General features: G+C 59.8%; 50 protein-coding genes and 1 pseudogene. 17 read left to right on the forward strand and 34 right to left on the reverse strand.

The genetic code is table 11. The features are described from left to right. Positions 1-1826, forward strand: a 1826-nt coding sequence (locus E5J99_RS16405) for a M1 family aminopeptidase (RefSeq protein WP_135498902.1), incomplete at its 5' end; no start/stop codon positions are given. A gap of 416 nt (positions 1827-2242) precedes the next feature. Here the strand turns inward: E5J99_RS16405 and E5J99_RS16410 are convergent. Continuing rightward, on the reverse strand, positions 2243-2767 hold the full coding sequence (locus tag E5J99_RS16410; RefSeq protein WP_135498903.1) for a GreA/GreB family elongation factor: 525 nt from the start codon (positions 2765-2767) through the stop codon (positions 2243-2245). Between the two features lie 56 nt (positions 2768-2823). After that, positions 2824-5823 (reverse strand): glycosyltransferase family 117 protein, encoded by a 3000-nt coding sequence (locus E5J99_RS16415; RefSeq protein WP_135498904.1) that lies wholly within the window; start codon positions 5821-5823, stop codon positions 2824-2826. Positions 5824-5975: 152 nt separating this feature from the next. Here E5J99_RS16415 and E5J99_RS16420 point away from each other — a divergent pair, with 152 nt between their 5' ends. Next, complete coding sequence (locus E5J99_RS16420) at positions 5976-7193, forward strand: MFS transporter (protein WP_135498905.1); 1218 nt, start codon at positions 5976-5978, stop codon at positions 7191-7193. Here the strand turns inward: E5J99_RS16420 and E5J99_RS16425 are convergent. The 5 genes from E5J99_RS16425 to E5J99_RS16445 all read right to left on the reverse strand — a co-directional run bounded on the left by E5J99_RS16425 (position 7190) and on the right by E5J99_RS16445 (position 10848). After that, positions 7190-8110 carry a TIGR03915 family putative DNA repair protein gene (locus E5J99_RS16425; RefSeq protein WP_135498906.1) on the reverse strand — a complete coding sequence of 307 codons (921 nt, stop codon included), beginning with the start codon at positions 8108-8110 and terminating at the stop codon, positions 7190-7192. The genes E5J99_RS16420 and E5J99_RS16425 overlap by 4 nt on opposite strands. 30 nt (positions 8111-8140) lie before the next feature. Beyond that, positions 8141-9022, reverse strand: a complete 882-nt coding sequence (locus tag E5J99_RS16430) for an alpha/beta fold hydrolase (RefSeq protein ID WP_135498907.1) — start codon at positions 9020-9022, stop codon at positions 8141-8143. A 22-nt stretch (positions 9023-9044) separates the two neighbouring features. Further along, entirely contained in the window at positions 9045-9227 is a 183-nt protein-coding gene (locus tag E5J99_RS16435; protein ID WP_135498908.1) for a hypothetical protein, read from the reverse strand. Between the two features lie 116 nt (positions 9228-9343). Beyond that, on the reverse strand, positions 9344-10609 hold the full coding sequence (locus E5J99_RS16440; RefSeq protein ID WP_135498909.1) for a putative DNA modification/repair radical SAM protein: 1266 nt from the start codon (positions 10607-10609) through the stop codon (positions 9344-9346). A gap of 56 nt (positions 10610-10665) precedes the next feature. Continuing rightward, positions 10666-10848: a hypothetical protein gene (locus tag E5J99_RS16445; RefSeq protein WP_135498910.1), complete on the reverse strand. Its 183-nt coding sequence runs from the start codon at positions 10846-10848 to the stop codon at positions 10666-10668. Positions 10849-10894: 46 nt separating this feature from the next. Between E5J99_RS16445 and E5J99_RS16450 the strand changes: the two genes are divergently transcribed. From E5J99_RS16450 to E5J99_RS16465, 4 genes are all read left to right on the forward strand, one after another. Beyond that, positions 10895-12805, forward strand: a complete 1911-nt coding sequence (locus E5J99_RS16450; RefSeq protein ID WP_135498911.1) for a BamA/TamA family outer membrane protein — start codon at positions 10895-10897, stop codon at positions 12803-12805. Between the two features lie 178 nt (positions 12806-12983). Next, positions 12984-13820, forward strand: a complete 837-nt coding sequence (locus E5J99_RS16455) for a CvfB family protein (RefSeq protein WP_135498912.1) — start codon at positions 12984-12986, stop codon at positions 13818-13820. Between the two features lie 115 nt (positions 13821-13935). Continuing rightward, positions 13936-14610 (forward strand): NAD-dependent epimerase/dehydratase family protein, encoded by a 675-nt coding sequence (locus E5J99_RS16460; protein ID WP_135498913.1) that lies wholly within the window; start codon positions 13936-13938, stop codon positions 14608-14610. A 61-nt stretch (positions 14611-14671) separates the two neighbouring features. Then, the gene (locus E5J99_RS16465; RefSeq protein ID WP_135498914.1) at positions 14672-15256 is read left to right on the forward strand and encodes a hypothetical protein; all 585 of its coding nucleotides are present in this window, start codon (positions 14672-14674) and stop codon (positions 15254-15256) included. Between the two features lie 345 nt (positions 15257-15601). On the opposite strand, the gene E5J99_RS16470 is transcribed toward E5J99_RS16465, so the two are convergent. The 9 genes from E5J99_RS16470 to E5J99_RS16510 form a co-directional block, all read right to left on the reverse strand. Beyond that, the gene (locus E5J99_RS16470) at positions 15602-15829 is read right to left on the reverse strand and encodes a hypothetical protein (RefSeq protein ID WP_135498915.1); all 228 of its coding nucleotides are present in this window, start codon (positions 15827-15829) and stop codon (positions 15602-15604) included. A gap of 140 nt (positions 15830-15969) precedes the next feature. Next, on the reverse strand, positions 15970-16986 hold the full coding sequence (locus tag E5J99_RS16475; RefSeq protein WP_135498916.1) for a DUF4249 family protein: 1017 nt from the start codon (positions 16984-16986) through the stop codon (positions 15970-15972). A gap of 11 nt (positions 16987-16997) precedes the next feature. Further along, complete coding sequence (locus tag E5J99_RS16480) at positions 16998-19382, reverse strand: TonB-dependent receptor (protein ID WP_135498917.1); 2385 nt, start codon at positions 19380-19382, stop codon at positions 16998-17000. A gap of 186 nt (positions 19383-19568) precedes the next feature. Next, the gene (locus E5J99_RS16485) at positions 19569-20225 is read right to left on the reverse strand and encodes an OmpH family outer membrane protein (RefSeq protein ID WP_135498918.1); all 657 of its coding nucleotides are present in this window, start codon (positions 20223-20225) and stop codon (positions 19569-19571) included. Positions 20226-20295: 70 nt separating this feature from the next. Next, the gene (locus E5J99_RS16490) at positions 20296-20502 is read right to left on the reverse strand and encodes a GNAT family N-acetyltransferase (RefSeq protein WP_135498919.1); all 207 of its coding nucleotides are present in this window, start codon (positions 20500-20502) and stop codon (positions 20296-20298) included. Between the two features lie 50 nt (positions 20503-20552). Beyond that, entirely contained in the window at positions 20553-21602 is a 1050-nt protein-coding gene (locus E5J99_RS16495) for a succinylglutamate desuccinylase/aspartoacylase family protein (protein WP_317128836.1), read from the reverse strand. A gap of 185 nt (positions 21603-21787) precedes the next feature. Beyond that, the gene (gene rimK, locus E5J99_RS16500; protein ID WP_135498920.1) at positions 21788-22747 is read right to left on the reverse strand and encodes a 30S ribosomal protein S6--L-glutamate ligase; all 960 of its coding nucleotides are present in this window, start codon (positions 22745-22747) and stop codon (positions 21788-21790) included. Between the two features lie 90 nt (positions 22748-22837). After that, on the reverse strand, positions 22838-23302 hold the full coding sequence (locus tag E5J99_RS16505) for an ATP-dependent zinc protease family protein (RefSeq protein ID WP_135498921.1): 465 nt from the start codon (positions 23300-23302) through the stop codon (positions 22838-22840). A 290-nt stretch (positions 23303-23592) separates the two neighbouring features. Then, positions 23593-24717, reverse strand: a complete 1125-nt coding sequence (locus tag E5J99_RS16510) for a PQQ-dependent sugar dehydrogenase (RefSeq protein ID WP_135498922.1) — start codon at positions 24715-24717, stop codon at positions 23593-23595. A gap of 281 nt (positions 24718-24998) precedes the next feature. On the opposite strand from E5J99_RS16510, the gene E5J99_RS16515 reads away from it, so the two are divergent. After that, the gene (locus tag E5J99_RS16515; RefSeq protein ID WP_210114466.1) at positions 24999-26126 is read left to right on the forward strand and encodes an MBL fold metallo-hydrolase; all 1128 of its coding nucleotides are present in this window, start codon (positions 24999-25001) and stop codon (positions 26124-26126) included. 222 nt (positions 26127-26348) lie between these two features. On the opposite strand, the gene E5J99_RS16520 is transcribed toward E5J99_RS16515, so the two are convergent. From E5J99_RS16520 to E5J99_RS16550, 7 genes are all read right to left on the reverse strand, one after another. Continuing rightward, on the reverse strand, positions 26349-26630 hold the full coding sequence (locus E5J99_RS16520) for a 2TM domain-containing protein (RefSeq protein ID WP_135498923.1): 282 nt from the start codon (positions 26628-26630) through the stop codon (positions 26349-26351). A 205-nt stretch (positions 26631-26835) separates the two neighbouring features. Next, on the reverse strand, positions 26836-27630 hold the full coding sequence (locus E5J99_RS16525) for an alpha/beta fold hydrolase (protein ID WP_135498924.1): 795 nt from the start codon (positions 27628-27630) through the stop codon (positions 26836-26838). Between the two features lie 30 nt (positions 27631-27660). Beyond that, positions 27661-28218, reverse strand: coding sequence for a DUF502 domain-containing protein (locus E5J99_RS16530; RefSeq protein WP_135498925.1), 558 nt, complete (start codon positions 28216-28218; stop codon positions 27661-27663). A 96-nt stretch (positions 28219-28314) separates the two neighbouring features. Continuing rightward, a complete protein-coding gene (locus tag E5J99_RS16535) occupies positions 28315-29202 on the reverse strand; it encodes a 4-hydroxy-3-methylbut-2-enyl diphosphate reductase (RefSeq protein WP_135498926.1) in 888 nt (295 codons plus the stop codon). Positions 29203-29268: 66 nt separating this feature from the next. Continuing rightward, positions 29269-30006, reverse strand: a complete 738-nt coding sequence (gene cmk, locus E5J99_RS16540) for a (d)CMP kinase (protein ID WP_135498927.1) — start codon at positions 30004-30006, stop codon at positions 29269-29271. Positions 30007-30041: 35 nt separating this feature from the next. Further along, positions 30042-30431: a hypothetical protein gene (locus tag E5J99_RS16545; RefSeq protein WP_135498928.1), complete on the reverse strand. Its 390-nt coding sequence runs from the start codon at positions 30429-30431 to the stop codon at positions 30042-30044. 10 nt (positions 30432-30441) lie between these two features. Then, entirely contained in the window at positions 30442-31113 is a 672-nt protein-coding gene (locus E5J99_RS16550) for a hypothetical protein (protein WP_135498929.1), read from the reverse strand. Between the two features lie 300 nt (positions 31114-31413). Here E5J99_RS16550 and ade point away from each other — a divergent pair, with 300 nt between their 5' ends. Beyond that, on the forward strand, positions 31414-33066 hold the full coding sequence (ade, locus tag E5J99_RS16555; RefSeq protein WP_135498930.1) for an adenine deaminase: 1653 nt from the start codon (positions 31414-31416) through the stop codon (positions 33064-33066). A gap of 120 nt (positions 33067-33186) precedes the next feature. On the opposite strand, the gene E5J99_RS16560 is transcribed toward ade, so the two are convergent. Next, complete coding sequence (locus E5J99_RS16560) at positions 33187-33612, reverse strand: response regulator (protein ID WP_135498931.1); 426 nt, start codon at positions 33610-33612, stop codon at positions 33187-33189. A gap of 57 nt (positions 33613-33669) precedes the next feature. After that, positions 33670-34644: pseudogene (locus E5J99_RS16565) on the reverse strand (PLP-dependent cysteine synthase family protein); the annotation flags it as partial. A gap of 381 nt (positions 34645-35025) precedes the next feature. On the opposite strand from E5J99_RS16565, the gene sucD reads away from it, so the two are divergent. Together sucD and E5J99_RS16575 are read left to right on the forward strand one after the other, a co-directional pair. After that, positions 35026-35907 carry a succinate--CoA ligase subunit alpha gene (gene sucD / locus E5J99_RS16570; protein WP_135498933.1) on the forward strand — a complete coding sequence of 294 codons (882 nt, stop codon included), beginning with the start codon at positions 35026-35028 and terminating at the stop codon, positions 35905-35907. Between the two features lie 205 nt (positions 35908-36112). Then, on the forward strand, positions 36113-37786 hold the full coding sequence (locus E5J99_RS16575; protein ID WP_135498934.1) for a T9SS type A sorting domain-containing protein: 1674 nt from the start codon (positions 36113-36115) through the stop codon (positions 37784-37786). Positions 37787-37873: 87 nt separating this feature from the next. On the opposite strand, the gene E5J99_RS16580 is transcribed toward E5J99_RS16575, so the two are convergent. Beyond that, complete coding sequence (locus tag E5J99_RS16580) at positions 37874-38635, reverse strand: hypothetical protein (RefSeq protein ID WP_135498935.1); 762 nt, start codon at positions 38633-38635, stop codon at positions 37874-37876. A gap of 154 nt (positions 38636-38789) precedes the next feature. On the opposite strand from E5J99_RS16580, the gene E5J99_RS16585 reads away from it, so the two are divergent. Together E5J99_RS16585 and E5J99_RS16590 are read left to right on the forward strand one after the other, a co-directional pair. Then, positions 38790-40190 (forward strand): mercuric reductase, encoded by a 1401-nt coding sequence (locus tag E5J99_RS16585; RefSeq protein ID WP_135498936.1) that lies wholly within the window; start codon positions 38790-38792, stop codon positions 40188-40190. Positions 40191-40553: 363 nt separating this feature from the next. Beyond that, on the forward strand, positions 40554-42098 hold the full coding sequence (locus tag E5J99_RS16590; RefSeq protein WP_210114467.1) for an eCIS core domain-containing protein: 1545 nt from the start codon (positions 40554-40556) through the stop codon (positions 42096-42098). 554 nt (positions 42099-42652) lie between these two features. Here the strand turns inward: E5J99_RS16590 and rny are convergent. The 6 genes from rny to radC all read right to left on the reverse strand — a co-directional run bounded on the left by rny (position 42653) and on the right by radC (position 49423). Further along, positions 42653-44350 (reverse strand): ribonuclease Y, encoded by a 1698-nt coding sequence (gene rny, locus E5J99_RS16595; RefSeq protein WP_135498937.1) that lies wholly within the window; start codon positions 44348-44350, stop codon positions 42653-42655. Between the two features lie 123 nt (positions 44351-44473). Beyond that, positions 44474-44764: a cell division protein ZapA gene (locus tag E5J99_RS16600; RefSeq protein ID WP_135498938.1), complete on the reverse strand. Its 291-nt coding sequence runs from the start codon at positions 44762-44764 to the stop codon at positions 44474-44476. Between the two features lie 31 nt (positions 44765-44795). Beyond that, complete coding sequence (locus tag E5J99_RS16605; RefSeq protein ID WP_073109464.1) at positions 44796-45092, reverse strand: hypothetical protein; 297 nt, start codon at positions 45090-45092, stop codon at positions 44796-44798. Positions 45093-45411: 319 nt separating this feature from the next. After that, the gene (gene pheT / locus E5J99_RS16610; protein ID WP_135498939.1) at positions 45412-47847 is read right to left on the reverse strand and encodes a phenylalanine--tRNA ligase subunit beta; all 2436 of its coding nucleotides are present in this window, start codon (positions 47845-47847) and stop codon (positions 45412-45414) included. A gap of 85 nt (positions 47848-47932) precedes the next feature. Continuing rightward, the gene (locus E5J99_RS16615; protein ID WP_135498940.1) at positions 47933-48580 is read right to left on the reverse strand and encodes a DUF1684 domain-containing protein; all 648 of its coding nucleotides are present in this window, start codon (positions 48578-48580) and stop codon (positions 47933-47935) included. Between the two features lie 99 nt (positions 48581-48679). Then, entirely contained in the window at positions 48680-49423 is a 744-nt protein-coding gene (gene radC, locus E5J99_RS16620; RefSeq protein ID WP_135498941.1) for a RadC family protein, read from the reverse strand. 115 nt (positions 49424-49538) lie between these two features. On the opposite strand from radC, the gene E5J99_RS16625 reads away from it, so the two are divergent. From E5J99_RS16625 to E5J99_RS16645, 5 genes are all read left to right on the forward strand, one after another. Further along, positions 49539-50798 (forward strand): metallophosphoesterase, encoded by a 1260-nt coding sequence (locus E5J99_RS16625; RefSeq protein ID WP_135498942.1) that lies wholly within the window; start codon positions 49539-49541, stop codon positions 50796-50798. Positions 50799-50951: 153 nt separating this feature from the next. After that, positions 50952-51611 (forward strand): hypothetical protein, encoded by a 660-nt coding sequence (locus E5J99_RS16630; protein ID WP_135498943.1) that lies wholly within the window; start codon positions 50952-50954, stop codon positions 51609-51611. Between the two features lie 426 nt (positions 51612-52037). Next, complete coding sequence (locus tag E5J99_RS16635) at positions 52038-52706, forward strand: carboxypeptidase-like regulatory domain-containing protein (RefSeq protein ID WP_167852186.1); 669 nt, start codon at positions 52038-52040, stop codon at positions 52704-52706. Between the two features lie 158 nt (positions 52707-52864). Beyond that, entirely contained in the window at positions 52865-53779 is a 915-nt protein-coding gene (gene uvsE, locus E5J99_RS16640) for a UV DNA damage repair endonuclease UvsE (protein ID WP_135498945.1), read from the forward strand. Positions 53780-53904: 125 nt separating this feature from the next. Continuing rightward, positions 53905-54162: a hypothetical protein gene (locus tag E5J99_RS16645; protein WP_135498946.1), complete on the forward strand. Its 258-nt coding sequence runs from the start codon at positions 53905-53907 to the stop codon at positions 54160-54162. Positions 54163-54583: 421 nt separating this feature from the next. On the opposite strand, the gene E5J99_RS16650 is transcribed toward E5J99_RS16645, so the two are convergent. Together E5J99_RS16650 and E5J99_RS16655 are read right to left on the reverse strand one after the other, a co-directional pair. After that, complete coding sequence (locus tag E5J99_RS16650; protein WP_135498947.1) at positions 54584-55087, reverse strand: hypothetical protein; 504 nt, start codon at positions 55085-55087, stop codon at positions 54584-54586. Positions 55088-56134: 1047 nt separating this feature from the next. Continuing rightward, positions 56135-56322, reverse strand: a 188-nt coding sequence (locus tag E5J99_RS16655) for an integrase core domain-containing protein (RefSeq protein ID WP_135498948.1), incomplete at its 5' end; no start/stop codon positions are given.

The following is a 56322-nucleotide window of genomic DNA, read 5'->3' on the forward strand; positions in this document are numbered from 1 at the left end:
TGCGCACCGACACCTGGAAGATGGAGCTGCCCCACGCGCCCTACCTGTTCATGCTGGCCGTCGGCGACTTCAAAGTCTACAAAGACACCTGGCGGGGCAAGGAAGTGAGCTATTACCTGGAGCCCAAATACGCGCCTTTCGCCAAGCAGATTTTCGGCGATACGCCCGAGATGCTGGAGTTTTTCTCCCAGCGCCTGGGCGTCGAGTATCCCTGGAATAAATACGCCCAGATTGTGACCCGTGACTACGTGAGCGGAGCCATGGAAAACACCACGGCTACTTTGCACGGCGAGTTCCTGCAGATGAACCCCCGCGAGCTGCTCGACCGGGAATACGGTAACAATCAGTCGGTTATTGCCCACGAGCTGTTTCACCAGTGGTTTGGCGACTACGTGACGGCCGAGAGCTGGAGCAACCTGACGGTGAACGAGTCGATGGCCGACTTCTCGGAGGCTTTGTGGGCCGAGCATAAGTACGGGGCCGATGCCGCCGACGCCCACCGCGCCCAATACCTGCGCAACTACCTCAACAACCCCGGCAACTACGCCAAGGATCTGGTGCGCTTCCACTACACAGATAAAGAGGAGATGTTTGATGGCGTGACCTACCAGAAGGGCGGCGCTATTCAGGACATGCTGCGCAACTACCTCGGCGACGATGTGTATTTCGCCGGCCTGACGCAATATCTCAAGCAGAATGCCCTCGGCAACGGCGAAGCCCACCAGTTACGGCTGGCGATGGAAGCCGCCTCGGGCCGCGACCTGAACTGGTTTTACAACCAGTGGTACTACAACGCCGGCCACCCGGTCGTCAGCATCGACTATGGCTGGGACGCGGCCAAAAAACAGCAGAGCGTGACGCTTAAGCAAACCCAGCCGGGCGTGGTATTTCAGCTGCCGCTGGCCGTGGATGTGTACGTAAACGGCAAAGCCGAACGCCACCTGGTAACGATGCGTCAGGCCACCGAAACCTTCTTTTTCCCAGCAGCCAGCAAGCCCGACCTGGTGAACGTAGACGCGACCAAGCTCACGGTGTGGCAGAAAACCGATAATAAGCCGCTGACGGAATTTGCCTACCAGTATGGCCACGCCCCGCTGTTTGTGGACCGGTACGAGGCCATTCTGGCCGCCCGGGGAAAGCAGGATGAGGCCGCTGCCCGTACGCTGCTGGTCGCCGCCCTCTCCGACAAATTCTACGCCCTGCGAGCCACGGCTGTTGAAGCGCTGAATCTGGAAAAAACCGCAGTAGCGAAGGCTGCCGCGCCCATGCTCCGCAAGCTGGCCACCACCGACCCGCAGAATTCCGTTCGGGCGGAAGCGCTGCTGGCGTTGGCAAAACTCAAAGAGAAGCGCGACGAAAAGCTCTTTACCCAGCAGCTCAAAAACGAGTCGTACCGGGTGAGCGGAGCGGCACTGCGCGGGTTGGGGGCCGTAGCACCGTCCAAAGCGCTGGCCCAGGCCAAGGCCCTGGAGGCAAGCGAGAATCAGAGTATGATCGGGGCCGTTATTGAGGTGTATGCCGCGCAGGGCGGCGATGCGCAGTGGAGCTTTGTGCGCGACAAGTTTGACGCGGTGCCCATTCAGGCCCGCTTCGACCTGCTGGAAGGCCTGGCGACCATGCTCCTACGCCTCAACGATGCGACCTCCTTCGGGCAGGGCGTCGACCGCATCAAGGCGCTGGCCATTCAATATAAGCCCCAGGGAGCGGCCGAGCCGCTGATTGGGCTGCTGCAGAGCGTGAAGGAACGCAAAACCAGCGGCCCCATCGTGCAGCCGGCCCAACAGATGATTGACAAAGCAGTGCAGGAAATTCAGGAGGCCAAATAAGCTGCTGTTTTCTACGCAAAAAGGCCCGCTACACCATGTAGCGGGCCTTTTTGCGTAGAAATAGATTAATCCACCTTTTGCAATTTTAGTATAGTGTCCTGCCTGCTCTGGCGGTCGTTTGCCGAGGTATGGCTACTCCATCTGTCATCCTGAGCTTGCAAAGGACCTTCCTCTGATACATGACAAGCGCTGTTCAACGCCCAAAGCCCTTTGCTACCTGCGCGGTAAAGGGCTTTGTCACATTGTTAAGAGGGGTGGTGGGATAGGTGAGGAAGGTCCTTCGCAGGCTCAGGATGACAGATGACAGACGACGGATGACAGACGACGGATGACAGACGAAGCGGGAGACGCTTTGGCTGGGCGCACGCCAGATCAGGCGAGATAGAAACCAGGTTTTATCAACTCTCAAACACACGCTAAACGCCCTCGTAGGAAATAGCGACCACCTCCACCACTTCCTCGTTCGGCCCCAGGCGCAGCGTAGCCGTCTTACCGAGCTTCACCCCTATAACGGCCCGGGCAATAGGAGCCACGAAAGCCACCTGACCCGCCGCCACGGAAGCTTCATCGACGCCGACGATGGTAAATTTCCGCTCAAAACCGGTCTTGCCGCCACTCACCGTGCGCAGCGTGATGGTAGCGCCGAAGCGCACTTCTTTGGGTGGCTGGGTGCGCGGGTCCACCACTTTGGCGCTGGCAATGCGGCTGCTCAGGTCGCTGATGCGGCCGTTATAGAGCGAGAGGTGGCGGGTGCGGTCGGCCTCATTGTCCCGGTTGGCTTCCGCCTGCGCCCGCTCGGCTTCGAGGGTGAGCAGCTCGGCGCGCAGCAATTCCAGCCCGTGGGGTGTGACGTAGTTGGGCGTGCCGGCGGGCAAGGCGGCCCGGGGCGGAATGATGGTGGGCGACTGAACGTCGTCCTCTTTGGTGAAAGCGCGGCTCATGCCAGTTCTTAACGCAGTCGTCAAAAACGAGTTCCGGCCGAGCCTTACCGTGCTGGTTATGAGCGAGGATAATACTGCTCAAACAGCCCTGCAATGCGGGCGGCGCGCACTTGGTCGTTGGTATCGGCAGCGGCTTGGTAGAGGTGTTGGAGGGTGAGGATGTTCACCCCGATTTCGCGCTCAAACAGCCCCGGATGGTGCGTGCTGTAGTAGGCCAACGACTGCTCGGCCCGGTTGGTAAGCAGGTCGTGCAGCTGGTGAGCGCGCCGGGTTTCGCCCAGCTGCACGAGTTGGGCCACAAAGTCGGCGCTATTGTAATCATAGGCCACCGAGTTGTCGGGCAGCACCCGGAAGCAGTGGTTGATGACTTCGCGGGCTTTGGCCGTTTCGCCATCGTTCAGATACGCTTGGGAGAGCCGCACAAACTGCTCCCGGTACAACCCCAGCGTGCGCCGGATTGGCTCGTCGTAGTACACGCCGGGCTGGTCGAGGTTGCGGTAGGAAAAGCGGCGCATCAGCGAGTCGTGCAGCATATCCTTGGCTACCACGCCCACTTCCCGGGGCTGCGGGTTGGGATTTTGGGCCGGTAAGATGCGGTACGAAAGCCCTTCCAGCTGCATGTAGTTCTCCAGGCCCGCGTAGTCCTGCTGCGGAATGCTGGTCGACATGTATAAGGGGCGCTGCCAGTTATTAGAAGCCAGCAAATCGAGGATGACCAGCGTGTTTTTCTCCAGCGCTTCTTTATTGGCCTGCCAGCGCATGCGGGCCACCAGTTGCTTGCGCCGCGCCCGCGGAATAATGCCCATTCGCCGTACGGCCGCCGTATCTACATCCAGATAAAACTGGGTGGTGGGGTACGACAGTAGCGGCTTGCCCGACTGCGTCTGGACCTGTAGCAAGGGACTGTTCTGGCGCACCAGACCCAGAAATTCCTTTACGTTCAACGCCGTTACGGCCGGGTTGGCCACGTAGGGCAGATAGTCGTTGGTGCCCTGGGTGTAGTGCTTGTGCTCCAGCGACAACGGCAACGGCGGCGAAGCGTTGATCTTCTGCTTCATCTGATCCACGTACCAATCGGTGTTCAGGTAGGACAGCACCGCCACGCGCACGTCGGGCCGCACGTTTTCCACATTCTGGGCATACCACAGCGGAAACGTATCATTGTCGGCGTAGGTAATCAGAATGGCATTGGGCGCGAGGCCGGTGAGCATATTCCGGGCCCAATCGAGGGCCACGTAGCGGTCCGAACGGTTGTGGTCGTCCCAGCCCTGCGTGGCCATAAGGCCCGGTACCACCAGGGCCAGCAGCAGCACGGCCGCCACCCGCAGCCGCTCCTGCCGCAGCAGCGTACGCAGCAGTTCGTGCAGCCCCAGCACGCCCAGCCCAATCCAGATGGCAAAGGCGTAGAACGAGCCCGCGAAGGTGTAGTCCCGCTCGCGCGGCTCGGTGGGCGGCTGGTTCAGATAGAGCACAATGGCTAGGCCCGTGAGCAGAAACAAAAGCCCCACCACCAGCGCCGAGCGCCCGTCGCGCTTGAGCTGGAAAGACAGACCTAACAAGCCCAGCAGCAGCGGCAACGCATAAAAGTTATTCCGGGCCTTGTTGGTCGCCAGGTCCTGGGGCAAGCCGTTGGTGCTGGCCGTGGGCCAGAGCACGCCCGCCTGCTGAATGTCGCTTTGGCGGCCCACGAAGTTCCAGAGGAAATAGCGCCAGTACATGTGGCCCATCTGGTAGGTGAGCAGAAACGTCAGGTTTTGCGCCATTGTCGGCTTCTGCTCGGGCTGCGTGCCCACCCAGCTGCTGTAGGCCCGCACGTGCTCGGGGCGCGCACTGTAGAGGCGCGGCAGCAGCGTGTTGTCCTCGTCGCGGTAGGTGGTTTCCAGGCGGCGCTCGGCCACGATGTAGCGGTCGTGGCCGCTGGCGTCGGGGTGGCGCTCGTAGCGGGGCGCGCCTTCTTTCTGGTCGGTGGGCTGGGCAGTGAACTGCGGGCCGTAGAGCAGCGGGCGCTGCCCGTACTGCTCGCGCTTGAGGTAGCTCACGAAGGAAAGCACCTCGTCGGGGTTGTTCTCATCCAGGGCCGGGTTGAAGCTGGAGCGAATCGGCACAATCAGGTAGGACGAGTAGCCAATGAGAATAAAAACCAGGCTTAGCAGGGCCATGTGCAGCACCTGGCGCCGGGTGCGCACCGCGTAGCGGAAGCCGGCCCCAATAACGGCGACGACCACCAATAGGAAAATCACTACGCCACTGTTGAACGGCAGGCCCGCCGAATTCACAAAAAACACCTCGAAATCTCCGGCCAGGGACGGCAAGCCCGGAATGATGCCCACCAGAATAGTCAGTACCAAAACCGCGCTTATGCCCAATGTCAGCAGGCCGCCACGGGCAGTGGGCTGGGCGGTTTTGCGGAAATAGTACAGCAGGCCCAGGGCCGGCAGCGCCAACAGGTTCAGCAGATGCACCCCAATGCTGAGGCCGATGATGTAGGCAATCAGAATCAGCCACTTGTCGGAATCGACCTCGTCGGCGCGGGTTTCCCACTTCAGCATTAGCCACACTACCACAGCCGTACCCAGCGATGACAGCGCGTACACCTCCGCTTCCACGGCATTGAACCAGAAAGAGTCGGAGAAGGTGAAAGCCAACGCCCCGACGAGTCCCGCACCCAGAATCAATAGTATTTGGCTCGAACTCGGCTCCAGGTTCCGGGCGTCGGGCTTTTCGGAGGTGCGCAGTACCAGCTTTCTAGCCAGCATCGTAATCGTCCAGAACAGAAACAGCACCGTGAAGGCGCTGCTCAGCGCCGAGACGCCGTTCATCAGCACAGCAGCTCGGGCACCGTTGCCGAAGGCCAGCATCGACGCCAGCCGGCCCAGCAGCAGGAACATGGGCGCGCCGGGCGGATGCGGCACGAGCAGCTTGTTGGCGCTGGCCATAAACTCGCCGCAGTCCCAGAAGCTGACCGTGGGCTCCAGCGTGAGCAAATAGACCGTGAGAGCCATCCCAAAAACCAGCGCTCCGGCGCCATTATTGGCTTTCTCGTAACTCTTAAACATACCAGTAGGTTAAGGGTAGCAATGCCGCCGCACGCGCCGCAACCGCCGGAGCGCGCCTGATAGATGCCCCGGCCCGGCCAGCCGTTGCCCGAAGCCCCATTTTTTCAGGCAGCCCGGGCGCTGGCCGGCTATCCGGCAGTTCCCCCTCCGCTATGCTTTCCACATCACCCGACACGCCTACTATTTCCACTCCGCCGCATTCTACAGCTCCGCTCACGCCCGCGCTGGTGTGGCTCATGGCCGTTGCCTGCGGCCTGGTGGTAGCCAATATTTACTACAACCAACCGCTGCTGGCCGACATCGGCCGCGAGTTTGGGCTCTCCGACAGCCGCGCCAGCCTGGTGGCTACGCTCACGCAGGTAGGCTACACGCTGGGGTTATTCTTCGTGGTGCCGCTCGGCGACAAGCTCGAGCGCAAGCGCCTGATTCTGCTGTTGCTGGTGTGCGCGGCGGCAGCCATGGCAGGCGCGGCGCTGGCTCCCACGTTTGCGCTGCTCATCGGGACCAGCCTGCTGCTGGGTATTTTCTCGGCCGTACCGCAGCTGCTAGTGCCCATGGCCGCCCACCTGGCCGCCGATGCCGACCGGGGCCGCGTGGTAGGCAAAATCATGAGCGGACTGCTCATCGGCATTCTACTTTCGCGCACCCTGAGCGGCTACATCGGGGCCCACGGCGGCTGGCGGCTGGTGTTCGGGATGGGCAGCGGCGCCATGCTGCTGCTGGCGCTGGTGCTGGCCCTGAAGCTGCCCCGGGACCAGCCGCAGTTCAGCGGCTCTTACGGCAGCCTGATGAAGTCGCTGGCCACGCTGACTCGCACGCTACCGGCGCTGCGCAAGTCGGCACTGACGGGCGGCTTGCTGTTCGCCTCGTTCAGCGTATTCTGGACGACCCTGGTGTTTTTTCTGGAAGGCAGCCCCTATTTCTACAAGAGCGACGTGGCCGGTTTCTTCGGCCTGATCGGCGCGCTGGGGGCGCTGGCGGCTCCGCTGGCCGGCAAGTCGGCCGATACGCGGGGGCCGGCTTACGCCATTTCCATTGGCCTGCTGCTGTCGTTGGCGGCGTACCTCGTGCTGGCGTTTGGTGGCTATTATCTGGTCGGGTTGGTGGTGGGTGTTGTTGTGCTCGATATTGGCGTGCAGGTAACGCACATTTCGAACCAGTCGCGCATTTTCTCGCTGGTACCCGAGGCCCGCAGCCGCCTCAATACCATCTACATGACTACTTATTTTATCGGGGGCTCCCTGGGCTCGTTGGTGGGCGGCACGGCCTGGGCCCGCTACCAGTGGCCGGGCGTGTGTGCCGTGGGATTGTCGTTCGTAACGGCTGCTTACCTGGTGAACCGCTTCTACGGCAACGCCCCGCGGGCCTAGCTCCTGAGCTGGTCGCCGCGCTTGTTGCGAATGGGCTCAAACCGCGTTTCGCGGGGCTGTTTTTCGCTCAGATACTTCCAGTAGCGCAACGGAATATGGCGGCGGTGCAGCTTCATGTTCTTGCGCTCCGGAATATTGACGTGGTCGAAATATGTTTGCCACAGCACCTTAAACAACGGCTCCCGCTCGTCGAGCACCGTGGCCGACACACCCGAGCGGCGCGGCGCGGCAGTACCGGCCTCAAACTGCACGATGTCGGTGCGGTGCAGATCATAGTAGAGCCCATAGTGGCGGCGCTGGTCAAAAATCAGCCAGCGCTGGTCGGCGTAGCGCTTGGTGAAGTGGGGCGCAATGAGCGGTAGCACATCGAAATCGGGCTCGATGGTGGCGTGAAACAGCTCGTCCGAGGTTTTCTCGAAACGCACGAAGGCTTCCATACGGTGCTTTTCGCGGCCCATCTGCTGGGCCAGGTGTGCCACGCGCCGCACGTTGTCGTCGGCGAAGTTATCGGCAATGTCCCGGGCCGAACGCATGGCAAGGTCGGCGTAGCGAAAAATGAGCAGCTCCCGGTCGGACTGCTCACTCAGAAACGCGTGAAACAGCTTGGTGCGGGCCTCCGGCGTCATGTGCTTCAGCAGCCCTTCCCACACCCGCCCCGCCGTCGCCTCGTGGGTTTCGACCAGCAGCGGCTGGGTAAAAAGCCCGCCCTGCACCGCGCCCAATGGCTGAATGCTGTTGGGCGCCGCCTTGCGGTCATAGATAGTGAATAGCACCGTCAGCAGTCCCTCAAACGAACCGTCATAGGCGTAATCGAGCGGCGGCCCGGTCAGGGCGGGTGCCAGTGGCCGCGCCGCTGGGGTTCCGGCCGGCGTCACGGCCGCATCCGGACGATTGAGGGGAGTCAGGGAACGGCTCATAGCAGCTACTTCAGAAAATGATTTACGTTTTCAGACCTCGAAAAATCGCAGCAGCAGGGTATTTACTGCCTCAGCCTCTTCGTGCTGCACCCAGTGGCTGGCTGGCAGATACGTAAGCTGAGCCTGGTCGCACAGCAAAAAGCTGTGCTCAGCCATTTCGCGCTTCAAAAACGCATCCTTCACCCCCCAGATAATGTGCACCGGCACCGTTACCCGGGCGGTGCCTGCTGGCTGGTGCGGGGTCCGCAGCGCCGCCCGATACCAGTTGATCATGCTGTGCATGGCGCGGGGCTGCTGCCAGGCCACCACGTATTCGGCCAGATCGGCGGTGCTGAACGTGCCCCGGCGACTAGTGCGCAGCAGCGCCTGCCGGCCGTACCACCAGCTGCGCCGCCGCACCAGCCATTCCGGCAGCCAGGGCAGCTGAAAGAAGAGGATGTACCAGCTTTTTCGCAGCTGCTCGGCACTCCGGCGCAGGGTTCGGAACAGCACGCTCGGATGCGGCACATTGAGCACCGCCACCTTCCGCACCCGCTCCGGATAATGCGTAGCCAAGTGCCAGGCCACGGCCGCGCCCCAGTCGTGGCCCACGATAAACGCCTGGCGCTGCCCGGCTGCATCGAGCAACCCCAGGATGTCGCGGGCCAGCGTGTCGATGCGGTAGTCGGCTACGCGCTGGGGTTTGTCGCTCAGGTTGTAGCCACGCTGGTCGGGAGCCCACACGCGGTAGCCGGCGGCCGCCAGCGGGTGCAGCTGCTGGTGCCAGGCGTACCAGAACTCCGGAAAACCATGCAGCAGCACTACCAGCGGGCCGTCTTCGGGACCGCACTGCACCACGTGCAGCCGGATGCCGTTGGTCGCGACGTAATGATATTCGAGCTCGTAGTGCACCCTACGCTTTACCGCCAACATCCGGGAGAGGTTACGAGCGAGCCTATGCTGCGGCCGGGCGCTCGGCGGCCGGTCCCGCTTGGGCGCGGGTTTTTTCGTGTAGCTGCCGCACAATAGGCAGCAGGTCGCTGAGCTTGCAGCAGCACGCCAGGCGGGCTACTTTTTCGGGTTTCGATTCCTGGAGGACGGCCGGCGCGTCGGCGGCGCGGTGGGTAATAGTCATCATCGTAGTCGGTTAGGCAGAGGATGCGAATAAAAAAAAAGAGTTGGATTGGTTGTTACTGCTTGTCGTGTGATGCGCTGCTTCCCTCCTCTTCTTCCCTCGGCATCCTGATATTTTCCTCAACTGGCCTGGGCAAACAAGTCGAGCTGCTGCGTGACCAGGGCCGAGCGAACCGAGCCCGCGCCAAACAGAATCTGGCGGCGGATGGTCTGCTCATCGTAGTCGCGGGTTTCTAGGGCCTGGCCCTTGCAGGTAATAAAGTATTTGGCCCGCTTGAGCACCACCCCGAACTTGTGCAGATGATCGAGGCTGAGCGGTGAAAAGCGGCGGGCGGCCACAATGCGCTTGGCCGAGCGCGCCCCGATACCGGGAATGCGCAGAATCATTTCGTAGTCGGCCGTATTCACGTCCACGGGAAACACCTGCCGGTTGCGCAGCGCCCAGGCTAGCTTGGGGTCGATTTCGAGGTCCAGAAACGGGTGCTCCGGGTCCAGGATTTCGTCGGCCTGGAAGCCGTAGAAGCGCATGAGCCAGTCGGTCTGGTAGAGGCGGTGCTCCCGAATCACGGGCGGCTGGGTTATCTGGGGCAGGCGCGCGTCGCCGCTCACCGGAATATAGCCCGAGTAGTACACCCGCTTCAGGCCGTAGCCTTTGTAGAGCGAGTCGGTGAGCTTGATAATCTGGTGGTCGGTTTCGGCCGAAGCGCCCACGATAAGCTGGGTGCTCTGGCCGGCGGCGGCGAAGCTGGGCACTTTCTTAAACAGCGCCTTTTCCTCCTTATTCTGCGTGATACCGTCCCGGATCTGGCCCATCGGGGTCAGAATCTCCTGGTAGTTTTTCTCCGGGGCCAGCGCCGTCAGGCTCAACTCCGAGGGCAGCTCGATGTTCACGCTCAGGCGGTCGGCGTAGAGGCCGGCTTCGGCAATAAGCTCGGGCGAAGCGCCCGGAATAGTCTTGACGTGGATGTAGCCGTTGAACCTGTGCTCGGTGCGCAGTTTCTTCACGATGCGCACCAGCCGCTCCATCGTGTAGTCGGAATCCTTGAAAATGCCGGAGCTCAGGAACAATCCTTCGATGTAGTTGCGGCGGTAGAAGTTCATGGTCAGGTCCACGACTTCATCCACGGTGAAGGCGGCGCGCTTCACGTCGTTGGAGCGGCGCGACACGCAGTAGGCGCAGTCGAAGATGCAGTAGTTGGTCAGCAGAATCTTGAGCAGAGACACGCAGCGGCCGTCTTCTGTGAACGAATGACAGATGCCCATGCCCTCGGCATTGCCCAGCCCCTTGTTCTCGTTTTTGCGCTTGCCGCCGCTGCTGGAGCACGACACGTCGTACTTCGCAGCATCTGCCAAAATACTTAGCTTTTCCTGAATCCGTTCGTTCATCCTAGGCTGGTTTAGGGCTTAAAAATAGCTGTTTACTTCCAATCACGCACTACTCATTAAGCTAATTTCTTTAGGAAATGGTTCCGCAAGGCGGCACTGCTTTTCTGGAAATCCTGCTTTTTTCCGCTTCCCGTTCTTCTTGCCGCTCCGAGCGAATTCATCCCTTTTTCATCTTCTCGCCCACCACCATTGCGGGCGGCCCTTTCTGGTTCGTAACTTGCCGTGTACAGCTTGGCCACCGCCTGCGCAAGTAGCCGGTGGCAGCCATCTGAGTTTAGTACCCGCATGATTTTTTTCGCTTGGTCTGCCCGTTTGTTGCGCCGCTGCCTGCCCGGGCCGCTGCTGGCACTGCTGTTGCTGGCGGGCAGCGCCCGGGCCCAGCAACCGGTGTCGGGGCGGCCCGTCGTGACTGATTCGATGCGCACCCAGCCCGAAACCCGGCCCGACTCCCTGCGCCGCCGCTTCGACCAGGAGCGCATGCTGACGGGCCTCAAAGCCTACACTCGCCGCAAAACCATCGTCGGCAAAGCAGCCTCAGCCATTTTCAACTTCAACGAGCGCAAGGAAGACCGCGTGGGCATCGACGTGGAGCTGCTCGACCGGCAATTCGACCAGCACAACTACAAAATCGTGCGCCGCATTGACATTCAGGCCCTGGATGCATTTGGCTACAGCGTTTCGGACCCCACGCGCCAGCCCCGCAACGTGCTGGACCGCACGGGCAACAGCCTGCATATCAAGACGTCGCGGGCCCGCATCCGGCAGCTGCTCCTGTTTCGGATGGGCCAGGAGCTGGCACCGCAGGCGCTGTCCGAGTCGGAGCGTCTGCTGCGCCAGACCGCCGAGCTGCTCGATGCCCGCGTATTCGTGGATGAGCAGACGACCACGCAGGACAGCGTCGATATCCGCATCATTACCAAGGATGTGTTCAGCCTCGGGGCTTCATATCAGCTGCGCGACGTGGGCGCGGGCGTCGTGGCCCTGCGCGACATTAACTTCCTGGGGCAGGGCCACCAGGTGCGCAACCGCTTCGAATACGGCCGCAATCAGCCGCAGTCGTGGAGCTACGAGGGCAGCTACGTGGTGCCGTTTCGTAACTTCATCAACGGGCAGGTGCGCTACCGCAATGAGTACCAGTACCAGGAGCAGGCCATTTCGTTTTCCCGCGACTTTTACTCGCTTAATACCCGCTACGCCGGCGCGGCATTGCTGCGCCTGTCGCAGCAGTTGGTGCCCGTGTCGGTGGAGGACCCGACCAAGTTTCTGGCGTCCAACTACAGCATCAAGGATGTGTGGCTGGGCCGCTCGCTGCACCTGCGCAGCTACGACCTGGGCTACGAAAATCCGGCCCGCGTGATTGTATCGGGCCGTATTTACAACACCACCTACACGGCCCGCCCCAACCCCGACTACGTCAACTCATCGTTGCTGCTGGGCACGGTGGGCTACAGCGTGCGGCGGTATTATAAGGACAAATACCTGTTTGGCTTTGGCCGCACCGAGGATATTCCGACCGGCACGCTGGTGAGCCTCACGGCGGGCTACGACATCAATAACCGCGCAAACCGCAACTACTACGCCCTGCGGGCCGCAACCGGTGGCTTCAGCCTGCGCAATGGCTACCTCTACCTAAGCGGGGAGTTTGGCAGCTTCATCCGGCAGCGCGACAAAGACTGGCAGCAAGGGTTGCTGAGCACGGAGGTACTCTATTTTACCCGGCTCTACCACACCGGCAACTGGCAGTGGCGGCACTTTTTCTGGAACCGCTCGGCCTTGGGCTTCAACCGCCTGCGCGGCGAGCAACAGCTGCTCATCGACGGTGACCGGGGCCTGCGCGGCTTCGAATCGAATGTGCGGGGCGCCAGCCGCTTCGTGCTCAACTACGAGGCCACCGTGTTTACGCCCGTTTCGTTTCTGGGCTTTCGGGTGGCCGGGGTAGGATTTATAGATGCTGCCTGGCTGGCCAGCAAGCCCGGCCAGGAGCTGCCGTTCCGCAACACGCCCTACACCGGCTTTGGCCTGGGCTTGCGCCTGCGCAACGAATACATTGCCATCCGGACGGTGCAGCTGCTGCTGGGCTTCTACCCGCGCGGCCAAACCAGCCCCGGCGGCTTCCGCATCTTCGAAAACGCCCGCCCGTATTATGACTTCAGCGACTTCAACTTCGCCCAGCCCAACACCGTGCGCTACGAGTAACAGCGCAACGCTACGGCCGCGCTACCACGCTAGCGTAGGCTCCGTGGGCTGTTTCGGGTGGCATCGTTTTGCCTGAGCCGGCTCACTACCTTTTCGGCCGATGGCCCAAGCGACGCCGGATAGTCTACCTTTGGGGCGGGAGTCCCTCCCAATTTCACACCTTCATACCGTTCCCTCCATGCTGGCGCTAGGCGATTTTAACGAACTGGAAGTAGCCCGTGCGGTCGATTTTGGCCTCTACCTGACCTCCGACGACGGTGACCTGCTCATTCCAGGCAAGTACGTGCCCGAGGGCACCCAAATCGGCGACTGGCTGCGCGTATTCGTGTACCGCGACTCGGAAGACCGCCTGATTGCTACCACGCTGGAGCCGCTGGCCCGCGTCAACCAATTTGCGGCCCTGAGCGTGCGCGACGTGAGCAGCGTAGGCGCTTTTCTGGAATGGGGACTGGAAAAAGACCTGTTTCTGCCCTACAGCAACCAGTGGCACAACCTGCGGGCCGGCCAGCGCGTGACGGTGTACGTGTACCTGGATGAAACCACGGACCGCATCGTGGCTACGGCCAAGTGGGACCGGTACCTGAGCGAGGAGCCCTTCGCGGGCCAGGTCGGCGACGCGGTGCAGCTGTTCGTGGCTTCCGAGTCCGATATGGGTTATTCCGTTATTGTCAACGGTACGCACCAGGGCCTGCTGTATTATAATGAGGTGTTTCGGCCCCTGCGCCTCGGCGACACGCCCACCGGCTACGTGCGCCAGATTCGGCCCGATGGCAAGCTGGATATCAGCCTGCAAAAGCTGGGCTACGACGAAGCCCTCGACGCGGCCGACCTGCTGCTGGAGACCCTGCGCAAAAGTGGCGGCACACTACCGCTTTCCGACAAAAGTGAGCCTGACGACATCTACCGGCGGCTGGGCATGAGCAAGAAGGTGTTCAAGAAAGCCTTGGGGAGCTTGTATAAGCGCGGCCTCGTACAACTGTTGCCGGAGCAGACTCGTCTGGTAGGAGAAGAGTAGCAGCGGCCCGAAATGCTAGGCCGGCTTCGTTGCCGGGCGGCCTTTTTGCGTATGGGTAGCCGGATACTCTTCTCACCCTGCTACCTCCCGCGCCGCTACCCGCGGCCGTCGCGCCATGAAACTCCAGAAAACCGCTCTTATCGCCGGGGCCAGCGGCCTGATCGGCAGCCAGCTCCTGCCGCTGCTGCTGGCCTCCGACCGCTACGCCAAAGTTATTGCCGTTGGCCGGCGACCCGTGCCCATGGTGCACCCCAAGCTGGAGCAGCGCGTGCTGGACATGGACCAGCTGGAGCAGCACCGGCTCTCGCTGATTGCCGATGACGTATTCTGCTGCCTGGGCACCACGATGCGGCAGGCAGGCTCGAAAGAAGCGTTCTACAAAGTGGATTATTTGTATGTAGTAAAGCTGGCGGCCCTGACGGCGGCCAACTTCGCGGCGCAGTTTATGGTGGTTTCGTCGATGGGAGCCGACGCGGGCTCGCGCATGTACTACAACCGGGTGAAGGGCGAAATGGAACAGGCTGTTCGCCAGACTCCGTTTCGAGCCATCCACTTTTTCCGCCCCTCACTGCTACTCGGTGAGCGCACCGAAAAGCGTGCTGGCGAGCAGGCAGGAACCGTTTTGCTGCGGGTATTGAACCCCTTGCTGGTGGGGCCGCTGCGCAAATACCGGCCCGTGGCCGCCGCTACCGTAGCCCGGGCGATGCTGCGGGCGGCCGAAGACGATGGTGGCGGTATTCGGGTGCAGCTGTCGGATGAAATTGCGGCCGGCAGTGGTTGGCGGAAGTAATTTCGGGCGCAGGTGCGTACTTTTGCGTTTGCACTTTCCTTTTTTACGTACTTCTCGCCCCATGAAGCGTTTTTCTCTCTCCCTGCTGATGCTGCTCCTACTGCTTAGCAGCAGCCTCGTTTCGGCCCAATCCAAGAACAAGAAAAAATCCGGGGGCAGCAGCTCGGGCTATACCACGGGCATTGGCTTGCGGGGCGGCGGCTACTCGTCGGGCCTCACCGTCAAGCACTTCCTGAGCGGGAAGAACGGAGTGGCCCTGGAAGCCCTGGTGACGACGGAGTACAGAGCCCGCGGCGCCCGCTTCACGCTGCTGGCTGAAAAGCATAAGGCTATTTCCGACTTCAAAGGCCTGCAGTTCTATTACGGCGCGGGCTTTCACCTGGGCTCGTACCAGAACCGCTATTACTTTGATGATGCCCGCTACTACCGCTACCACAAGAAGAACGAGTATATTTTCAAGCGGAGCTATATAGACGACGACGCTAGCTACGTAGCCTTCGGGGCCGACCTTATTCTGGGCCTGGAGTACAAAATGGAAGACCTGCCTTTCGTGGTGGGCGTCGATTACAAACCTTACTTTGAAGTGTTCAACGGCTACACCGGTTTCTACAGCGACGCCGCCGTTAGCCTGCGCTTCACGTTCTAGGTAGCGTCGCCCCAGCGGGGCGACGTATCGGTAGAAAGTGGCGCGATTTTCCGTTGTCCAAGCCCCAGCAGGGCAATGCTTCTTGCCGGAGTGTTGCCCCGCTGGGGCTCCGGTTCTACTCCGCAACTTGGGTTGTGTATTAAACTGCTACCGGCACCCGTTTACAAGGCGCTACCCCTACGTTTCGTCCTCCAGCTTGGTAGGCAGCAGCTCCGGCCAATGACGGGAGCCGCAACCCGTTTATCGAGCCATGACCGTAGATTCGGCTATCCGGTAACCAACCTGCTACCAAGACAGACATCAAAAAAGCCCCTTCACATATAGTGGAGAGGCTTTTTTGTTTCCTTATCGTACCCGGATGTAGCGGGGCCGGGCACCATGCCGATGGTAGTAGGCCGGGCGCGGACGCACATACACCGGGGCCGGCTCTACCACCACTACACGGGCGGGCCGATAATACACCGGTCGGGTCGGCCGCACGACAACGGTTTGGGCCGAGGCGGCACAGCTCGTCAGCAATTCGCCCGCGACGAGCAAGGACAGCAGCAGGAAAATATTCAGCAGCTTTTTCATACAAGGACCACCAGTAGTACTAGGCTGGTTCCTTTGTAGGACTCCCAAACTCAGCCAGGGTTTACCCCATGCTGCACTGGTTGGCACTGCCGCCCCGAAGCCGCATTGCGACCGGCATAGTGAAGTAGAACAGTATCGGCCTACGGTAGCTTGATGCGGTAGATGGCGTCGGTGGTGCCGCCAAACAGGCCAAAGCCGCCTTTAATGTTGGACGCCAGGGGCGCAGGCTCGGCAAACGGGTTGCCTTCCGTCTCGTTGTAGCGCTGCCGCGAGAGGTAGAAGTTATACGTGTCGCGGGTCATGCTGCTCACGAAAACCTCCATGTAGTCGGGGCCCTGGCAGTTATTTTGCGTCTGGCAATGGCCGGGGTAGTAGCGCACGTTGGCCGAGAGGGAAAAGCGCTGGCCGTTCACGTTCGTATCGGCGTACGGGTAGAGCCCGTAGCTGTAGCCCAGAAACGAATTGATGCTCGACAGCTGAAACCGGCCCAGGTCCGACGTCACATCCGTATCGGCCTCGTCTTCCACTACCTGCACCTGCGACCAGCCTTGGTAGTCGGGGTTTTTCGAGTCGATGACGCGGGCAAAGGCGACGTAATAGTTGGCCGCCCTGGGGTCGTCGGCGACGCTGATGGACAGTTGCCCGTACACATCATTGGGGTTGCTCTTGCTGTCGTTTTTCACAAACGTGGCACTCTCAATCGTCGGAGCGGCGGGCATGCTCAGGCTACTTTCCACCGACTCGAAACCTGGCAGCGAGGCCCGTAGCGTGTAGGTTTGGCCCGGTTGCGGCTTCAGGCCCATCGTTGGGCGGTAGAAGCCCAAATCGTCGGGGTAACGAGGCGGGGCGTGCTCGAACCGCTCGACCACGGCTCCGCTGCCATCCAGCACCACCACCGTGGCATCCTGGCGGCCCTTATTTTCGCGGTTGTCAAATATCCGCTGGCTGTTACTCACAAACAGGTTGCGGGAGTTCGCCAGCTCATCATTCCCCTTCTGATTTTGACTTTCGTAGCTGCTCAGCACGTATTTCAGCGCAATGCGGGGCGTATGCTCGGGCGCGGGCAGGTCGATAACCGTTTCGCAGGCGCTCAGCAGCCCCAGGCCCAACAGCCCCAGCACGGCGCTCCGCTGCGTAATCGTGGATAGTATAGGCATAAAAGGGCGCGTTAAAATTTGAAGCTCTTGCTGAAAGACGGAATAATGGGAAACAGCGAAATCTGCTTGTACACCGATTTATCGGTCTGGGTCTGGCTGTCGAAATCGCGCGACAGGTACATGTAGTAGGGGTTGCGGCGGCTGTAGGCATTGTAGAGGCTGAAGCTGTTGACGACTTCGCCCCACTTCTTTTTCTTGGTTTTGCTCAAGTCCAGATCGAGGCGATGGTAAGCGCGCATGCGGTAGCTGTTTCGTTCGCCATACTCCTCATACTGCTCGAAGGGAGCCAGCAGGTAGCGGCCTTGCGAAAGCGTCGTAGCGTTGCCGGTGCCATAGACCCAGGTGCCGGAAAGCGTGAAAGTGGGACTGAACTTATGAATCACGACCAGCGTGGCATCGTGGCGACGGTCGTACTTATACGGGTAGAGCCGGCCCTGATTCAGCTCCGGAAACTTGCGGGTGCTCCAGGCCAGCGTGTAGCCGATCCAGCCCGTGGTGCGCCCCGATTTTTTCTGCAGAAACAGCTCCCCGCCGTAGGCCCAGCCCTGGCCGCTGGTCACCTTATCCTCCCATTTGTTGTCAACGGTTCCCAGAAAACTGGCTCCTTCACGGTACTCAATCAGGTTTTGCATGGGCTTGTAGTAGCTCTCGAAGCTCAGCTCATACTCCTCGCCCCGGTGGCGCAGCGTGCGGGCCGCCCCAATGCTGACCTGCTGGGCTCTCTGGGGCTTTATCTTGGCCGTGGCGGGCACCCACAGGTCGGTGGGCAAGCCGATGCCGCTATTGGTGAGCAAGTGAATGTACTGCGTGGTGCGGGCGTAGGAGGCTTTCAGCGCCCACTCGTCGGTCAGCAGAAAGCGCGCCGCCAGCCGGGGCTCCAGCGAAGGATACAGCGTTTTATCGACCAGAAAGCTGTTGAGCCGCAGGCCGCCGTTTATCTTGAGGCGGTCGGTGAGGCGGTAGTCGTCCTCGGCGTAGAGGCTGGCTTCGTTGGCCAGGGTTTGCACGCCGGAGTTGATGTCGTCGCTGCCCACGCCTTTCACCTGCAGCGCGCCGGGCCGGAACGAGTGCAGAATATACTGCCCGCCGAACCGGATGTAATGGTCGGGGTTGGGTACATAGTCCAGGTCGGTTTTCAGGCTCAGGTCGCGGATGTTGGACAGGTAGTGCAGGGAGAATTTATCGACCCGCGACTGGCCGTTGGCGATAATCTTGCTTTCCTGGTCAATCCGGACGTTGAACTGGTATTTGCTGTAGGTGAAGTGGGTGTTCATAAACAGCCGGTCGTTCACCACGTGGTTCCAGCGCAGCGCCGAGGTCAGGTTGCCCCAGCCCAGGCCGTCGTTTTCCTTGTAGTAGCCGCCGTCGTTACTTTTGTCGTTGTAGCGACCGTAAAACTTGTCGTAACCGGTGTAAGCGCTCAGGTAGAGCCGGTCGCGGCGGCTTAGTTTCCAGTTGAGCTTGCCATTTAGATCATGAAAGAAATAGCCGACCGTGGGCCGCTCATCGTAGGGCACTCCCTCCCTGGATAGGGCGTAGTTGATCAGTGGGCGGGCCAGCAAGTCGATATAGGTGCGGCGGGCCGAGATAATGAACGAGGCCGTATCTTTTTTGATGGGTCCTTCCAGGGTCAGCTTTGAGGCCACGATGCCAATGGCCCCTTCGCCGTGAAACTCCCGCATGTTGCCTTCCTTCATGGAGATATCCAGTACCGACGACAGCCGGCCGCCGTAGCGGGCCGGGAACCCACCTTTTATTAGCTCCACATTGTTCAGCGCGTCGGCATTGAACACGGAAAAGAAGCCGAACAAGTGCGCCGCGTTGTACACTGGCGTGCCGTCGAGCAGAATCAGGTTCTGGTCGGGGGAGCCGCCGCGCACGTAGAGGCCGCTCTGGCCCTCGCCGCCGCTCTGCACACCGGGCAGCAGCTGCAACACCTTCAGTACGTCGGTTTCTCCGAACAACGCCGGCAACATTTTGATCTGGCTGATCGGCACATTGATAGTGCCCATACGGGTACTCTGGGCGATTTTCTCCTCCTTGGCCCCTATTACTTCCACGCCCGCCAGCTCCGCCGACAACGGCTGCAGCCGAAAGTCGTGGCTCACGCTCCGCTCCGCTTTGGCGGCGAAGCGGCCCTTCTCATACCCCAGATACGACACAAATAGCCGCACCGAGTCGGGGCCGGCGGGCAGCGTGAGAGAGTAGAAGCCGTAGTTGTTGGTGGCTGTGCCCTGGCCGGTGGCGGGGTTCATCACGGCCACGCCAATCAGGTTTTCGCCGGTGGCCAAGTCGCGCACGTAGCCGCTGATGGTGAGCTTGCCGCCCTGCTGGGCCTGGGCCGCAGTAGTTCCCAGCAGGCCACTGAGCAAGAGTGCTAATCGAAATAGACGCATAAAAAAGAGTAGTGAAAGGCTATAAAGTGAAGTAGCTGGTAAAGGCTCTGAAACGCCGAAGCCGGAAGATCTGGTATGCGTAGGATACAGGCAATTGCTAAAAGGTTGGCTGGCTGCTCAGTAAAAACGCCTGCCGTTTGGTGTAAACAGCAGGCGTTTCACACGGGTCAACAGCCTGGAGAGGCACTATTTTTTAGTCGTATACTCCTTGTTGAGGTGCTTCAGCACGGCATCGGTGATGTCGATGTCCTTGCGGCCGTAGGCAATAGTGCCGCTGGGCGAGGCAATGAGAATCAGCTTGTAGCCGTTGTCTTTGCCGTATTTTTCGATCTGCTTGTTCACGCGGCCCAGCACCTGCTGGGTCATTTTGGCTTCTTCTTCCTGCGCCTGGCGCTGCAGCTTCTCCTGGGCCTGGCCGGCCTGCTGCTGCTGAGCCTGCAGCTTCTGCTCGGTAGCAGCGCGCTGCTCGGGCGTCAGGCTCTCGGCCTGCTTCTGGTATTGCTGCACGGCTGCCTGGAAGCTACCTACCAGGGCTTGGTTCTGGCGCTCCCAGCCCCGGGCCTTCGCCTCGAAGCTGCGGCGGGCATCCGCCATGGCTTTGTAGCCTTCCAGCAGCTTGCCCGATTCCACGTAGGCTACTTTCTCGGTGTCGGCGACGGGCGCGGCGGGTTCGGCCACAGCTACGGCGGTGGTATCATCATCGGCGACGGCCACGGGCTGCACGGTCGCTACCGTGGCCGGGGCTGCCGGGGCAGCGGACTTGGAGGAGAAATGCAGGTAAAACAACACGGCCACGGCCACCACAAGTACGGCGTCGATCAGCAGGCGCAAGGAAGTATTCATTCGGTAAAAAAGGATAAAGGAGAGAAACTGCCCGTCAATGGCTGTCCAAAGAAACACAAAAAGCCGCAAGCTAGCTGCCTGTCGGCTCGTTTATCGTTGCTTTTACTAGCCGTTCCTCGCCCAGCATGGCGTAGACATATTCATCGCCCCACACGCCCTCGAACCAGATATTCTGGCAAAAATGCACCTCCCGCCGCATTCCGACACCAGCCAGCAGCCGCACTGAGACGTAGTTCAGGCAGTCGGTGACGGCCCGCCTGCGGTGTAACTTCAGCATGCGTACAGTAGACTCTATAAGCTGGACTGTCAGCGGGTCTTTTTACGAAACTACTCTATTTCCTCCAACTCTTCGGGGCCGCCGGGCTTCTCATTAAAGGGCGGATTACGGGCCAGGCGGGCCGCTTCGGCTTCATCCACGAGGCCTACGTGCAGCAGCGCATCCCCCTGGTTTACCACCGGCATATGATTCAGACCAATGATGTAGCCCGACACCGGCGACTCGAGCCGCACCGCCTGCTCGCCGTAGGGGTCGGCCACACTGCCGTAGGTCTGGCCTTTTTCCAGGTACTGCCCGTTTTGCACATGGCTGCGAAACAAGCCCGCAAACTTGGCCCGCAGCCAGGTATGGCGCAAACACACGATGGTAGGCTGGGCCAGCGGAGCCGCTTCAGCTACCATACCCAAGTGGTGCAACACCCGAAAAGTGCCCGCTATTGCCAGTTCAATGCCGGCCTCATCGAGCCGCAGCGACTCTCCGGCCTCGTACACGATGATGGACTTCTCCTGCTTGAAGGCCGCTTCGCGCAACGAGCCCGGCCGCAGCGCCGAGTGCAGCGTGAAGGGTGCCGCAAATGCCTGGGCCAACGCGTCGCCCTGCGGGAAACCCAGCTGGCAGCGCACCTGCGGGTAATTGCTACGGGCGGCACCGCCCGTATGAAAATCGATTCCACAGTCGACTAGTGGCATAATCTCGCGCATGAACCGGTGGGCTACGCGGCTGGCCAACGAGCCGCGCGGGTGCCCCGGAAAGCTACGATTCACGTCTTTGCCGTCGGGCACCTCGCGGCTGAAATTAAGGAAGCCGTAAATATTCAGGATGGGAATGGCAATGACCGAGCCCCGGAGCGGGTGCAGCAGGTCGCGCCGGATCAGGCGGCGGATGGTTTCGATGCCGTTCACTTCGTCGCCGTGCATGCCCGCCAGCAGCAGCACCGTGGGGCCGGGCTTGGTCGAGCGGAATATATGGACGGGCACGTCGATAACGGTTCCCGAGGGCAGGCGCGAAATCACGAGCCGCGTCAGCACTTGCTCGCCGGGCCGAATGGTGAGGCCGTTGAGGTGCATATTGACGGGGGTGGCAAACGGGGCTTCCAGCAAAATTGAGGTACGCTAAAGCTGCGTAACGACCGGACGCAGGTCGGGACCGGGCCTACTGCCCGCTCAGAATGGGTGCAAGTTTCAAAAATTTGCTTGATTACTTGCTGCTGAAGCAGATCGGCAACGGGCAAAACGAATTGCTACTCTGCTGTATACACACGGCAAAAAAATTCACTTCGTCTTCTTTACCGCAGCGGTGTATCCGACTGCGAATCGGGCATGGCTTCAGCGGCTTTTTTTTCGCTGGCGGTTTCCCGGCTTTTGGTTCTGCGCTGGGTTAGGGCTTCGGTGTACTCGATAATTTTGCCCGCAATATCGAGGCCGGTGGCTTTCTCGATGCCCTCCAGCCCCGGCGACGAATTGACTTCCAGCACCAGCGGCCCACGCTTGCTTTGCAGCATGTCGACGCCGGCAATGCCCAGGCCCAGGGCTTTAGTGGCCAGTAGGGCAGCGGCTTTTTCGGCCCGCGTGAGCTTGACGAGCGTACCGGTGCCGCCCCGGTGCAGGTTCGAGCGGAACTCGCCTTCCTTGCCTTGGCGCTTCATCGCGCCCACTACTTCGCCGTTTACCACGAAAGCGCGCAAATCGGCACCCTTGCTTTCGGCAATAAACTCCTGCACAATGATGCGGGCTTTGAGGTTGTGAAAGGCCTCAATAACGGACTGCGCCGCCTTTTCCGACTCGGCCAGCACCACGCCCAACCCCTGGGTGCCTTCGAGCAGCTTGATGATAACCGGCGCGCCTCCCACTAGGCCAATCAGCTCCGAAACCTCGTTGGAATAGTTGGTAAAAGCCGTTTTGGGCATGCCTACGCCGGCCCGCGACAAAATCTGCATGGAGCGCAGCTTGTCGCGCGAGCGAATAATGGCCTGGCTTTCGACGGCCGTTTTCACCTTCATCATTTCGAACTGCCGCACCACGGCCGTGCCATAGAACGTGGCCGAGGCCCCGATGCGCGGAATGATGGCATCGACTTTTTCCAGCGGTTTATCAAGGTACACGATGCCGGGAGCCCCTTTTTCAAGGATCAGATTACACTTCATATGATCCACGACGACGACGTCGTGGCCTCGTTGTCGGGCCGCTTCCACCAGGCGGGTGGTGGAGTATAGCTTCGGCTCACGCGACAGAATCGCAAGTTTCATCGGTAGTGGTGTCTTGGAGGAGAGAGGGAGAAGGGCGGCAGCGGTGGTAGTGGACTGCAAAGGAAGCACGCAAAGCGTTTAGGGCCGCACTTAATTGGCGGCAGGCTGAAATCGGGCGGAAAGATTGCGCCGGGTAACGTCGACCACGAACCGGCCGCGCCGCAGCAGCAGCCGCCCGATCAGGACGGGATATTTCATGTCGGAGCGGTCGGAGAGCGAGAATTCGGTCTGAAAGTCTTCGTTGAACAGCCGGATAACGGTGTGGATAACGTAGCGTTCCTGCACGTCGCCGTTAGAGCTTTTAATATCGCGCAGCGTGAAGTCCAGAAATTCCATGGGCCGCCCGTTGAAGTTGGGGTGCGTGTCGTCGAGGAGCTGCACGCGCAGCAGCTCGCGGCCATCGGGCAGGCGCTCGACGTAGATGTTGGAGCAGTGAATGGCCCCGGTGTAGGCTCCGGTATCGACCTTGGCTTCTACCCCCTGGATGTTGAACTGCGGAAAATCCACCAGCTCACGGCGGCCCACTACTCGCTTCGGAACACGCGGCTTTTTCATCGGGGGCAAGATAGGGAAGGGGAACGTGTGAGAAGATAGAACGGTAAGTTTTATGTTTCGACGGTAGGTCCCATCTATCATTCTGAGCATGCCGCGCCTATAGCTGCCGCAGTGGGCATTCCTCCCCCACCCCGCTATGCTTGCCTACACTGTGGCAAAGCCCTCTACCGCACCAGTGGTAAAGGGCTTTGGACGTTGACTGGCGGGTGTCGCGCAGATGTCTTTCACAAGTGTGCCCCAAAGGCCGGATGCCCGCTACTACGGCGGCAACGCACCGGTTCAATTTCCCACTAGCCTTTGTAGCTGATGCGATATACGGCGTCGTTCTGGTCGTCGGAGAGCAGCAGGGAGCCGTCGGGCAGTTGCAGCAGGCACACGGGCCTGCCCCAGCTTTTCTGGCCCTGCAGCCAGCCTTCGGCGAAGGTTTCGTAGCTGGTCGCCTGCTTGCCGCTGGCATCGAGCTTCACGAGCGAGATGCGGTAGCCAATTTTGCTGCTCCGGTTCCAGGAGCCGTGCTCGGGAATAAAAATCTGGTTGCGGTACTGAGCCGGAAACTGCTTGCCGGTGTAGAACTTCATGCCCAGCGCCGCCACATGCGGGCCCAGCTTGCGGGCGGGCTTGGTGTAGGTAGCCGCCGACTTGCCCTGGCTCAGCTCCGGATCGGCTACATCGCCGGCAAAAAAGTAGGGAAAGCCAAAGTGCAGGCCCGGGGTAGCGGCGCGATTCAGCTCATCGGAAGGCGTGTTGTCGCCGAGCTGGTCGCGGCCGTTGTCGGTAAACCACATGGCTTTATCCACGGGGCTCCAGTCGAAGCCCACGGTGTTGCGCACGCCTTTGGCCACGGTTTCAAAAGCCGAGCCGTCGGCGTTCATGCGGTTGATGGTGCCAAAAACCGGTTCTTCCGGCTCACAGGAGTTGCAGGGGGCGCCCACCGGAATGTAGAGCTTGCCATCGGGGCCAAAGGCAATATAGCGGTAGCCGTGCCAGTCCTTGTTGGGCAGTTGGTTGTATACCACTGCCGGCTTGGGCTTCTGCTTCAAGGTTTTGGCAATGTTGTCGTAGCGCACTATCCGGTTGATTTCGGCTACGTAGAGAGCTCCGTTGCGCACGGCCACGCCGTTGGGGGCGTTCAGGCCGGTAGCAATAGTGACGACCTCATCGGCGCGGCCGTCTTTGTTGCGGTCGGGCAGGGCGTATACTTTGTCGTCTTTGGTGCCCACGTACACGGTGCCATCGGGGCCCACGGCCAGCTCCCGGGCGCTTTTCACACCCTGCGCGAAGTAACTGATGGTGAAGCCCGCCGGCAGCTTAATCTTGCTCAGATTGGCATCGGCGGCGGCAGTCGGACGGTCGGGGCTGGAAGCCAGGGCCAGCGGAGCCAGCAGCACAAGAGGAAGTAGTCGGCGCGTTGTCATACTGCCTCAAACCGTCAGCTTCGTCCGAAGGTTGCGCCTGGCGTGGTGCTTGTGAATTGTTGCCTATCTGGGGGACCAGCCTATACTTCGCCTGTAGCCTCACCACAACTGCTAAAAGAAACCCGGCGCGGCTCAAGTATCGGACGCGGCAGTTCGTCTGTCCAGTCAACATCGCCACATAACGCTACGCTCGTTTCCGGCTTTCCTGAAACGTGCCTCTTGTCTAGTTCTATCAGTCATTGGACCGACTGCGGGTCCCCGTCTCTACTTCACTCCTCCGTATGCGCACCCCCCTGAGAATTCTTGTTCGCCTGGCCGTCAGTCTCACTGCCTTGTTGCTGGTAGCGGGGGTGGCCTTCGCCAATCTGAGTCCGGAACTGGGCGGCAAGCCGACCAAGGCGCAACGGCGGGCCTACGCCCAGTCGGGCCATTACCAGGATGGGGAGTTTCGGAACCTGGTGCCCACAGCCCTGATGACCGGTGGCAGCAGCACCCTTTGCATGCTCTGGCGCTTTCTGTTCGATAAAGATCCGCTGGCCACGCCCGCCGCGCCCCTGCCCATGCAGGTGCTCGATTCGCTCAGCATTACCCGCAAAACCACCGACCTGGTGCGTGTGACGTGGTTTGGCCACTCGGCCAGCCTGGTAGAAATAGCCGGCCAGAACATCCTGCTGGACCCGATGCTGAGCGTGGAAATGGGGCCGATTCCGTGGCTGACGCCCAACCGCTACAACCCCCGGCTGGCCATTACGGCCGAACAGCTGCCGCCCATCGACGCGGTCCTGATTTCGCACGACCACTACGACCACCTCGACTACCAGACCATTCGCCGCCTGAAGGAGAAAGTGCGCCATTTCTACGTGCCGCTGGGCGTGGGGGCCCACCTGCTGACCTGGGGAGTGGCTCCGGCCCGCGTCACGGAACTGGATTGGAACGACTCCGTGCAGCTGCCGGGCCTAACCATCGTCAGCACCCCCGCCCGGCACTTTTCCGGGCGGGGCCTCACCAACCGCAATTCCACGTCCTGGAGCTCCTGGGTACTCAAGTCGGCTACCAAGCGCATTTTCTATAGCGGCGACGGAGGCTACGGCCCCCACTTTCGCGCCATCGGGCAGCAGCACGGCCCCTTCGATCTGGCCCTGATGGAGTGCGGGCAGTATGACGCGCAATGGGCCGAGATTCATATGCTGCCCGAGCAAACCGTGCAGGCCACGCTCGACGTGCGAGCCCAGGTATTGCTGCCCGTGCACTGGAGCGCCTTCACGGAGGCCAACCACGCCTGGAATGACCCCGTCCGGCGAGCCACGGCGGAGGCGGCGCGCCTACGGCTGGCCATCACCACGCCTCAGCTCGGCCAGCCTGTGACATTGGGTACCGGCCCGCTGCCGCAATCGTTGTGGTGGCAATAAGAGTGCATTAGCCCAAGGGCCGTTACGCCTGAGATATGGCGAAGTACTTATACGCATCGCGAAGCGCTTTGCGAGCCCGATGTAGAGACGCATACTTGCGTCTCGTCGTTGAACAGCTTGCGGGGGTAGTATCCAGACGGTTTCGTTCAACGACGAGACGCAAGTATGCGTCTCTACATCCGCCTGATTTTCGCAAGCCACTTCGCGACGCGTATAACACGCTCAGCGGCCTTCTCTGTCGCGCACCAGCCGCTCGTATTCGCGCTCCGAAAGCTGACTGCGGCCAAACAGGCCATAGGTGCCTATGCCATTCATGAACACGCCCAAGCCCCAGAACACCGTCGACCATACCGGCCATGGTATATGGTTGGTATGGCGGTCGGTGAGGAACCAGATAATCCAGAGCATGCTGTTCACGACGATGTAGGTGAACAGGTGGGATTTAAATTTGGCGCGGGCCTTGGCCATGCGCCAGAGTTGTGGGTCGCGGTTGGTAGCTTCCATGAGTACAAAGGGTGTTGAGAGTAGCAATGGTTGAAGCTACCAGAAGCCTCTGTATTTACAAATTTGAATATTACCAGGCCGCCGCCTTTCCGGCTGAAGTGTTGAATAAGACCGATAAAGCGCGAACAGCCCCGATGCGGTACGAGCACAAGTTGAGGACAAAGCTGCCGCGACTGTACCACTACCCACGTAGCAAGGCGCGTTCTTACCAGCGCACTTCTTCCGGGTGGCGGCGCAGGTAAGCGGCTACATCGTGCAGCAGCCCGGCGTGGCCGGCTTCCAGCAGCACCGTGTGGCTGTTGTGGAGCGAAGCGCTGAATTCCCGCAGGCCCGCGTGCGGAATCACCCGGTCATACTTGCCCAGAAAGAAGGTGACGGGCGTCGGGTGGCGGTTGAGGGCGGCCGCCAGCCGCTTCGGATCGAATATGAGGTGGCGGAAGCCGACCCAGCTGCGGTACACGCGCAGGCGCTTTTCGCGGCTATCGAGCTGCCACTGCGCAAACCGCACCAGCCCCGAATCGACGAGGCGGCGCTGGGCCAGCACATCGATAAACCGCAGCAGACGCTGGGGGCGCAGCACGGCCCGGCCCAGCACGCCCCGCATCCAGGGCGGGTAGGTGGCCAGCGAGTACCAGAACTGGGTGCGGATGCCGTCGGGCGCAATCAGCCACACTTTTTCGACCCGCTCCGGAAACTGCTCGACGGCCGTCAGCGCGAATTTGGCCCCCATACTAAAGGCCAGCAAGCCAAAACGCTCTATTCTCTGCTCCGCTAAAAACTGCGTCAGCAACGCTCCCAGCCGTGCTTTGTGCAAGGGTGCATCGGCTTTGGCCAGCTTACTGCTGCCGTGATAAAACAGGTCGAACGCGTAGAGCGTTACGTCGGGGCCCAGCACAGCGGCCATGCCGCGCCAGTGGCTTTCGGCCTGGCCGTAGCCATGAAAAGCCAGCACCGCGCGCGGCCCCGTGCCGTAAGCCCGAAAATGCAGCTGGGTTTTCATGGCGATGAGCAGCAACAGAAAAGAAACGCCCTATAGCCGCGCCACGCCGCCCGAAACGATGAATTTCATGACGTCGCTGCTGGGCAGGTCGAGGTAGGTTACGTTATCGGAGGGCACCAGGACGAGCTCCCCGGAGAAATTATAGGAGTGCGGAAAGTACACGGCCATCAGCGTCTCCCGATGAATGGCCGTCATGCTGGTTTGGGTCACGAAACCCATTTTGTAGCACTGCGTGGCCTTGTTCATCAGCACCAACACCGGCTGATTGAACTTCTGGTTGTCGCCCACAAAGGCATCGAACAGGTCGCGCAGGCTGGAATAGATGATGCTGACCAGCGGGGTGCGGTGCAAAATTCGCTCGGCCAGCACCAGAAAGGGCCGCACCATGAAGGATTTGGCAATGAAGCCGATGGCCGTAACCAAACCGATAATAATAATCAGCCCCAAGCCCGGGATATGGTGCCCGTACAGCTCCAGGTCGAAGGTATGATCGAGCCAGTTGAAGATGGCAAACAGAATGTAAACCGTCAGACTAATAGGTGCGACGACCAAAAACCCGTTCAGGAAGTAGTTGAAAAACCTGCTCATAGCGCGAAAAAGGCAAAAAAATACCCGGCCACAACCGGCCGGGCAAGTAACGAAGTTTGGCAGTAGAAAATCAGAGTTTTTACCTCTGGCAGCATCCTATACCGGCAGCATCTCTCCCATCTGCTCCACCCGGTCGGCCACGCGCTGCATGAGCCACATGGGCGTGCTGGTAGCTCCACAAATTCCGACGCTGGCCGCGCCCTGCAGCCAGGTTTCGTCCAGCTCCTGCTCATTTTCGATGAAATAGCTGCGCGGGTTGGTCTGATGCACGACGCTGAACAGCGCTTTGCCATTCGAGCTTTTCCGCCCGCTCACGAACAGCACTACATCATACTCGAGGGCAAACTTACGCAGGGCGGGCTCCCGGTTGCTGACCTGTCGGCAAATGCTGTCGTTGGCATCGAACGACTCCAGGCGCCCCCCGGCGGCGGCAATGCGCTGCTCGATGAGCTGCTTCATGTGGTAGAAGCCGGCGGTACTTTTGGTGGTCTGGCTGAACAGCGTAACGGGCCGGGTGAAATCCACCTGGTCCAGGTCGGCTTCGGTCATCACAATAATGGAGCGGTTGCCGGTTTGGCCATTAAGGCCGGTCACCTCGGCGTGGCCAGGCTGCCCGTAGATAATAATCTGGCCGTTCTGGCGGGTGGTGCTGTCGAAAGCGTGCTTCACGCGGTTTTGCAGCTTGAGCACCACCGGGCACGAGGCATCAATCAACTCCAGATTGTTGCGCAGGGCCAGCGCGTAGGTTTCCGGCGGCTCGCCATGCGCCCTGATCAGCACCTTGCAGTCGTGCAGCTCCTGGAGCTGCTCCCGGTCGATGATGCGCAGGCCGCGCTGGTGCAGACGCTCCACTTCCATGCGGTTGTGCACAATATCGCCCAGGCAATAGAGCATCGACTCGTTGGCCAGCTCGTCCTCCGCCATCTGAATAGCGAATTCGACCCCGAAACAATACCCCGAATTTTTATCTATCGTGACGTTCATGACTCTCTCTCTCTCTCTCTCAGTAGCAAACACCCGGCGCACGCAGCAAGTTTCGCGCCCCAATTCTTAGAGACCAGCGCTGCCGCCTTTGCGTTCCTCGCCGCCCGTAATGGCCAGCACCGTGCGGGCAAAAAGCATGGCTGATACCCGCTCCAGCACGAAATCGACCTGCTCGTCAATCATCATGTGGGTGGTGTCGAGCAGCACGGCATCGGCGGCGCGGCGCAGCGGGCTTTCGGTGCGGGTCGAGTCCATATGGTCGCGCTTGCGCAGGTTTTCCACGATTTCGGCCAGCGGTACGTGCTCGTTTTTCAGCGCCAGCTCTTCCTGCCGCCGCTGAGCGCGGGTTTCCACATCGGCCGTCATAAAAATCTTGACCTCGGCATCGGGAAAAACGGTAGTGCCGATGTCGCGGCCATCCATTACTACCCCGCGCTTGCGGCCCATACGCTGCTGCTGGGCTACCAGCGTGTGGCGCACGGCCGGTATCACCGATACCTCGCTCACGGAGTTGGAAATGCGCATCTGCCGGATTTCGTCCTCCCGAATCACACCGTCGAGACACAGCTCATTGCGGCCGGTTTTGCGGTTGCGCTTGAAGGCAATATGAATGTCGTGCAGGGCCTGCTCCACGCGGGGCAGGTCATCGAAGGCAATGTCGCGCTCCAGTAGGTAGAGCGTCATGGCCCGGTACATGGCCCCGGTGTCGATGTAGGCATAGCCCAGCTCGGCCGCCACGGCTTTGGCCGTAGTGCTTTTGCCGCACGAAGAGTACCCGTCGATGGCAATGACGATTTTTCTCATGGCAAAGTCGGTGGGCTGAGGGCTGGAGGAAGTCACTAGATCCAATTTTTACGCCGGGGCTCGGAAGCCAATCGGTCGGGAATGCTCGCAAAGAAGTCAGCAACGGACTCGGTCAGGCCATGCGCCAGCTGCTGCGAAATGCGGAAGAAAGGATTGAAAAAATGCGTGCCGGCAATACCCACGCCGGTGGTTTTGTCGGGCCCCACGGCCCATTCGCCCTGGTAAGTAGCCACCAGGCACTGGCCCAGGAAACAACCCAGGGCCGAAATTACACCTTCCCGGTCGGCTTCCCCAATAGCGGGGCGCTGCGCTTCAATCAGCGTGGCCAACCGCTGCACGGCCGCCGCGTCGAAGGCATTGACCTGCAGCTGCTGACGGACGGCTTCGGCAGCGGCCTGCAGGGAAGCAATAGGAGATTCGGGCATGAATAAAAAGTTAGGGACGCGGCCGGGAGGCCGTCTGGAGAAATTGGGTGGTCCGAAAATCGGCGTACCGCGTGAGCAGGCGCGGCAGCTGCCACCGTCCCACGCGCTTGGCCCGCAGCTCGGCCACCAGGGTTGGGTCGTCGGCCAGCATCTTCAGCAGCAGCTGCTGCAGCACTGCTTTTTGCTTGGGCACGAGAATCCAGCCGTCGGCATTCTGCCGGATAAACAGCTTGTGCGGCTTCAGGAAGACACTGAGCAAAGAAGTAACCGGGTCGGTGACGTCGACCAGCTGCACGCCGGCACCACGGAACAGCTGCTGGCCAAAAGCCGTGCGCTGGTTGCCCAGCTTGCCGGGCGCGACGCCCGCTACCGTTACAATCGTATCAGAATTGCTGAGCACGAAGGCCGTCATGTCCTCGGGTGAGAAAGCCCGGTAGTAGTTTCCGCTGTCGTTGAGGTACACCCGGTCGGGGAGCCAGCCGGCTATTTGCACCGGGTGCCAGGCTCCATCGAGCCCCCGAAACGTACCGGGCCGGCCGCCCGGCTCGTAGCGTAGCGTGGGGTTGCGGGTGCGCTCGTCGTAGGTGCCAGGCGGAATAAAAGCCGCGTGCGGCCGACGCTGGGCCTGCCCCACTACCGACCCGCCCAGCAGCAGCGCGCTATACACCAGAAGCACTTTCACGGAATCGGGAGAATAGAAGGTTATAGATCGGTTGGAGCGGCGGAGCGGGCTGCCACTTAATGACTATCGCAGGGACACGGCGCAGTGCCGGATTTGGCTTTGCGCTTGTAGGAAGCCGTTTTTTTCTGCTGTACGGTGCGGCGGGTGCAGCCCATAGAAGCAAGGCCAGTCCCCAATATCAGGAGCGCTAACAGCAAAGTCACAATCTTTCTCACTGGCACGGATTTTCGGCAAATATACGGTTCTTTACCCGTTCGCATTTGCGCGCACCCAACTTTCGCCCTCCTTTCCTGCTCGCCTATGCCCGCCGATTTCAGCCTGCGCGCCAACGTTATCAACCTGTTTTCGAATACGATACTGCCGGGCACGATTCACGTGGCCACCGGCCGAATCCGCGCTATCGACCTCGATTCGGCCGCCACTCCCGACCCCGCGCTACCCTACGCGCTGCCCGGCTTCGTCGATGCCCACGTCCATATCGAAAGCTCGCTGCTGGTGCCCGCCGAGTTTGCCCGGCTGGCCGTGACACACGGCACCGTAGCCACCGTGTCCGACCCCCACGAAATCGGCAACGTGCTGGGCGTGGCCGGCGTGGAGTATATGCTGGCCAGTGCCCGCTCAGTGCCGTTTAAGTTCTGCTTTGGTGCCCCTTCGTGCGTGCCGGCCACGCCTTTTGAAACCGCCGGGGCCGAAATAACGGCCGCCGACATTGAGCAGCTCTTCCAATACCCTGAAATCGGCTACCTGGCCGAAATGATGAACTGGCCCGGCGTGCTGCACCGCGACGCGGCGGTGATGGAGAAAATAGCCCTGGCGCAGCGCTATGACCGCCCCGTGGATGGCCACGCCCCCGGCTTGCGCGGTGCCGATGCCCGGCAGTATGCCACGGCAGGCATCAGCACCGACCACGAGTGCTTCACGGCCGCAGAAGCCCTCGACAAGCTGGCCGTGGGCATGAAAATTCTGATCCGGGAAGGCTCGGCAGCCCGCAACTTCGACGCCCTTATCGAGCTGCTGCCCGAGCATTTCGAGAACCTGATGTTCTGCTCCGACGACAAGCACCCCGACACGCTCGTGCTGGGCCACATCAACCAGCTGGTGCAGCGCGCCGTGGCCCAAGGCCAGGATGTGCTGAAGGTGCTGCGCGTGGCGTGCCTCAATCCGGTGCTGCACTACCGGCTGCCCGTGGGCCTGCTCCGCGCCGGCGACCCCGCCGACTTTATCGTGGTCGATGACTTGCGGGATTTTCGGGTCCGGCAGACATACCTGGACGGAGGACTGGTGGCCGAAAACGGCGAAACCCGGATTCCGTCGGTGCCCTGCCCGGTTGTCAACAACTTCCACGCCCAGCCCGTGCAGACCGCCGACTTTGCGCTCAAAGCCCCCGCCGCTACGGCCACCGTGCGCGTCATCGAGTGCTTCGACGGCCAGCTTATCACCGCTCGCCACGATATGCCCGCCCGCGTCGAAAACGGCCTGGTAGTGCCGGATGTGGAGAAAGATGTGCTGAAGCTGACGGTCGTGAACCGCTACCAGCCTGCCGCGCCGGCGGTATCGTTTATCACCGGGTTTGGCCTGAAGCACGGCGCGCTGGCCTCCAGCGTCGGCCACGACTCGCACAACATCACGGCCGTAGGCTGCGACGATGCCAGCCTGGCCCGCGCCATCAATCTGGTAATTGCCGCCAAAGGCGGCCTGGCAGCCGTGGGCCCCAATGGAGAAGAGCTGCTTCTACCGCTGCCCGTGGCCGGCCTCATGTCCGACCAAAGTGGGCACCACGTGGCCGAAGCCTACGCGGCCGTCGATGCGCTGTCCAAGCGTCTGGGCAGCCCGCTTGGCGCGCCTTTCATGACGCTCTCGTTTATGGCCTTGCTGGTCATTCCCAGCCTGAAGCTCAGCGACCAAGGCTTGTTCGACGGAGAAGCCTTCCGGTTTGTGGACGCGGTAGTCTAGAGCAACTAGCAGCCAACAGAACGTCGTGTCTCACTCTGTTCTACATGAAGTTAACACTAATCACAAAAAAAGGCCGCTGCAAGTACTTGCAGCGGCCTTTCTATTGCTAAGTAGTTCCGGTTAATTTGTCACAAACCGCTTTTCCAGGAGCTTGCGCATTTTCTCTTCGGTCAGGGGTTTGGCCAAGTATTCCACGTCCTTGAACTTGGCTACCCGGGCCGTGTCGGCTGAGTGCATAGAAGTCGTCAGCACGGCCATAACGGTTTTGTCCCGCACCTCATCGGGCAGCTGGCTGTACTGCTCCAGAAATTCGAAGCCGTCCATACCGGGCATTTTCAAATCCACGAAAACCAACTGCGGCGTATCCAGCTCCATAGAGCCGGCCCCGTCTGGCCCATTGCCCCAGAGAAAATCGTAGGCCTGCTCGGCCCGCGAAAAGGTATAGACCCGTTCGGCTACGTCGAGGCGGCTCAGCAGGCGGTTGTTCAGGAAGCTGGTCGTTTCGTTATCATCGACGAGCACAACATTGCGCAGTTTCTTCGGCATGGCTATCGTTCGTTGAAAGCGTAAGCCCTGCCTACCGCAAACAGGGATAATAGGTTACAACCACCCTTGCTCGCGCATCCAGTCGTCGTTGTAAATTTTGCCGAGGTAGCGCGTGCCATGATCCGGCAGGATAATAACCATTACGTCTTCCTCTTTCAGGTGTTCTTTGGCGTATTCGAGGGCACCATGTACCGCCGAACCACACGACCAACCCACGAACAGGCCTTCTTCTTTGGCCAGCCGCCGCGTCATTAGGGCGGCGTCCTGGTCGGTGACTTTGATGAATAAATCGATCAAGTCAAAGTTAACATTTTTAGGAAGAATATCCTCTCCAATGCCTTCGGTCTTGTAGGAGTAAATCTCGTTTTCGTCGAAAATACCCGTCTCCTTATACTTCTTGAACACCGAGCCATACGTGTCGAGACCCACGCTGACTACGGCCGGGTTTTGCTCTTTCAGGTATTGGGCTGTGCCGCAGATCGTGCCACCGGTGCCGACGCCGCAGGCTAGGTGCGTGATGGTGCCTTCCGTCTGCTTCCACAGCTCGGGGCCGGTGCCTTCGTAGTGCGCCGCCGTGTTCGACATGTTGTCGTACTGGTTGGGATAGTAGGAGTTCGGCGTTTCCTGGCTGAGCCGGCGGGCCACGGAATAGTACGAGCGAGGGTCTTCGGGAGCTACGTCGACGGGGCAAACAACCACCTGGGCCCCCACGGCGCGCAGAATATCCTGCTTCTCCTTGCTTTGCTTGTCGCTCATCACGAAGATGCACTGGTAACCTTTGGAAATGGCGGCCAAAGCCAGACCCATGCCAGTGTTGCCACTAGTGCCTTCGATGATAGTGCCGCCCGGCTTCAGCAAGCCCGCTTTTTCGGCATCTTCAATCATGCGCACGGCCATACGGTCTTTCACCGAGTTGCCGGGGTTAAAGTATTCCACCTTGGCCAGCACGGTGCCCTTGATGCCATCGGCGACCTTATTGAGCTTTACCAGCGGCGTGTTGCCGATGGCCTCAATGATATTATTGAAGTACATGCGTAAGAGGTATGCGGTATGAGTGAGAGAGGACCGCAAAGGTACGGATTTCGGGTGGGAGACCCTCGTCTGTATCCAGCATTACTGCCTGGCATCCTACCGCTGGCGTACGCCTCGCGGAAAGCGTTGCGGCATGCACAGGCAACGTCTCGCTGCCGCACAAATGCCTTGTGCGATGTGGAAAACAGGAATTTGTGCGAGTACCCCGGCTGAATTCGGTAGCCAAAAAAGCCTGTTCACGCCACTGCACCGCGCTCAGAATGGCAGAGTAGTGCCCACCTTGCCCGCGCCCCAAATAAAGGCTACTTTTGCACACCGGTAGCCGAGCGGGGCCGCTGGTACCCACCCCCAAACCGAAATTATCCTCTAACACTTCTCCGAATGAGCGTTCTGGTCAACAAGGATTCCAAAGTGATTGTGCAGGGTTTTACGGGCTCCGAAGGCTCGTTTCACGCCCAGCAGATGATTGAATATGGCACCAACGTGGTTGGCGGCGTAACGCCCGGCAAGGGCGGCAGCACCCACCTCGACCGGCCCGTGTTCAACACCGTAGCTGAAGCCGTCGAGAAGGCCGGTGCCAACACCAGCATCATCTTCGTGCCCCCGGCTTTCGCCGCCGATGCTATTATGGAAGCCGCTGACGCAGGCATCAAGGTTATCGTGACCATCACCGAAGGCATTCCGACCAAGGATATGATTGCGGTAAAGGAATATCTGAAGGGCCGCGAGGGTCTACGCATGATCGGGCCGAACTGCCCCGGCGTAATGACCGCCGGCGAGTGCAAAGTGGGCATCATGCCCGGCTTCATCTTCACCAAAGGCCGCGTGGGCATCGTATCCAAGTCGGGCACGCTGACCTACGAAGCGGTGGATCAGCTCACCAAAGCCGGCCTGGGCCAGACCACGGCCATCGGCATCGGCGGCGACCCCATCATCGGCACGACCACCAAAGAAGCGGTGGAGATGCTGATGAACGACCCCGAAACCGAAGGCATCGTGATGATCGGTGAAATCGGTGGCGGCATGGAAGCCGAAGCGGCCCGTTGGATCAAGGAAACCGGCAACAAGAAACCCGTGGTAGGCTTCATTGCCGGCCAAACGGCGCCTCCCGGCCGCCGCATGGGCCACGCGGGTGCCATCGTCGGCGGAGCCGATGATACGGCTGCGGCTAAAATGGCCATCATGCGCGAGTGCGGCATCCACGTGGTGGATTCGCCCGCCGAAATCGGCGACACCATGCTGCGCGTACTGGGCGGGAAGTAATTTCCGGCTCATTACTACTATATAGAAAAGGCCCCGGCGCGAGTCGGGGCTTTTTTATGGCCGTTTTTTGGCGTTGGGTCTGTTTGGCCGGCTGGCAGCCTTCGCCGACGAAAAAGGATATTCACCCTATATTTAAGCACACGTCTCTGGAGTTTATCGATATCTTTATCAGACACCAGCCTCAGCCACTACACCTGCTGCCTATATGAGAAACTGCTACTCCATTCTTAGTACCCTACTGTTGCTGCTAGCCACCTTGCGGGCCGCTGGGCAGGGCACACCCGGCCTCTCGGTTTCGTCTGCTCCGCCGCTGCCCTTTGCCACCGTGCTTAGCACACCTTCCAATGCCGGCAACCTGGTCGTGAGCGGGTTCAATCTAACGGATAATATTACCGTTTCGGCCCCGAGCGGCTTCGAAGTGGCCCTGGCGGCCACGGCCACCTACGCGGCCTCGCAAACGCTGGCCCGCCAATCGAATGGGCTGGTAAACAACGCTCCGGTGCTAATTCGCCTGACTGGTGCGGCCGTGGGTACGTTCAGCGGCAACGTTAGCATCAGCAGCCCCAACGCGGCTACGCTCAGCGTAGCGGTAACGGGACTGGTAGCAGCGGCAGCCAATCCGGCCGCTACCCTTACGGGTATCTCGCCCAGTACGGGCATGCCCGGCACTATGCTGGTTAACTTTTACGGCCGCAACTTTGTGCCAGGGGCAACGGCAAGCATCTACAACGGCCCATTCGTTGTGGGGCCGACCACTTTCGTGTCGTCCGGTCACCTCACGGCCATGGTTACCATCTTTGGAGTACCTTCCCCTGTCACGGGTTACGGCAGCGTGGGCAACCCACCTCCCGGCGGCGGGGGCACTACGCCCCCCGGTACGGTGCTGTTTACGGCAGTACCCGGTCCGCCCACTATTACCAGCTTTTCCCCGGCTTTGGGGCTGCCTGGCACGCTGGTAACTATCAATGGCATCGGCTTTCTGCAGTACTATAACAACACCGTCCTGTTTAATGGTGTGCTGGCGCCCCTGTACGGCACCCCTTCCAGCGGGCAGCTTACCGTACGCGTACCGGCCGGGGCCACCACGGGGCCCATCACCGTAACTACCGTTGGTGGCACCGCTACCAGCGCTACCTCTTTCGTGGTGCCACCCGTTTTTTTCGAAGATTTTGAAGCCGGTGCTAAAAACAGCTATACCCCGGCCTCGGTCCAGCTGTTCACGACCGGCTGGACGTTCGCCGAAGCGCTGATTGGCACTACGGCCAACGCCGACAAATTCAACGGCACCAAGTCGGCGCGGCTGCGCGGCGGCGGGTTCCTGGAAATGGACACCGACAAACCCAACGGTGCCGGTGTTGTGACGGTCAGCGCGGCTATGTATGGCACTGAAACAGGCGTCTCGTTCCGGCCGGAGATTTCCACCGATGGCGGCATTACCTACACGAGCCTGCTGGGCCCTGCTGCGGCCCCGGTGCTTACCGGCACGCTCACCCAGTATTCGTTTACGGCCAACCGCAGCGGCACCGTGCGCCTGCGCTTCAGCAGCACCAACGTCAACGCCGCCACCAACCCACGCATCAGCCTGGACGATATCGGCATCACCGACTTCGGCACGCCTACTGCGGCAGCCCCGGGTCGGGCGTTGCCGGCCCTGCAAGCGTATCCGAACCCGGCCCACGACTATGTGCTGGTTGAGACCGGTACCCGCGAGCCGGTAACGGTAGCCCTTTTCGATAGGCTGGGGCGCGAAGTGCTGCCGACTCATTTCCTGCCGGCTACGCAGCGCGTCAGCTTGCCCGCTACGCTGCCCGCCGGCCTGTATCTGCTACAGGTGCGGAGCCGCAGCGGTCAGCGCACGGTTCGGCTGGTCAAGGAATAGGTGCTTCAGCCCGTATACTTAGCCGCACTCTCTTGGCTGAGCACCGAAAAGGCCTTCCTCTACACAGGAAGGCCTTTTTCGTGGCACCTACCGACGGCCCTCCTGCCCGCCCAGGTTCACCACTATTCCTAGCTGAAACACCGAGTTGGCGGCCTTTAAATACCGGCGGCTACGCAGGCCGAAGTTGCTACCGCTTATCATCTGGAACTGGATGGGGCCCAGCACGCTGATGCGGGTGAAGCTGATGGGCTCCAGAAAGATATTATCCTCCATTGCCTGGGGCTTGCCATCGATGGTGAAGTCGTGGAGCTGCACGTAGCTGGCGCGCAGGGCCATGCCATAGGATACAGGAAAGTCGCGGCCGAACAGGTGCCAGGTTTTGCTTTCCTTCTTGCTGAAATTGGCCTGCAGGTAATACTTCTGCAGGTTGCCTTCCAACGTGGTGGTGGTGGTGCCTTCGCCGCGCTCGGTGCGCTTGCCGTGGCCGGCGCCGTAGCCGCCGTAGAATTCCAGCACCCGCTGGTCGCGCATGCGGGTAAAGTAGCCCAGGCCCAGCTCGCCAAAATCGTGCTCTTCGTACTTGCGGTCAGTTTTCTTGCCGAAAAACGACTGCTTCTTGTCGGAGCGCAGGAACGAGGCGCTGCCCTGCACCCCGATATGGTCGCCGAGGGCGTAGGCACCCTGCAGAGCCGTGTTCTGGCTGAAATTGGTGTGCAGCCCCCCGCTGAACTCGCCTTTCTGCGTGAGCAGCGGAGCCTGGGGCGGCGGCGGAAAATACAGCGATGAGCAGCCACTGACGGTAATCAGGACACTGAAAAGAACGAGCCGAAGTAAAACCGTTGTAGCCACAAGACAGGCGAAGTGATGGAAATAAAAACCGCAGAAAGCCCTTGCAATAGGCAGCTACCACGGTTGTCGGCTCGTATAGCCATTGTCCGTAAGCTCGACTGCCCGCCCCGCCAGGAGGCCGTAGCCGGCTATTCTTCGCCAATTTCTGCTTTTTATGCCTACTTCGTACGATGTTCTCATTATTGGCTCCGGCCAGGCCGGCAACCCATTGGCTACGGCCCTGGCCGACGCGGGCCGAAAAGTGGTGCTGGTGGAGGAAAACCACTTGGGCGGCTCCTGCATCAATTATGGCTGCTCGCCGACCAAAGCCCTGCTGGCTGCCGCCGAGCGGGCCCACCAGCTGCGCACCGCCGCCGAGTATGGCATCAAAAGCGTGGAGCCGGACCTTGACTTTGCGGCGGTAATAGCCCGCAAGGATGCCATCATCAAACGCTCGCGCGAAGGCGTGCGCCGCAATCTGCAGCAGGAACACCCCGGTATCACGGTGCTGCACGGGCACGCGACTTTCACGGGGCCGCACACGGTGCAGGTGGGGCTGCCCGGCGGCAAGATGCAGGAAATCAAGGCCCCGCTGATTTTTATCAACACCGGTACGCGGGCGGCGCTGCCGGACCTGGAAGGCCTGGCCGAAGTGCCCTACCTGACGACCACCGGCTTGCTCGACCTACAGGAGCTGCCCGAGCACTTGCTGATTTTGGGTGGTGGCTACATCGGGCTGGAGTTTGGGCAGATGTTTCGCCGCTTCGGCAGCCGGGTAACCATCGTGGAGTCGGGGGCGAACCTGCTGGAGCGGGAAGACGACGACGTGTGCGCCGGCATGCGCGAAATCCTGGAAGCCGATGGCATCGAGCTAGTGCTGGGAGCCGAGGCGAGGCGCGTGTCGCAGAACGAGGAAGGAGTTATTACGCTCTCCGCCCACACCCGAACCGGCGAAAGGCGGCTGCGCGGCACGCATTTGCTGGTAGCCACGGGCCGGACGCCCAACTCGGATACGCTGGGACTGGAAACGACGGGCGTGAAAACCGACGAGAAAGGCTATATCCAGGTAAATAGCAGCCTGCAAACCGCTGTGCGCGGCGTGTATGCCTTGGGTGACATCCACGGCGGGCCGCAGTTCACCCACATCAGCTACGACGACTACCGGGTGGTGCGCGACGCCATTGTGCATGGCAAGCGGCGCTCGGCTAAGCAGCGGCCCCTGCCCTACACGGTATTCACCGAGCCCCAGCTCGGCCGCATCGGTCTTTCCGAAGACCAGGCCCGGGAACAGGGCATTGCCTACCGGGTAGCAACTATGCCGGTGCGAACCATCGGCAGGGCCCGCGAAACGGGCCGCACCACGGGCTTCTGGAAAGTACTGGTCGATAAGCAGGACCGAATTCTGGGGGCGGCCATCCTGTGCGCTGAAGGCGGCGAAATCATGACGATGTTTCAACTGGCCATGATGGGCCGGCTCACCTATCCGCAGCTGCAGAACATGGTTATTGCCCACCCCACCTGGGCCGAGGGGCTGAACAATGTGTTTGCGAAGCTGGAAAAGCCGGGGGCGGCGTGATGTTTAGCTGTGGATTCTGGCTTTGAGTAGCGCAGTATCAACAAACTATGTACTCTGCCTTTCTCACGCTGTCCGGCATCTGTAAAGAAGTGCCATTAGACAAGACCCCATGGCAACATCGCAATGACCCAGGGCCAGCGGAAAAGCCACTTCGCAGACTGGACGTATTTGGACACGGAACAGCAGACGCGGTGGACGAAGGCGTAGGGCAGTAGCCTGGTCGAGACACTTCAGACCCACCGCAGGGCTGACGCTGGCGGGCAGGGCCTGGATATACACGGTAGTATTAATACAGTGCGGATTCCCGTACTTGGTAACTTCTCACCAGCCAGCCAACCGGCTAACTTCTTGTCCCGGCTCCCCATGCAAACCCGTGCCAGTCAACCTGACAAAACCAGCATTCGAGCTTCCGCTCCTAAAAGCAGTCCTCAGTCGGCGCGGACGCTAACCAACAACCGGCCTGAAGCAGTGGAGCAAGGATTACTCCAGGCCCGCATCAATGCCAGCGCCCGCATTAGCCGGCAAGGAGCGCAGCAGCAGAAAATCGACGGCCGCCAGCCGCTTCAGCGCAAAAGTCAGCACGTGAGCGGCTGTGGCTGTGGCTCCTGCGGGCAGCAGGTAGCCCAACGCAAAGACGACACCACCTCTGCTACAGGCCTAGTAATGACGGCAGCGGCTCGGCGCGAAAACAGACCGGCCGCACAGGGTGGTTTGCCGGAGGCGCTCAAAGCGGGCATCGAAAGTCTCTCCGGGTTGCCCATGGACGACGTGAAGGTGCATTACAACTCGGCGCAACCTGCCCAACTGCAGGCGCTGGCCTACGCACAGGGTACCGATATCCACGTAGGGCCGGGGCAGGAGCAGCACCTGCCGCACGAGGCATGGCACGTGGTGCAGCAGAAGCAGGGCCGCGTACAGCCTACCCGCCAGTTGAAAGGTACTGCCGTGAACGACGACAGCGCTCTGGAACAAGAAGCGGACGTGATGGGAGCCAAGGCCCTGACCGTACAGCGCAAACAACCCCTGGCAGCGGCGGCAGGCACCGCGTCTGCTAGAGCTGTCGTGCAGCGCGCCCAAGCCGACTGCGACTATTCGTATACCAATATTGCCGGCGCTACCATCAACCAGCACAGAGCTGGCATAGCAGTGATGTTGGGCGGCGTGGGGGGCGTCAACCATTCTGAACAATCGGCCTGGGGTCTGGCCCGCGCCGACATACAAGCCAGGCTCACAGCCGGGCAGCGTATCGACGCTACTTTCGCCGTCGACACGGCTATTTGCAACGGCTGCCGGAACTGGTTTGAAACCACCGTGTACGCTAATATGACGACCTGGGCTACTACTGGTGGCACCACGTTCACGCTGACCGTCGACGTAAACGACAAAACTGTGGAGGTGGATGGCGGTAACACCATCTGGACGCCGGAAGTAGCGGACGAGCATACCTTCGACCGCATGCCGGATATGGACAGGGACATGCGCTTCTTGCACGAAAACCGGGATGAGGACGGGGATGTGTGGCCTAGCCGCAATGTGTGGGTGGATGACCAAGTGGCTATTCTGGATGAGTTGGTCGCCACTTATCAGTACAACGGGCTGGATCACGCGGCCATTGAGGCCCGGATGGTGCAGGCCAAGCAAACCACGCTGGCCATGCACAATGGCCGTTTTGGACCCGACGACGAAAACCTTACCCCCGCCGCCTGGCTGGCCGATATTAGTTTCTTCAATATCATCGATTCTTCCCGCTTCCCTATCCACAGCCTACCCGAGGCGGCTACTCAGCCTTTGCAGGTAGCGGCCTGGCTTAATCAGATTGAGCGGGATTTCCACATTCACCTGGGCAGTATACTGGAGGACCATTTCGAGGACTATCCGCTGCAAGAACCGGAGTACGCATACGGCTAAGTAATAGCGCGGCCCGGAGCACGAGTGGCACTGTAGGCCCTCATGAGGCTATGATGCTCATTTTCCCGCGCCAACGATGCGCCTACTAGTGCGTGGTGCAGCGGGTAAGGCGGGATTTGAGAAATGGCAAGAAGCAGACGAGGCTGGGGGTTCGTCGGTTTGTTTTTTTGAAGGAAGGCTTACTATTACTCATTACTGATATGACTCAGAAAGAATTTACCGATTACGTAGTTTCCCACTTGCTTAACCACTTTCCGCAGTTCTTGGATGCGTGTATAAATAAGCCTGATGATATCGTTGCCCCCAACTGGCGCGAGTTTAGCGAAGCGTAACTCGTGACCAGCCATGACGTGGAGGTTGTGCCTCCACTGCCGTAACGCGGCAAGCTGGAACTACACCAGTACACAGCAGCCATATCGTTCAGCCGGATGAGGCACAGCCTCATGCCATAGCTAGGCACGAGTTACGCTGCGCTAAACTCGCGCCAGTTTAACCACACAAAAAGCCCCCGCAACTTCCGTCGCGGGGGCTTTTTGTGTGGTTAAACCAGCGTCCTACTTCGCGTAAGACACGGCGCGCATTTCCCGAATCACGGTAATCTTGATCTGGCCGGGATACTGCATTTCCTTCTCGATTTTCTGCGAGATTTCGTAGCTCAGCTCCTGGGCGCGCTCGTCGGTTACGTTGTCGGCGTTTACCATTACGCGCAGCTCGCGGCCGGCCTGAATGGCGTAGCACTGCAGCACGCCGTCGAAGCCCACGGCGGTTTCTTCGAGCTGCTTGAGGCGCTTGATGTAGCTTTCCATCATCTCGCGGCGGGCGCCGGGGCGGGAGCCGGAAATGGCGTCGCAGGCCTGCACGAGCGGCGAAATCATGGCCGTCATTTCCATTTCGTCGTGGTGAGCGCCAATGGCATTCACCACGTCGGGGTGCTCCTTATACTTCTTGGCCATCTCCATGCCCAGAATGGCGTGGGGCAGCTCGGGCTCCTCGGTGCTTACCTTACCAATGTCGTGGAGCAGGCCGGCGCGCTTGGCTTTCTTCACGTCGAGGCCCAGCTCGGCGGCCATCGTGGCGCAGAGGTTGGCTACTTCGCGGGAGTGCTGGAGCAGGTTCTGCCCGTAGCTGGAGCGGAAGCGCATCCGGCCCACCATCTTGATCAGCTCGGGGTGCAGGCCGTGAATACCGAGGTCGATAATGGTCCGCTCCCCGATTTCCACGATTTCCTCGTCGATATTCTTGCGGGTTTTGGCCACGATTTCCTCGATGCGGGCCGGGTGAATCCGGCCGTCCTTCACCAGCAAATGCAGCGACAGGCGGGCTACTTCGCGGCGCACCGGGTCGAAGCCGGAAATGATGATGGCCTCGGGCGTGTCGTCCACGATGATTTCGACGCCGGTAGCGGCTTCGAGGGCGCGGATGTTGCGGCCTTCGCGGCCGATGATTTTGCCTTTGACGTCGTCCGACTCGATGTTGAAGATGGACACGCAGTTTTCGATGGCGTGCTCGGCGGCGGTGCGCTGAATGGTTTCGAGCACCACTTTCTTGGCGTCCTTGGTCGCCGAGAGCTTGGCCTGGGCCACCACGTCCTTGATGTAGGAGGAAGCCTGGATCTGGGCCTCGTTTTTGAGCGACTCCACCAATTGCTCGCGGGCTTCGGCGGCGGTGAGGCCCGAAATGGTTTCGAGCTGGTGCTGCACCTGGCTGAGCTGAGCGCTGAGTTCCTCGCGGGTGCTCACCAGCTCTTCTTCTACTTCCTCTTCGCGCTGCTGCAGCTTAGCCAGCTGCGTTTCCAGGGTGGCGCGGCGCTTTTCCTCCTGGGTATCGAGCCGCTCGCGCTGCTGCTGGGTGTCGTTCTGGAGCTTTTCGCGCAGGGCATCCATGTCCTGCTCCTTCTTCTGAATCTGCTCGAGCTGGCGCTGAGTAGTTTGCGTGAGCTGCTTGATGCTCTGCTCCTGCTCCACCACGCCTTGGCGGCGCTGGGTCAGCTCGGCGTCGAGTTCCTGCTTCTGGCGCTTGCTATCCTGCTCGAATTCGCTTTTAAGCTGGCGGAATTTGTCTTTCGACTGCTGAATCCGCTCGTCGCGGGTGCGGGTGGCCTGGGCTTCGGCCTCCTGAATGAGCTGCTTGGCGCGGGCTTTGGCGTCGGCTTCATGGTCGAGATTGACCTTGCCGGCCAGCTGGCGCCCGACCACAATGCCGACCCCAAGGGCAAGCACGGCGGCCAGGATGATATACAAAATGTCGGGCATGAGCTATGGTTTTTGGGGGTGGGGAAGAAACCATAACACGGAAAGTATTGCCGACGACGAACGAATGGCGGAGCCGATTGCCCCACCCGATTCGAGTCTGAAACGATGCCAATGCCCGGCGTCTTAGCCGAGCACTACTCCCGAAAGCAGCTCATCGAGGCGCGCGAGGCGTTCGGTGAGGGCCGCATCGGTGCCGTCCTTTTCCTTGCTGACCTTCAGGCCGTCAGCCATGGTGGACAAGGCAATCATGGCCAGCAGATCCTGCTTGTCCTGAATGCCGTACTGCTCGCGAAATTCCTTGATCCGCTCACCCAGCAGGCGGCCCGCCATGCGCAGGCGTTCCTCCTCCAGGGGCGCTACCCGCATTGGGTAATCCCGGTCGGCAATGCGGATCTTGATGGATAAGTCGCTCATTGGGAGCAGCAGTCGTGGGGTGTAAAGGGTGTTACTCTCTCAAGTAGGCAAGGCACTTATCTATTTCGCGGATATATTCGTTGAGGCGAAGTTTCAGCTCGTTTGCGTTGGCAGGTTCCCCTGCTATGGTATTGACAAGTTTAGCGATATTCTCTTGATTCTGGAAATCCTTCAACTGCCGCTCCCGGTCACGCACATCAGCCCGGAGCTGCTGAATGGTGGTGTTGGCATCGGCTAGGTCCTCGCGCAAGCCCTGATAGGCAGCCACTAACGACGTTACTTGTCGTTCCAGACGGTCTAGTTGGGCAAGTTGCTGGGAGGAGGCCATTGGAAAGGAAATATTTTGGAGGCTAATGTAAGACGAAGTTACGGGCTCTAGTACTTCGTCCTTCAAGTAGGGCTTTAACCTCCCAGCGGCAGATGGGCTGATGCGTCTCCATTGAACGTCACTCCGAGCGAAGCCGAGGAAGCTGGCATGGCGTTGTTGGTGGAGTAAGGGATGTCATGCTGCGCGGAGTCGAAGCATCTCTACCGCACTGCTAATTACCACTGCGGTAGAGGTGCTTCGACGCCGCTCAGCATGACAGGTACTATTGCACGCGAGATGCCTCGGCTGCGCTCGGCATAACGTTGTACTTTACCCCAATCTACCGCCGAATAACCGCGCCGGCCTGCTTCTCGAACTGCTCTATCAGGCGCTGCATCACAGAGTCGATGGCCTGCTCGGTGAGGGTTTGGGTGGAATCCTGGAGGCTGAAGCTGACGGAATACGATTTTTTGCCCGCGCCCAGGTTTTCGCCTTCGTACACGTCGAACACGTTCACGCCCTGCAACAGTTTTTTCTCGGTGCGCTGCGCAATCTGGCGGAGCTGGTCGAAGGTTACGGCCCGGTCGACGACGAGCGACAGGTCGCGGCGCACTTCCGGGAACTTGGCCAGCTCGCGGGCCGTGAGCGTGTTCTTGTACTTCTTCATCAGCCAGTCCCAGTCCAGCTCGGCATACCACACCGGCTGGCTCACGTCGAGGTGCTTGAGGATGCCAGCGGCCACGGCTCCCAGGTGCGCCACGGGCTGGTTTTGGGCCAGCAGCGTGAGGCCACCGGCCAGATACGGATGCTGTACCGGCTGGGAAGTAGGCTGGGCAAAGCCAAACGCGGCCAATACCTGCTGCACCACGCCGGCCAGCTGGTGAAAAGTAGCCTTGTCGGACTTCTGCTGCCAGGTTTCGGTCGTAGTGTTACCAGTCAGCAGCACCACCAGCTTGTTCTTTTCCGTGTACTGGCCATCGGCCTCGCGGTGGTAGGTTTTGCCGAACTCATACAGCTTCAGGTCGCGCTGGCGGCGGTTCACGTTGTAGCGAATCACCTCCAGGGCCGAGTGCAGCATAGTGGGACGCATTACGTTCAGGTCGGCGCTGTTGTAGTTGAGCACCGGCACCAGCGTTTCGTCCTTTTCGCCTTTTTTCTCGAAATAGAGCGAGTTGGTGAGGGAATTGGTGATGATTTCGGAGAATCCCTGGCCGCTGAGCAGGCGGGCCGTATTCTGGCGCAGCACTTCGGGGTCAGGGTTGGGAAACTTAGCCAGGAACGACGACGCGTTGTAGGGCCGCAGAGCCACGTGGTTGTAGCCGTAGATGCGCAGAATTTCCTCAATCACGTCGGCCTCGCGGGTTACGTCCACTTTGTGCGGGGGCACGCTCAGCATCCACTCGGCGTGGCCGGCAGCATCCTGGCTTTCCTCCGCAATGAGGATGTCGAGGTCGGTTAGGATCTGGCGAATGCGCTCCGGGGCGATGAACTGCCCTACCAGCCGCTCCACGCGGGGCAGGCGAAGCCGCACGGCTGTGTGGCCGATGGGCGCGGAGTACTCATCCACAATGGGCGCGGCCACGGTAGCACCGGCTACTTCCTGCAGCAGCAGCGCGGCCCGCTTCAGGGCTACCACAACCATGTTCGGATCGGTGCCCCGCTCAAAGCGGAAAGAGGCGTCGGTTTTGAGCTGGTGGGTCTGGGACGTCTTGCGCACGGCGGCGGGCTGGAAGTAGGCACTTTCCAGGAATACGCGGGTCGTAGCCTCCGACACGCCGGAAGTTTTGCCCCCGAATACACCAGCCAGCGCCATGGGTGCACCATGGGCGTCGGCAATAACGAGGTCGGCGCTTTTCAGGATGCGCTCGGTGCCGTCGAGGGTCACGAACTTCTCCCCTTCCGCGGCCCGCTTCACGATAATCTTACCGCCCGTAATCTGGTCGGCGTCGAAGGCGTGCAGAGGCTGGCCCAGCTCGTGGAGCACGAAGTTGGTCACGTCCACCACGTTGTTGATGGGCGACAGACCGATGCTGCGCAGGCGGCGCTGCAGCCAGTCCGGCGACGGCCCTACGTGCACATTCTCCAGCAGCAGCCCGGCGTAGCGCGGGCTGGCGTCGGCGTCCTGAATTTCTACAGCAATATTCTGCGCAGCCGTGGCTGGGGCGTGGAAGGCGCTAGTATCGGGGAGCTGGCAGGGCTGGCGCAGCAAGGCCCGCAGCTCCCGGGCCACGCCGTAGTGCGAGGCCGCGTCGGCGCGGTTAGGCGTGAGCCCGATTTCGAATACCGAGTCGGAGCCCAGGCCGAAGTAGTCGGCGGCGGGGGTGCCGTTGGGCAGGTCGGTATCCAGCTCCATAATACCATCGTGGGACGTGCCCAGGCCGATTTCATCCTCGGCGCAGATCATCCCTTCGGACGCCGCACCCCGGATTTTGGACTTCTTGATCTTAAACGGCTCACCCTGGGCCGGGTACAACAAGGCTCCTTCCAAGGCTACTACCACCTTCAACCCGGTGCGCACGTTGGCGGCTCCACACACGATTTGGCGGGCTGTGCCGTCGCCCACGTCTACGGTGGTCAGGCTGAGCTTGTCGGCATCGGGGTGCTTCTCGCAGGTCAATACGGTGCCCAGCACCAGGCCCCGCAGGCCGCCGGGGATGCTTTCGAGCTCCTCAATACCTTCCACCTCCAGTCCCGAGCCCGTGAGCAGCTGGCCGATTTCGAGGGCGGGTTTGTCGGTCGGAATCAAAGTACGGAGCCAGTCGAGGGATATTTTCATCTTGGAGTTGTCAGTTAAACGGTGTCGGGCGCGGGGCCAGCCAGCGGGAAGGCAAAGGTAGGAATTCGGAAAAAGCAGCGAAAAGCTAGTGCTTATGGCCCGTGTGGTCGATTTCCGGGAAACTTTTCTCCCCGACCGGAATGGCAATGGTCAGCCGGTTTTCAGTGGGCGGCACCGGGCAGGCATACTCGTTGTTGTAGGCGCAGAACGGATTGTAGGTGGCATTGAAGTCGAGTAGTATCTCCTCGTCCGTGTCTTTGGGCAGGGCCACATCGAGGTAGCGCCCCCCGCCGTAGGTGTCGAAGCCGTTGGTTTTGTCGGTGAAGGGCACGAACAGCTCGGGCTCCTCGTCGGCGTCGTTGACTTTGAGAAACAGAACCAGCTGCTGGCGCTGCTGCTGCAGCTCGAAAGTGGCTTTTCCCCAGCGCAGGTACTTGTCGGCTTTGCCATCGGTCAGGGCCATGGCAATGGTATCGGGGGTGGCAAACCGCTCGAGCTGCGCCGCGGCGCGGAAGGCCTTGTCGGGCAGGAAATAGCGTAGGCTGTCGAACTGGTCGCGCTGCTCGGCACTCAGGGGCGAGTCTTTGGCGCGGCGGAAGGAGTCGTTTTTTTCCCGGCGCGCCTTCAGCACACCGGTAGCGTACTGGTCGTGGCCCAGCACCAGCTCTTGCAGAAAATAGCCGAAGACCACGAGCAGGCCGAGGGCAATGAGAATTTTGGGGTTGATGCGCATACAGCCACAAAAGTAACGCGAACTTTAGCTTCGCGGAGCCTTTTGGTCAGAGTAGGCGCGGCCAACCGGCTCCCAGGCGAAGCAGGCTAGTGGCGTGGGTTACAGAATTCCTTCGTCGGCGAAGCTGTAATAGCCCTGGTCGGTATAAATCACGTGGTCGAGCACGGGCAGGTCCAGAAACTGGCCGGCACTTTTGAGCTTACGGGTGAGGGCAATATCGGCGGCCGAAGGGTTGCGGTTGCCGCTGGGGTGGTTATGAATCAGAATAATGCTGCTGGCCAGCTGCTCCAGAGCTTCCTTGAATATCATCTTGGGGTCGGCAACGGTGCCGGCCACGCCGCCGCTGCTCACGCTGGTTTTGCGCATCACCACGTTGGCCCGGTTCAGCAGAATCACCCAGAACTCCTCGTGGGGCAGGTCCTGCAGATTGGGGCGCACCAGCTCGTAGATATCGGCCGAGCAGGTGATGGTGACGCGGGCGGCGGCGGCAGTTTCCCGGCGGCGGCGGCCCAGCTCCAGGGCCGCCACAATGGTAATGGCCTTGGCCTCGCCAATGCCTTTATGGCGCATCAGCTCCTTCACCGACAGCCGCGCCAGCTCGTTCAAATCATTTCCCACGGCGGCCAGAATCAGCTTGGCCACGTCGACGGCCGAGAGCTTGGCCGTGCCCGAGCCCAACAGAATTGCCATCAATTCGGCGTCGGACAGCGCGGTACGGCCTTTTTGCATCAGCTTTTCGCGGGGGCGGTCTTCTTCGGCCCAACTCTTGATACTGAAACTGGTAGGGGTTTGATACCGCACAGGAATACTAGCTTCTTCGGACAGATTGTCAAACGTTTCCATCTGGTATTGGTGTTGTAGGGCGTAGCGTATAAAGTAAAACCGGGCGGCATCCGTCTGGTAAAGTAGCCACCGGCGGGCAAAATAGAAGCCTGGCGGGGAAGTTTCTCCTCATCTTATGCAAAGAATCATCACCAGCGCGCTGTTCGTCGTGCTTTTGTTAGGCGTCGATTGGTACGTGTTTCAGGCGGTGCGCACCGTGAGCCAGGGCGCCTCGGCCGCCACCCAGCGCCTGATTTCGGGCGGCTATTGGCTGCTCACCATTCTTTCCCTGCTCGGCATTGTCTGGATGGCCGTGTCGCGCGGTACGCCCCCCACGCTGCTGCGCACCTACCTCACCAGCGCCATTATGATACTATTCGTGTCGAAGCTGGTGATGGTACTGTTTCTACTCGTCGATGATGCCGGGCGTTTAGTGCGCTTCATAGCCTCCCGGTTTGGGGCCCGCCCCGATCCGCTCGGCGACGGCAGCCCCGGCATTTCACGCAGCCAGTTTCTGAGCCGCGCGGCCCTGCTGGCGGGCGGCATTCCCTTCGTTGCTCTGCTCTGGGGCATGTTTAAAGGAGCCACCGACTACCAGGTGAAGCGCGTGGTGCTGCGCTTTCCCAACCTGCCCGCTTCCTTCGACGGCTTCAAGCTGCTGCAGATTTCGGATTTGCACACCGGCAGCTTCAACGCCGACTCGGAGCCGCTGCAACGCGCCGTGGCCCTGATCAATAAGCAGGAAGCCGACCTCGTCTTCATGACCGGTGACCTGGTGAACAACATTGCCACCGAAGTAGAACCCCACATCGACACGCTGGCCCAGATTCAGTCCAAGCTGCCGATTTACTCCGTGCTCGGCAACCACGATTACGCCGACTACGTCGACTGGACGGATATTGGCGGCACGACAGCCAAGCAAGCCAACCTGGACCGACTCAAGCAAAACCACGCCAAAATCGGGTGGAAACTACTGCTCGATGAAAGCCACACGATAGAGCGCGGCGGCGAGAAAATAGCCGTGCTAGGTGTGCAGAACTGGGGAGCCCAGATGCGGTTTCCCAAGTACGGCAACCTGGCTAAAGCCCACGCCGGCAGCCAGGACGCGGCCTTCAAGATTCTACTCTCCCACGACCCGTCGCACTGGGAGGCGCAGGTGCTTAGCTACCCCGATATTGACCTGACGCTGTCGGGCCACACCCACGGCATGCAGTTTGGCGTCAACCTCTCTTTTCTGAAATGGAGCCCGGTGCAATATGTGTACAAGCAGTGGGCGGGCCTGTATAATCAGGGCAAGCAGTATTTGTACGTGAATACAGGTTTGGGCTTTATCGGCTATCCGGGCCGGGTGGGATTCTTACCCGAAATTACAGTATTCGAGTTGCGACGCGCTTAACAAAATCGATAATTTACAGACCCGAAAAGCGGCTAGCGTTACAGCTAGTTGCTTTTTTTGTTTTCTGGCGCAACCCAAAGTAACCGAGATATTTACCGGCGCGTATATGCCGCAATTCGTTTGCCGATTCTTCTCTCACAACCTACCCTGAACATGAAAAAGTCATTCCTGCTATTGTCGTGCGCCGCTGCACTCACCATGGCTTCCTGCTCGCAAGAAAAAACCACCGATACCACCACCACGACCACCACGATGGGCGCGGCCGATGGCACCGCCATGAACGCCAATGACATGGACGGCCAGTACCGCAGCCGCGCCGCTACCATTGCCACCAAGATGGCCTCCGACATGAAAATCGAGGATACGGCTACCGTGTCGCGGGTGCGCATGGCCTACTATAACCGCTCGCGCCGCATGGGCGAATTGCGCAACCAGTACACGGCCGACACCACCGGCATGGCCGCCGCGATGCGCGACGCCAACATGCAAACCGACACGGAATTCAAATCAATTTTCACGGAGCCTACCCAATATCAGGCTTACGAGTCGAGCCGCTCGACGTACGACGAATCAAACTACATGGACGATAATTCGGCTATGTCGTCGGGCTCGGATATGAACGCTGCTTCGTCGGATATGAACTCATCATCGATGGATAATTCCACCGATATGGCGGCTGGCACGGATGCGTCCGGCACGACGCAGGTGACGAAGCTGAAAGCAAAAGCCGAAGATGGCAGCAAGCTGAAAGTGAAAGACAACGGCAAGATGAAAACCAAAGACGCCGAAGGCAACAAGACCAAAACAGAATAAGTATCCCGCTCTGTGGTTTAAGTAGCCTAAAGCCCGGTCTGGACAAGGCTTGTCCTTGCCCAAATCTTTTTTGGGCTGCCCAGAGCCAACCCAAAGGCATTTTCTTGGCAGTTGATTCAGCCGGAAAAGCAGAGAATCGGTTTGTCACCCTCGCAAAAAAGCCCTTTCGGCCATGTGGCCGGAAGGGCTTTTGAGTTTTGGGTAAGGACAAGTCTGGACAAGGCCGGGCTTTTGTGTGCGACGAAGGCCGGTAGCATCCGAATAGAAGCTGGCCCCGTAGCTTTGTCGGCAGCGGGCGCTGCTTGGCCATCTCGAATCTTCGGAACGGTTATTTCGTTGTGCGTATGCGGTGGCCTGCAACGGCGGCTGGTATTTTTGGCTCAGTAGTTGGCTACCTTGCCGGTAGTCTGTACTTGTTTCTGCTTTGTGAAGGATAACATTCGAATACTACAGCGTATACTTTCAGCGCGGCTCTTTTGGCTGCTGACCAGCGTGCTACTAGCGGGCACGGCTTCGGCGCAGGTTCGTGTGACGGGCACCATTTCCGGGGCCAAAGACCGCAAGCCAATACCCGGAGCGGCCGTTTTCGTGCAGGGCACCAGCCGGGGCACCGTGGCCGACAACGAAGGCGACTTCAGCATCAACGTGGCCAATACCGACACGCTCATGTTTCGGGCCGTGGGCTTCAAGCCCCAGCGCATGCCGCTTGACCGGACGGGCCTATCCCAGATTATCATCCAGATTTACCTGGTGCGCGACAGTATTCAGCTGGGGGAAGTCCGGATTCAGGCAGGCCGACCCGACCGGGCCGTTATCAACAAAGCCTTGCGCAACGTGCGCCGCCCCACGCCGCCCGCCAACGCTGTGCGCCGCGCCGCGCCCCCCAAGCCCCTGTTTCCGGTAGATACTATTGCGCCCCGCGCCCCGGTTCCCACGCTGGCAAGTCCGATTAGCCTGATTTACGACCAGTTTTCCCGGGCTGGTCAGGAGCGGCGCAAAATGGAGGAAATCAAAGCCCAGGAAAAAGCGGTGCAAGCCGAAAAGGACCGGCGGAAATACAACCGCAACTTCAAGGATAACCGCGGGTACGAATAAGCGGCAAAATAGAAGTTGCGCTGTACTATCTGGGTGATGCCCACTATAGCATACGCGCATCCGAAGCGGCACAGCACATGTGCTTCTCCAAACCCTTACCCTCACTCTTCCATAGCAGCCGCACAACTTCGCTATTTGCCGGCGCGTAAAGCCAGCGTATGAAGATTGGGTATCCATGCGTCAATGAATCCCTCGACTGCACCTCGTCGGCCACCTTTCGGCTGGCTTCGTACTCTGCCGAGCGCTTAGAGCTGGCCGTGGCCGGCAACCTGCTGTGCCTACAGCGTATTCTTGCATACAACGTGGTACAGGGCCTGCGCTTTTTCCGGATTAGCTCGGGCATCGTGCCCTTTGGCTCCCACCCCATCAACACGTACCCGTGGCAAACGCGCTTTGCCGCCGAGTTCCGGGCCATCGGCAGCTACGTACAAGCGCAGGGCATTCGTATTTCTTTCCACCCCGACCAGTTCGTGGTGCTCAATTCGCTGAATCCGGATATCGTGCAGCGCAGCATCGCCGAGCTGGAATACCAGGGTTCCATGCTCGATCTGATGGGACTGGATACGACAGCTAAGCTCCAGATTCACGTCGGCGGCCTGTACGGCGACCGGGAATCGGCTATTGAGCGGTTTATAGCTACCTACCGCGAGCTGCCGGAAATGGTGCGCCGCCGCTTGGTTATCGAGAATGACGACCGGTTGTTCAGCCTGCGCGACTGTTTGCGGGTGCACGAGGCCGTCGGCATTCCTATTCTGTTCGATAATTTCCACCACGAGTGCCTCAACCACGGCGAGCCCATGGCGGAAGCGCTACGCCTGGCGGCTGCAACCTGGCATCCGGAGCGCGACGGTGTGATGATGATGGACTACAGCTCGCAGCAATTGGGGGAGCGCAAAGGCAAACACACCACCACACTGGAAGAGTCTTTATTTCGTGAATTCCTGACGCATCTGCGCGGACTCGACGTAGATATAATGCTCGAAATAAAAGACAAAGAAGCCAGCGCCCGCCGGGCTATTAGCGTGTTGCGCGAGCTTCAATTAGTGGCTGCCGAAGTGGTGGTTATTTCCTGATATATTTTTCTTTCAACTCTTACGCTACGTTGTACATGGCTAACGAAACCTTGCCCCAGAATCATCTTGCGACCACCATTCAAGCGCTGAAAGGAGGTCTAACAAATATCCCATTGAGCACAGCCATGAGCAACACGGAGGCTTGGCAACAGGAATTTCTGCTGAGCGGCATTCCGGAGCTACAGGATATAGCCCGTGAAATCGGCAATCTGCAGTCGTTACTCACCGCGCCGAAGCTCGATGGCGCGGCTATAGGCCAGGCGCTCAGCATGCTGGGCTCCCAGACTACGCAGTTTGCCTTTCAGGCAGCGGCTGAGCAGCAAGCGGACATTCGAGCTATTGGGGACATGCTCTTGCGGCTAGGCTCGGGGTTGCAGCAGTAGATACCGCACTTGAAAAAATTGATGACCTATAGCGGTTTCGCGAACCGTAGCCAACCGCTGTAGAGACGCGTATTCGCGTCTTGTCGGTGAACGAAACCGGGCAGGCGGTGCAGGCAACGAGACGCGAACACGCGTCTCTACAACGGGTATTTCCGGTTCGCGAAACCGCTATAATACAACAAAAAGGCCTGCGGCTGCAGTATTCACAGGCCTTTTTTATGCGTCTCAGCCAGCATATAGTGCATTAAGAAATAACGTATCCTAATGGGTACTATTTAAGAGCACCAGAAGGACGCTTGATGGCTTTTCACAATTTCTAAACACGTGGCTCGTTGCGTACCTATTCTAAATTTATCAATGCAAAAGGCCCCGGTATTTTTAAATACCGGGGCCTTATTGTAGCAGTTTACACAAACAGGAATTACATACCGGGCTTGGTTTTAGCCTTAGTTTTCATGTTGGCATCACGGTTTTTCATTTTCCCGTTTTTGTTGGTCTTAGACTTCATCTTATCCTCGCCCATCGAACCTTGGTCCATGGTAGAGCCCGAGGTAGTGCCGGTCCCCATCGTACCGCTAGTGGTGCCGGTATTCATGGTGCCCGATGTGGTGCCAGTGCCGGTTCCCATAGTACCGCTGGTGGTACCGTTGTAGGTGCCGGTGGTACCGTTAACAGTACCGGAAGTAGTACCGTTGTAGGTGCCGCTGGTTGTGCCAGTACCAGTGCCGGTGCCCATCGTGCCGGATGTAGTGCCGGTATTCATGGTGCCACTGGTGGAAGCTCCGCTGGTCATGGAACCACTGGTCATCGAGCCGGAGGTGGAGGTTCCGGAGGTGCTGCCCGTAGTGGAGCCGGAAGTAGTTTGAGCGTTAGCGGCAGTAATACCAGCGGCTAAAAGAGCGGCGAGAGCGAATGCAGTTTTCATAGTCTGAGGGTTGTGGGTGTAGAGGAACATGGTGCCCTAGTGGTGTACTACAGCAGGCCCTCTTACGGGCAAACCGGCTCCAGTGTTGAAAAAACAGAAATCGTAACCACATAATTATCAATTCACTATATTGCTCGCAAGCCACAAAGTCGGCCTTTTTTGTCCTGTACGGCGGCTTTTTTACCTCCCTAACAAAAGCGAATAATTTATAGAAGTAGCGCTGTTCGAGACACATTACAACCAACAGCACAGATACAACAGCAGCTTCGGTTCAGTATAAAAGAATACTATAGCGGTTTCACGAACGGGGTATTGGCCTACGAAGTAGCGCTAACTTTGTAGTTCGCGTCCCCGCGCCAAAGGACCGTTCCAGGCTGTGTGGACAGTAAACAGAAAGAACGTCATGCTTGATCTGGCATCCGCTTGCCGAAGCATGACGTGCTACACAAACCAAAACATCTATTTTTTTACTGTCCACACAGCCTAGGACGCGAACTACAAAGTTCGCGCTACTATCCGCACGTACACCGTTCATAAAACCGCTATAAATTGGAGCTATGACAATTCGATGTAGTGGGATCTGTAGACAGTAAATACAGAGTACGTCATGCTTCATCTGACGTCCGCGCAGTCGAATCATGAGGTCCAAAGAGGGTAAAACAGCCCAAAAACGCTACTATCCACCCGCCCCAGGAGTGTTGGAGTTTTGTAGAGCTGTGCTTGGGCCGGACTCTGGGAGAGTGGGCAGCTATTTTATCCAGCTTTGAGTATGCACCGATAGAATGATGTGACCTGATGGTTATAGCGGTTTCGTGAGCGGTGCAACCCGGCTGCTGTAGCGACGCATATGTGCGTCTCATCGCCCGCGCCGCCTGTCCGGTTTCGTTCAACGGCGAGACACGAATACGCGTCTCTACAGCGGGTGTTTACAATTCGCGAAACTGCTATAGCAGAAGCACCCGTAGTCTCAGAGCGTGTTTATAGTTTTGATTTTTATGTTCTGCTTGTGTAAGCTTCCCCGTCAGGTAGGCCAGGTAAAAGTAGAGGTCAGGCAGCTTGGCGGAACTCAGTTGGGGTCATAAAGTCGAGGGCCTGATGGGGCCGTAGATGGTTGTAGTCGTACTGCCACAAGCGGCAGTGCTCACGCACCTGCTGCAAGGTAGCAAAGAGGTAGCCGTTGAGCAGCTCGCGACGAAACGAGCCGTTGAAGCGTTCCACGTAGGCATTTTGGGTGG

The organism is Hymenobacter elongatus (assembly GCF_004745955.1).
GTDB classification, from domain to species: Bacteria; Bacteroidota; Bacteroidia; order Cytophagales; family Hymenobacteraceae; genus Hymenobacter; species Hymenobacter elongatus.

Bases quoted from the DNA above. Each gene is read 5' to 3' on its own strand.
- uvsE (WP_135498945.1), top strand. From the start codon at position 52,865: ATGAAGATTGGGTATCCATGCGTCAATGAATCCCTCGACTGCACCTCG.
- E5J99_RS16485 (WP_135498918.1), bottom strand. From the start codon at position 20,225: ATGAATACTTCCTTGCGCCTGCTGATCGACGCCGTACTTGTGGTGGCC.
- E5J99_RS16605 (WP_073109464.1), bottom strand. From the start codon at position 45,092: ATGGCCTCCTCCCAGCAACTTGCCCAACTAGACCGTCTGGAACGACAA.
- E5J99_RS16490 (WP_135498919.1), bottom strand. From the start codon at position 20,502: ATGCTGAAGTTACACCGCAGGCGGGCCGTCACCGACTGCCTGAACTAC.
- E5J99_RS16465 (WP_135498914.1), top strand. From the start codon at position 14,672: ATGAAGCGTTTTTCTCTCTCCCTGCTGATGCTGCTCCTACTGCTTAGC.
- E5J99_RS16470 (WP_135498915.1), bottom strand. From the start codon at position 15,829: ATGAAAAAGCTGCTGAATATTTTCCTGCTGCTGTCCTTGCTCGTCGCG.
- E5J99_RS16420 (WP_135498905.1), top strand. From the start codon at position 5,976: ATGCTTTCCACATCACCCGACACGCCTACTATTTCCACTCCGCCGCAT.
- E5J99_RS16575 (WP_135498934.1), top strand. From the start codon at position 36,113: ATGAGAAACTGCTACTCCATTCTTAGTACCCTACTGTTGCTGCTAGCC.
- E5J99_RS16435 (WP_135498908.1), bottom strand. From the start codon at position 9,227: ATGATGACTATTACCCACCGCGCCGCCGACGCGCCGGCCGTCCTCCAG.
- E5J99_RS16625 (WP_135498942.1), top strand. From the start codon at position 49,539: ATGCAAAGAATCATCACCAGCGCGCTGTTCGTCGTGCTTTTGTTAGGC.
- E5J99_RS16525 (WP_135498924.1), bottom strand. From the start codon at position 27,630: ATGAAAACCCAGCTGCATTTTCGGGCTTACGGCACGGGGCCGCGCGCG.
- E5J99_RS16520 (WP_135498923.1), bottom strand. From the start codon at position 26,630: ATGGAAGCTACCAACCGCGACCCACAACTCTGGCGCATGGCCAAGGCC.
- cmk (WP_135498927.1), bottom strand. From the start codon at position 30,006: ATGAGAAAAATCGTCATTGCCATCGACGGGTACTCTTCGTGCGGCAAA.
- E5J99_RS16505 (WP_135498921.1), bottom strand. From the start codon at position 23,302: ATGAAAAAGCCGCGTGTTCCGAAGCGAGTAGTGGGCCGCCGTGAGCTG.
- rny (WP_135498937.1), bottom strand. From the start codon at position 44,350: ATGCCCGACATTTTGTATATCATCCTGGCCGCCGTGCTTGCCCTTGGG.
- E5J99_RS16450 (WP_135498911.1), top strand. From the start codon at position 10,895: ATGATTTTTTTCGCTTGGTCTGCCCGTTTGTTGCGCCGCTGCCTGCCC.
- E5J99_RS16430 (WP_135498907.1), bottom strand. From the start codon at position 9,022: ATGTTGGCGGTAAAGCGTAGGGTGCACTACGAGCTCGAATATCATTAC.
- E5J99_RS16510 (WP_135498922.1), bottom strand. From the start codon at position 24,717: ATGACAACGCGCCGACTACTTCCTCTTGTGCTGCTGGCTCCGCTGGCC.
- E5J99_RS16515 (WP_210114466.1), top strand. From the start codon at position 24,999: ATGCGCACCCCCCTGAGAATTCTTGTTCGCCTGGCCGTCAGTCTCACT.
- rimK (WP_135498920.1), bottom strand. From the start codon at position 22,747: ATGAAACTTGCGATTCTGTCGCGTGAGCCGAAGCTATACTCCACCACC.
- E5J99_RS16615 (WP_135498940.1), bottom strand. From the start codon at position 48,580: ATGCGCATCAACCCCAAAATTCTCATTGCCCTCGGCCTGCTCGTGGTC.
- E5J99_RS16415 (WP_135498904.1), bottom strand. From the start codon at position 5,823: ATGTTTAAGAGTTACGAGAAAGCCAATAATGGCGCCGGAGCGCTGGTT.
- pheT (WP_135498939.1), bottom strand. From the start codon at position 47,847: ATGAAAATATCCCTCGACTGGCTCCGTACTTTGATTCCGACCGACAAA.
- E5J99_RS16600 (WP_135498938.1), bottom strand. From the start codon at position 44,764: ATGAGCGACTTATCCATCAAGATCCGCATTGCCGACCGGGATTACCCA.
- E5J99_RS16530 (WP_135498925.1), bottom strand. From the start codon at position 28,218: ATGAGCAGGTTTTTCAACTACTTCCTGAACGGGTTTTTGGTCGTCGCA.
- ade (WP_135498930.1), top strand. From the start codon at position 31,414: ATGCCCGCCGATTTCAGCCTGCGCGCCAACGTTATCAACCTGTTTTCG.
- E5J99_RS16545 (WP_135498928.1), bottom strand. From the start codon at position 30,431: ATGCCCGAATCTCCTATTGCTTCCCTGCAGGCCGCTGCCGAAGCCGTC.
- E5J99_RS16560 (WP_135498931.1), bottom strand. From the start codon at position 33,612: ATGCCGAAGAAACTGCGCAATGTTGTGCTCGTCGATGATAACGAAACG.
- E5J99_RS16410 (WP_135498903.1), bottom strand. From the start codon at position 2,767: ATGAGCCGCGCTTTCACCAAAGAGGACGACGTTCAGTCGCCCACCATC.
- E5J99_RS16460 (WP_135498913.1), top strand. From the start codon at position 13,936: ATGAAACTCCAGAAAACCGCTCTTATCGCCGGGGCCAGCGGCCTGATC.
- E5J99_RS16480 (WP_135498917.1), bottom strand. From the start codon at position 19,382: ATGCGTCTATTTCGATTAGCACTCTTGCTCAGTGGCCTGCTGGGAACT.
- E5J99_RS16455 (WP_135498912.1), top strand. From the start codon at position 12,984: ATGCTGGCGCTAGGCGATTTTAACGAACTGGAAGTAGCCCGTGCGGTC.
- E5J99_RS16650 (WP_135498947.1), bottom strand. From the start codon at position 55,087: ATGAAAACTGCATTCGCTCTCGCCGCTCTTTTAGCCGCTGGTATTACT.
- E5J99_RS16425 (WP_135498906.1), bottom strand. From the start codon at position 8,110: ATGAGCCGTTCCCTGACTCCCCTCAATCGTCCGGATGCGGCCGTGACG.
- E5J99_RS16585 (WP_135498936.1), top strand. From the start codon at position 38,790: ATGCCTACTTCGTACGATGTTCTCATTATTGGCTCCGGCCAGGCCGGC.
- E5J99_RS16440 (WP_135498909.1), bottom strand. From the start codon at position 10,609: ATGAACGAACGGATTCAGGAAAAGCTAAGTATTTTGGCAGATGCTGCG.
- sucD (WP_135498933.1), top strand. From the start codon at position 35,026: ATGAGCGTTCTGGTCAACAAGGATTCCAAAGTGATTGTGCAGGGTTTT.
- E5J99_RS16645 (WP_135498946.1), top strand. From the start codon at position 53,905: ATGAGCAACACGGAGGCTTGGCAACAGGAATTTCTGCTGAGCGGCATT.
- E5J99_RS16475 (WP_135498916.1), bottom strand. From the start codon at position 16,986: ATGCCTATACTATCCACGATTACGCAGCGGAGCGCCGTGCTGGGGCTG.
- E5J99_RS16590 (WP_210114467.1), top strand. From the start codon at position 40,554: ATGCAAACCCGTGCCAGTCAACCTGACAAAACCAGCATTCGAGCTTCC.
- E5J99_RS16630 (WP_135498943.1), top strand. From the start codon at position 50,952: ATGAAAAAGTCATTCCTGCTATTGTCGTGCGCCGCTGCACTCACCATG.
- E5J99_RS16535 (WP_135498926.1), bottom strand. From the start codon at position 29,202: ATGAACGTCACGATAGATAAAAATTCGGGGTATTGTTTCGGGGTCGAA.
- radC (WP_135498941.1), bottom strand. From the start codon at position 49,423: ATGGAAACGTTTGACAATCTGTCCGAAGAAGCTAGTATTCCTGTGCGG.